The 57,671-nt window shown below is 38.5% G+C and carries 53 protein-coding genes and 1 pseudogene (1 of these 54 running past the window's edge); 25 read left to right on the top strand and 29 right to left on the bottom strand.

Features of this window, described 5'->3' with window-relative positions:
- The 3 genes from IQ226_RS05755 to IQ226_RS05745 form a co-directional block, all read left to right on the top strand.
- Positions 1-102 carry the 3' portion of a GAF domain-containing protein gene (locus IQ226_RS05755; protein WP_193893196.1) on the top strand. The gene continues 3,765 nt to the left of window position 1, outside the view, so only the last 102 of its 3,867 coding nucleotides appear in the window; the start codon falls outside the window, past its left edge; the stop codon is at positions 100-102.
- Positions 103-323: 221 nt separating this feature from the next.
- Complete coding sequence (locus IQ226_RS05750; protein ID WP_193893193.1) at positions 324-3,956, top strand: hybrid sensor histidine kinase/response regulator; 3,633 nt, start codon at positions 324-326, stop codon at positions 3,954-3,956.
- 385 nt (positions 3,957-4,341) lie between these two features.
- Entirely contained in the window at positions 4,342-5,691 is a 1,350-nt protein-coding gene (locus tag IQ226_RS05745) for a PrsW family glutamic-type intramembrane protease (RefSeq protein ID WP_193893189.1), read from the top strand.
- Positions 5,692-5,763: 72 nt separating this feature from the next.
- On the opposite strand, the gene IQ226_RS05740 is transcribed toward IQ226_RS05745, so the two are convergent.
- The 4 genes from IQ226_RS05740 to IQ226_RS05725 all read right to left on the bottom strand — a co-directional run bounded on the left by IQ226_RS05740 (position 5,764) and on the right by IQ226_RS05725 (position 11,191).
- The gene (locus IQ226_RS05740; RefSeq protein WP_193893186.1) at positions 5,764-6,393 is read right to left on the bottom strand and encodes a hypothetical protein; all 630 of its coding nucleotides are present in this window, start codon (positions 6,391-6,393) and stop codon (positions 5,764-5,766) included.
- A 185-nt stretch (positions 6,394-6,578) separates the two neighbouring features.
- Positions 6,579-8,201 (bottom strand): CHAT domain-containing protein, encoded by a 1,623-nt coding sequence (locus IQ226_RS05735; protein WP_193893247.1) that lies wholly within the window; start codon positions 8,199-8,201, stop codon positions 6,579-6,581.
- 244 nt (positions 8,202-8,445) lie between these two features.
- Positions 8,446-10,626: a PP2C family serine/threonine-protein phosphatase gene (locus IQ226_RS05730; protein ID WP_193893183.1), complete on the bottom strand. Its 2,181-nt coding sequence runs from the start codon at positions 10,624-10,626 to the stop codon at positions 8,446-8,448.
- A 208-nt stretch (positions 10,627-10,834) separates the two neighbouring features.
- Complete coding sequence (locus IQ226_RS05725) at positions 10,835-11,191, bottom strand: NAD(P)H-quinone oxidoreductase subunit M (protein ID WP_193893180.1); 357 nt, start codon at positions 11,189-11,191, stop codon at positions 10,835-10,837.
- 758 nt (positions 11,192-11,949) lie between these two features.
- Between IQ226_RS05725 and IQ226_RS05720 the strand changes: the two genes are divergently transcribed.
- The gene (locus IQ226_RS05720) at positions 11,950-12,231 is read left to right on the top strand and encodes an Npun_R1517 family heterocyst differentiation transcriptional regulator (RefSeq protein WP_168642908.1); all 282 of its coding nucleotides are present in this window, start codon (positions 11,950-11,952) and stop codon (positions 12,229-12,231) included.
- A 245-nt stretch (positions 12,232-12,476) separates the two neighbouring features.
- Here the strand turns inward: IQ226_RS05720 and IQ226_RS05715 are convergent, their stop codons facing one another.
- The gene (locus IQ226_RS05715) at positions 12,477-13,172 is read right to left on the bottom strand and encodes a response regulator transcription factor (protein ID WP_193893177.1); all 696 of its coding nucleotides are present in this window, start codon (positions 13,170-13,172) and stop codon (positions 12,477-12,479) included.
- Positions 13,173-13,392: 220 nt separating this feature from the next.
- On the opposite strand from IQ226_RS05715, the pseudogene cobA reads away from it, so the two are divergent.
- The 5 genes and pseudogenes from cobA to IQ226_RS05690 all read left to right on the top strand — a co-directional run bounded on the left by cobA (position 13,393) and on the right by IQ226_RS05690 (position 17,345).
- Positions 13,393-15,060, top strand: a pseudogene (gene cobA / locus IQ226_RS05710) (uroporphyrinogen-III C-methyltransferase).
- A gap of 3 nt (positions 15,061-15,063) precedes the next feature.
- Positions 15,064-15,663 (top strand): dephospho-CoA kinase, encoded by a 600-nt coding sequence (coaE, locus tag IQ226_RS05705; protein WP_193893174.1) that lies wholly within the window; start codon positions 15,064-15,066, stop codon positions 15,661-15,663.
- A gap of 292 nt (positions 15,664-15,955) precedes the next feature.
- Positions 15,956-16,393 (top strand): hypothetical protein, encoded by a 438-nt coding sequence (locus IQ226_RS05700; protein ID WP_193893172.1) that lies wholly within the window; start codon positions 15,956-15,958, stop codon positions 16,391-16,393.
- A 3-nt stretch (positions 16,394-16,396) separates the two neighbouring features.
- A complete protein-coding gene (locus IQ226_RS05695) occupies positions 16,397-16,867 on the top strand; it encodes a hypothetical protein (protein WP_193893170.1) in 471 nt (156 codons plus the stop codon).
- Between the two features lie 136 nt (positions 16,868-17,003).
- A complete protein-coding gene (locus tag IQ226_RS05690; RefSeq protein ID WP_193893260.1) occupies positions 17,004-17,345 on the top strand; it encodes a hypothetical protein in 342 nt (113 codons plus the stop codon).
- 163 nt (positions 17,346-17,508) lie between these two features.
- Here the strand turns inward: IQ226_RS05690 and IQ226_RS05685 are convergent, their stop codons facing one another.
- The 4 genes from IQ226_RS05685 to IQ226_RS05670 form a co-directional block, all read right to left on the bottom strand.
- Positions 17,509-17,802, bottom strand: a complete 294-nt coding sequence (locus IQ226_RS05685; RefSeq protein ID WP_193893168.1) for a type II toxin-antitoxin system RelE/ParE family toxin — start codon at positions 17,800-17,802, stop codon at positions 17,509-17,511.
- On the bottom strand, positions 17,799-18,065 hold the full coding sequence (locus IQ226_RS05680; protein WP_096669790.1) for a type II toxin-antitoxin system ParD family antitoxin: 267 nt from the start codon (positions 18,063-18,065) through the stop codon (positions 17,799-17,801). The genes IQ226_RS05685 and IQ226_RS05680 overlap by 4 nt, the downstream gene beginning before the upstream one ends.
- Before the next feature lie 116 nt (positions 18,066-18,181).
- Positions 18,182-18,595 (bottom strand): type II toxin-antitoxin system VapC family toxin, encoded by a 414-nt coding sequence (locus IQ226_RS05675; RefSeq protein ID WP_096669788.1) that lies wholly within the window; start codon positions 18,593-18,595, stop codon positions 18,182-18,184.
- Positions 18,586-18,750: a hypothetical protein gene (locus IQ226_RS05670; RefSeq protein WP_228039266.1), complete on the bottom strand. Its 165-nt coding sequence runs from the start codon at positions 18,748-18,750 to the stop codon at positions 18,586-18,588. The genes IQ226_RS05675 and IQ226_RS05670 overlap by 10 nt, the downstream gene beginning before the upstream one ends.
- A 219-nt stretch (positions 18,751-18,969) precedes the next feature.
- Between IQ226_RS05670 and IQ226_RS05665 the strand changes: the two genes are divergently transcribed.
- From IQ226_RS05665 to IQ226_RS05650, 4 genes are all read left to right on the top strand, one after another.
- Positions 18,970-19,212 carry a hypothetical protein gene (locus IQ226_RS05665; RefSeq protein ID WP_193893165.1) on the top strand — a complete coding sequence of 81 codons (243 nt, stop codon included), beginning with the start codon at positions 18,970-18,972 and terminating at the stop codon, positions 19,210-19,212.
- Positions 19,213-19,290: 78 nt separating this feature from the next.
- Entirely contained in the window at positions 19,291-19,458 is a 168-nt protein-coding gene (locus IQ226_RS05660) for a hypothetical protein (RefSeq protein WP_193893163.1), read from the top strand.
- Positions 19,455-19,622 carry a hypothetical protein gene (locus IQ226_RS05655; RefSeq protein WP_193893160.1) on the top strand — a complete coding sequence of 56 codons (168 nt, stop codon included), beginning with the start codon at positions 19,455-19,457 and terminating at the stop codon, positions 19,620-19,622. The genes IQ226_RS05660 and IQ226_RS05655 overlap by 4 nt, the downstream gene beginning before the upstream one ends.
- Positions 19,619-19,786 carry a hypothetical protein gene (locus IQ226_RS05650; protein ID WP_193893158.1) on the top strand — a complete coding sequence of 56 codons (168 nt, stop codon included), beginning with the start codon at positions 19,619-19,621 and terminating at the stop codon, positions 19,784-19,786. The genes IQ226_RS05655 and IQ226_RS05650 overlap by 4 nt, the downstream gene beginning before the upstream one ends.
- A 367-nt stretch (positions 19,787-20,153) precedes the next feature.
- Here the strand turns inward: IQ226_RS05650 and IQ226_RS05645 are convergent, their stop codons facing one another.
- The 4 genes from IQ226_RS05645 to IQ226_RS05630 form a co-directional block, all read right to left on the bottom strand.
- Positions 20,154-21,515, bottom strand: coding sequence for a serine/threonine-protein kinase (locus tag IQ226_RS05645; protein ID WP_193893155.1), 1,362 nt, complete (start codon positions 21,513-21,515; stop codon positions 20,154-20,156).
- An 80-nt stretch (positions 21,516-21,595) separates the two neighbouring features.
- Positions 21,596-23,107 (bottom strand): anthranilate synthase component I, encoded by a 1,512-nt coding sequence (gene trpE, locus IQ226_RS05640; protein ID WP_193893152.1) that lies wholly within the window; start codon positions 23,105-23,107, stop codon positions 21,596-21,598.
- Positions 23,108-23,212: 105 nt separating this feature from the next.
- The gene (locus tag IQ226_RS05635) at positions 23,213-23,629 is read right to left on the bottom strand and encodes a photosystem I reaction center subunit II PsaD (RefSeq protein WP_193893151.1); all 417 of its coding nucleotides are present in this window, start codon (positions 23,627-23,629) and stop codon (positions 23,213-23,215) included.
- A 365-nt stretch (positions 23,630-23,994) separates the two neighbouring features.
- Positions 23,995-25,989: a DICT sensory domain-containing protein gene (locus tag IQ226_RS05630; protein WP_193893147.1), complete on the bottom strand. Its 1,995-nt coding sequence runs from the start codon at positions 25,987-25,989 to the stop codon at positions 23,995-23,997.
- A 786-nt stretch (positions 25,990-26,775) separates the two neighbouring features.
- Here IQ226_RS05630 and ovoA point away from each other — a divergent pair.
- The 3 genes from ovoA to IQ226_RS05615 all read left to right on the top strand — a co-directional run bounded on the left by ovoA (position 26,776) and on the right by IQ226_RS05615 (position 30,135).
- Entirely contained in the window at positions 26,776-28,098 is a 1,323-nt protein-coding gene (gene ovoA / locus IQ226_RS05625) for a 5-histidylcysteine sulfoxide synthase (RefSeq protein WP_193893144.1), read from the top strand.
- 103 nt (positions 28,099-28,201) lie between these two features.
- Positions 28,202-29,179, top strand: coding sequence for an L-histidine N(alpha)-methyltransferase (gene egtD / locus IQ226_RS05620; protein ID WP_193893140.1), 978 nt, complete (start codon positions 28,202-28,204; stop codon positions 29,177-29,179).
- Positions 29,180-29,316: 137 nt separating this feature from the next.
- A complete protein-coding gene (locus IQ226_RS05615) occupies positions 29,317-30,135 on the top strand; it encodes a sterol desaturase family protein (RefSeq protein WP_193893136.1) in 819 nt (272 codons plus the stop codon).
- Positions 30,136-30,359: 224 nt separating this feature from the next.
- Here IQ226_RS05615 and IQ226_RS05610 read toward each other — a convergent pair whose 3' ends face one another.
- From IQ226_RS05610 to IQ226_RS05560, 11 genes are all read right to left on the bottom strand, one after another.
- Entirely contained in the window at positions 30,360-31,145 is a 786-nt protein-coding gene (locus tag IQ226_RS05610) for an endonuclease/exonuclease/phosphatase family protein (RefSeq protein WP_193893132.1), read from the bottom strand.
- Positions 31,146-31,357: 212 nt separating this feature from the next.
- Positions 31,358-32,074, bottom strand: coding sequence for a response regulator transcription factor (locus tag IQ226_RS05605; protein WP_193893129.1), 717 nt, complete (start codon positions 32,072-32,074; stop codon positions 31,358-31,360).
- 900 nt (positions 32,075-32,974) lie between these two features.
- A complete protein-coding gene (gene moeB / locus IQ226_RS05600) occupies positions 32,975-34,147 on the bottom strand; it encodes a molybdopterin-synthase adenylyltransferase MoeB (RefSeq protein ID WP_193893125.1) in 1,173 nt (390 codons plus the stop codon).
- A 269-nt stretch (positions 34,148-34,416) separates the two neighbouring features.
- Positions 34,417-35,604 (bottom strand): FtsW/RodA/SpoVE family cell cycle protein, encoded by a 1,188-nt coding sequence (locus tag IQ226_RS05595; protein ID WP_193893121.1) that lies wholly within the window; start codon positions 35,602-35,604, stop codon positions 34,417-34,419.
- A gap of 108 nt (positions 35,605-35,712) precedes the next feature.
- Positions 35,713-36,822, bottom strand: a complete 1,110-nt coding sequence (proB, locus tag IQ226_RS05590) for a glutamate 5-kinase (protein ID WP_193893118.1) — start codon at positions 36,820-36,822, stop codon at positions 35,713-35,715.
- 254 nt (positions 36,823-37,076) lie between these two features.
- Positions 37,077-37,601 (bottom strand): YqeG family HAD IIIA-type phosphatase, encoded by a 525-nt coding sequence (locus IQ226_RS05585; protein WP_193893114.1) that lies wholly within the window; start codon positions 37,599-37,601, stop codon positions 37,077-37,079.
- Between the two features lie 266 nt (positions 37,602-37,867).
- Complete coding sequence (locus tag IQ226_RS05580) at positions 37,868-38,440, bottom strand: DUF3727 domain-containing protein (RefSeq protein ID WP_193893111.1); 573 nt, start codon at positions 38,438-38,440, stop codon at positions 37,868-37,870.
- A gap of 128 nt (positions 38,441-38,568) precedes the next feature.
- Positions 38,569-39,060 carry a Holliday junction resolvase RuvX gene (gene ruvX, locus IQ226_RS05575; RefSeq protein WP_193893108.1) on the bottom strand — a complete coding sequence of 164 codons (492 nt, stop codon included), beginning with the start codon at positions 39,058-39,060 and terminating at the stop codon, positions 38,569-38,571.
- A complete protein-coding gene (locus IQ226_RS05570) occupies positions 39,047-40,294 on the bottom strand; it encodes a GNAT family N-acetyltransferase (RefSeq protein WP_193893105.1) in 1,248 nt (415 codons plus the stop codon). Before IQ226_RS05570 ends, ruvX begins: the two co-directional genes overlap by 14 nt.
- A 224-nt stretch (positions 40,295-40,518) precedes the next feature.
- Entirely contained in the window at positions 40,519-40,731 is a 213-nt protein-coding gene (locus tag IQ226_RS05565) for a hypothetical protein (protein ID WP_039200714.1), read from the bottom strand.
- Positions 40,732-40,985: 254 nt separating this feature from the next.
- Positions 40,986-41,477 carry a DUF29 domain-containing protein gene (locus IQ226_RS05560; RefSeq protein ID WP_228039265.1) on the bottom strand — a complete coding sequence of 164 codons (492 nt, stop codon included), beginning with the start codon at positions 41,475-41,477 and terminating at the stop codon, positions 40,986-40,988.
- An 83-nt stretch (positions 41,478-41,560) separates the two neighbouring features.
- On the opposite strand from IQ226_RS05560, the gene IQ226_RS05555 reads away from it, so the two are divergent.
- Complete coding sequence (locus tag IQ226_RS05555; protein WP_193893102.1) at positions 41,561-43,312, top strand: M61 family metallopeptidase; 1,752 nt, start codon at positions 41,561-41,563, stop codon at positions 43,310-43,312.
- 376 nt (positions 43,313-43,688) lie between these two features.
- Here the strand turns inward: IQ226_RS05555 and IQ226_RS05550 are convergent, their stop codons facing one another.
- Positions 43,689-44,429 carry a 2-phosphosulfolactate phosphatase family protein gene (locus IQ226_RS05550; protein WP_193893100.1) on the bottom strand — a complete coding sequence of 247 codons (741 nt, stop codon included), beginning with the start codon at positions 44,427-44,429 and terminating at the stop codon, positions 43,689-43,691.
- 152 nt (positions 44,430-44,581) lie between these two features.
- Positions 44,582-44,983, bottom strand: a complete 402-nt coding sequence (locus IQ226_RS05545) for a DUF423 domain-containing protein (protein WP_193893097.1) — start codon at positions 44,981-44,983, stop codon at positions 44,582-44,584.
- 130 nt (positions 44,984-45,113) lie between these two features.
- Here IQ226_RS05545 and IQ226_RS05540 point away from each other — a divergent pair, with 130 nt between their 5' ends.
- From IQ226_RS05540 to IQ226_RS05530, 3 genes are all read left to right on the top strand, one after another.
- Entirely contained in the window at positions 45,114-45,872 is a 759-nt protein-coding gene (locus IQ226_RS05540; protein WP_193893094.1) for a TIGR00297 family protein, read from the top strand.
- Between the two features lie 255 nt (positions 45,873-46,127).
- On the top strand, positions 46,128-46,886 hold the full coding sequence (locus tag IQ226_RS05535; protein WP_193893092.1) for a peptidylprolyl isomerase: 759 nt from the start codon (positions 46,128-46,130) through the stop codon (positions 46,884-46,886).
- A 32-nt stretch (positions 46,887-46,918) separates the two neighbouring features.
- Positions 46,919-49,528 (top strand): peptidase domain-containing ABC transporter, encoded by a 2,610-nt coding sequence (locus IQ226_RS05530; protein WP_193893089.1) that lies wholly within the window; start codon positions 46,919-46,921, stop codon positions 49,526-49,528.
- Positions 49,529-49,720: 192 nt separating this feature from the next.
- Here IQ226_RS05530 and IQ226_RS05525 read toward each other — a convergent pair whose 3' ends face one another.
- Positions 49,721-50,689 (bottom strand): ROK family protein, encoded by a 969-nt coding sequence (locus IQ226_RS05525; protein WP_193893085.1) that lies wholly within the window; start codon positions 50,687-50,689, stop codon positions 49,721-49,723.
- 784 nt (positions 50,690-51,473) lie between these two features.
- On the opposite strand from IQ226_RS05525, the gene IQ226_RS05520 reads away from it, so the two are divergent.
- From IQ226_RS05520 to IQ226_RS05500, 5 genes are all read left to right on the top strand, one after another.
- Positions 51,474-52,448, top strand: a complete 975-nt coding sequence (locus IQ226_RS05520) for a sucrase ferredoxin (RefSeq protein ID WP_193893081.1) — start codon at positions 51,474-51,476, stop codon at positions 52,446-52,448.
- 166 nt (positions 52,449-52,614) lie between these two features.
- Entirely contained in the window at positions 52,615-52,971 is a 357-nt protein-coding gene (locus tag IQ226_RS05515; protein ID WP_193893078.1) for a YtxH domain-containing protein, read from the top strand.
- An 11-nt stretch (positions 52,972-52,982) separates the two neighbouring features.
- The gene (locus tag IQ226_RS05510) at positions 52,983-53,396 is read left to right on the top strand and encodes a hypothetical protein (protein WP_193893075.1); all 414 of its coding nucleotides are present in this window, start codon (positions 52,983-52,985) and stop codon (positions 53,394-53,396) included.
- A 314-nt stretch (positions 53,397-53,710) separates the two neighbouring features.
- Positions 53,711-54,520 (top strand): TPM domain-containing protein, encoded by an 810-nt coding sequence (locus IQ226_RS05505; RefSeq protein WP_193893072.1) that lies wholly within the window; start codon positions 53,711-53,713, stop codon positions 54,518-54,520.
- 105 nt (positions 54,521-54,625) lie between these two features.
- Positions 54,626-55,255: a precorrin-8X methylmutase gene (locus tag IQ226_RS05500; RefSeq protein WP_193893069.1), complete on the top strand. Its 630-nt coding sequence runs from the start codon at positions 54,626-54,628 to the stop codon at positions 55,253-55,255.
- Positions 55,256-55,315: 60 nt separating this feature from the next.
- Here IQ226_RS05500 and IQ226_RS05495 read toward each other — a convergent pair whose 3' ends face one another.
- Positions 55,316-56,005, bottom strand: coding sequence for a phosphate ABC transporter permease (locus tag IQ226_RS05495; protein WP_193893066.1), 690 nt, complete (start codon positions 56,003-56,005; stop codon positions 55,316-55,318).
- Between the two features lie 189 nt (positions 56,006-56,194).
- Positions 56,195-57,031 (bottom strand): 4-hydroxy-tetrahydrodipicolinate reductase, encoded by an 837-nt coding sequence (dapB, locus tag IQ226_RS05490; protein ID WP_193893063.1) that lies wholly within the window; start codon positions 57,029-57,031, stop codon positions 56,195-56,197.
- Positions 57,032-57,671: the final 640 nt, after the last annotated feature.

Genomic DNA, 57,671 nt, shown 5'->3' with positions numbered 1-57,671 from the left:
AAAACCTTTGGAGAATCCCAAGAAATTGCCAATGTCTTCCAAAGCTTAACCGGAATGGCGCAAGATTTATTAGCAACTGCTAGTAAGTTTAAGGTTAAGTAAGTAGGTGACAGGTGACAGGTGACAGGTGACAGGTGACAGGTGACAGGTGACAGGTGACAGGTGACAGGTGACAGGTGACAGGGAATAGGGAATAGGGAATAGGGAATAGGGAATAGGGGAGAAAATTATATTCTTCTTCCTTCTTCTTCCTTCTTCTTCCTTCCTCCTGAACTCCTGAACTCCTGATTTAAAATGATTACTAAAATCTAAAATCAAAAATTATGATTACAGATGCAGCAATTCGTGAACAAGGCTATGCCTGTTTTCTGGGCGAAGCACCGGAATTATTACAAACTATTGAACAAGATTTATATACTTTAGTTGAAAGTTCTGGTACAGCTAAAATACATAATTTAATGCGGGCAACCCATACAATTAAGGGTGGGGCAGCAAATGTTGGACTCGATACCATCATGACAATTGCCCATTCTTTAGAAGATATATTTAAGGCTTTATATAATCCTAATGTTGTCATTGATAGTGAATTACAAACCTTACTTGTTGAAGGGTATGAATGTCTACAATTAGCAGTGACAGCAGAAGTTACTAACAGCAACATCAATGCTGATGAACTTTTGAACCGCGCTACTACAGTATTTGTCCAAATCCAGGAAAAGTTAGGTGATGCTTTTGGCGCAGAACCCCATATTCCGACATCGGAAGAGTTAGGATTTGATATTGTTAAATCTATTTTTGAAATAGGAGTAAAACAACGCCTAGATATTCTGAATCAGGCTCTTACTAATCCGCCAGATAATACTGAATTTTGTGAATTACTCCACTCTCAAAGCGAAGTATTTATTGGCTTGGCAGAATCTTTAAATCTATCAGGATTGGAAAAATTGGCACGCACAATTATGGCGGCTTTAGATGCAAATCCTCAAAAGGTACGAGAAATTGCTAAAACCGCTTTCACTGATTTAAAAGCAGCACAAATAGCTGTTTTAGGGGGCGATCGCACTTCTGGGGGTTCACCATCTTTAGAATTGCAAGCACTAGTAAATACTACAAGTGATGATTTGTTTCCTGTCATCACAACCAGTTCTTTAACAACAGTCCCAAAATCGGAGTCATCTCTGGCATCTATACACCAATCTTTCGCTGATACATTCTTTAATACGACAACAGAATTTTATCAATTTTTAATTACTCTTAGCAATGGAAATAATCAACCTTTAAAACCAGTTCATGCCAAAGTTTATTTGAAAACCATTCGCTATATTTTTGGCTGGTTTAATCACTACAGAGAAATACCAGAATCAGAATTAAATCTATCTTTATTAATTCCTTCATCTACTCAAAAATATCCCGTCAATTATTTAGAACATTGGCTAGAACAATTTTTTTACTGCATCGAAAAATTAGGAGATAGCAAATCTCTATGTCTTCATCGTCGTGGTGTAATTTTAATTATTCTTTTAGCCATTGCTAAATTCCAATATACTGTTGAGCGAAATAACAGTGCTATCCCCATTATCAAGAAATTAAGACAGCAAATCCGTGAATTAGGCAGAGAATATAAAAATTATCCACCAGTCACAGAAGCAGAAAAAAACTGGCTTGATCATCCTAAATTACAAAATTTGCTAGTGATCAAAGAAATAGTTCCTTCCTCATTACTCGAAGAAAATAATAATCTTCTGGAATCAATATGGGGAGGAGAGCCTATTTTAGCTCCTGATCATAACTTATTTGCAACACCAATTATAGAAACAACAGAAGGTTTTCAAGATGATATTTATCTAGAAAGTGTAACATCATCAGCAATTAGTGAAGAGGTAATTACAGACTATGATACAGCAATTAGTCAGCAATTAGAAGAAAAAACGACTGATGCGGTTAATAGAAATTCTCGTCAATCTTCCTTTGTGCGGGTAGATGTGGAAGGACTACAACGCCTTAATTATTTAACAGGTGAATTACTCATATATCAAAAAAGACGGACTTTATATGATGAACAAGTCATAGAATTAATTGATAGATTAAGTCAGCAACTTAACCAACATCAGTTGACTTTATATCAATTACGAGATTTACCATTACAAGGGAATAATGTCTCATCTCATCACACCCATTCCTTGAGTTCAGTAAATTTTGATTCTTTAGAAATGGATGTATATTCAGAGTCTCAGTTAACACTACATTCAGCAATAGAAGAAACTTTGCAAATCCAAGAAACTTCTGAATCCCTAGAATTACTGATGAAACAAGCCGCTCAAATGGGGGAAAAACAACAAACCTTAACCTTAAATATTATAGATAACTTGGTAGAAGCGAGAATGTTACCTTTAGGAACTATCCTGAGTCGCTTTCCGCAAATGGTGCAGAATCTAGCTAATGTTTATGGAAAACAGGTACAATTAAAACTGACTGGTACAGATGTGCTGGTTGATAAAGCGATCGCCGAAAAACTCTATGATCCCCTTTTACAACTGGTACGCAACTCTTTTGATCATGGCGTTGAATCTCCAGAAATTCGCCGAGAAAGAGGTAAATCAGCAGATGGTACTATTGAGATTTTTGCCTACAATCAAGGTAGTCAAACTGTTATTGAAATCCATGATGATGGACAAGGATTAAACTTAGAAAAAGTTCGTAGCAGAGCCATAGAACTTAATCTAATTCCCCATGATCATGACGGAGACTATGTTCATCACCTCACCGAGTCTGAATTAATAGAGATGATGTTTGCTCCGGGATTTTCCACAGCCGGGAAAGTCAGTGAAATTTCTGGACGCGGGATGGGTTTAGATATTGTTCGTACCCAAATACAATTACTTAACGGCTCAATTTCTGTGCAATCATCACCTCAGCAGGGAACAACATTTATTCTTAAAATTCCTTTCTCTATGACTACAGATAAACTCATGTTAGTTCAAGCAGGTGGTGTTATTTACGCTTTACTACAAGATAGTATTGAAAAAATAGTTATTCCCTCTGCTCAAGAAATCAAAGAATTTGAAGGCAAACAGTTTTTATATTGGCGGACAGATGAAGATGAATTGATGGTCAATATCCAAAAACTAGCAGGGTTAATGTACTATAATGGCGCAGTTTTGAGTAGAAATAATCTGCAAAGTCTATCAGATAATTCAGAAGCAGGAATGGTGAAAAATCCCATCATTTTATTGCGTCGCCATCATGGTATGGTAGGCATAGAAGTTGATCAGATTATTGGAGAACAAGAATTAGTAATTAGACCGTTAGGAAATTCTATTACTCCACCAAAATATGTTTATGGTTGCAGTAGTTTGGCTAATGGTAACTTGATCTTAATTATTGATGGTACGTTGCTTATTGATACTAAAGAAATGCAAGCCACATTGGATGTCATGTCTCTACCGATGGCACTTTCCCCAAAAAATCAACAAGCTTTACTAGAGACAGTTGCCACTCATATCCACAAACAGTTAACCACTAATGTATTAGGAAATAGCCAATCACCAAAAGTAATTTTAGTCGTAGATGATGCTATTAGTCTGCGGCAAACTCTCTGTCTCACTTTGCAAAAAGCAGGATATCAAGTATTACAAGCTCAAAACGGCGTAGAGGCTTTAGAACAACTACATCTACATCCAGAAATTGAAGTAATTATCTCTGATTTAGAAATGCCAAGGATGAACGGATTTGAATTATTAAGCCATATCCGTCAAAACCGAGATCTTGCTAGAAAACCAGTTATTGTCCTCACCTCTCGTAGTGCAGAGAAACATCGTCAGTTAGCTTATGAATTGGGGGCAAATTCTTATTTAACTAAGCCTTATTTGGAGCATGAATTTCTCTCTACCCTTGAGAGTTTAGCTAATAGAAACAACAAGGATACAAACCAGGGATTAATAGCAGCAGGTAAATAGGGCAGGAGTCACCGAGTCAGGAGTTCAGGAGTAAAACTAGAGTAGAAACGACAAAATCTAAAGTCTTAAATGCGACTGTGTTTTTGAGGGTGATACTCAGGTTCCTAATTATCAAGAGGCTAACAAAGATGAGTAAGTACATTATTTTCAAAGCTGAGGACGCAAGCGCCCAACAGTGGATAGGACTCCTATTTGACGGCTCTAACTTAATGGTATGGAGAATTTTCTGCAATTTTGTATTTTGAATAAGGATAACAGCTAGTGAAGCTATGGTATATTTGGTGGTGGTGCAGCCGTGAACATGGCTAAAATTAGGTCTACTACTATAAAATTTTAAGCGAATGGCATAAGCCGGAGAATTTGTTTAGACACACTCACTAACTCGATGACAGGCAAAAACGCAAGACAGAATGCATTTCTGCGGTTGGTGTCCACTAAGGTTGAAGTTTTCGAGTCAGCATCTCGCTACTTGTTGCTTCCTGGTAAAGAAATGGTAATTGGACGTGACCCCATCTGCCAAATTGTCTTGGATGCCGTAATATACCGGATGGTATCTCGTCGTCATGCGGTAGTTCGTCCCCTTTCTTTAGCGACCGATAGCGGTTATAGCTGGGTAATTTGTGATTTAAATAGTGCCAATGGCACTTTTTTAAATGGAGAACGATTGAAAGGATGTCAAGAATTACATTTAGGCGATCGCATTTCCCTGGGTGCTGATGGACCACAATTTATTTTTGAGTACGAAGTTGTTGCTCAAAAAACGATGATCAATGTGAGTAAAGCGACAGTGTTATCATCTGTCAATCACCAACATCTGCCATCAAAGCAAGATTCTGTAAGCTTCACACAATTATTTCCTATTATCTCTACTGGTAAGGATCTCACTCGCAAAGCCTACCTGATTCCAGGAATTTTAACAGTAGTTTTCGTGGTATTAATGTTTGCTACCGTAGGTCATCCCCAAGCCAATCAAGTAATTGTGGGATCTTACATCGCTTTTGCCGCTTACTATTTTGTTTATCAATTGTGTGGTAAATCCAAGCCTTGGTGGGTACTCATGGCTGCGGCACTGAGTACAATGTTAATTTTACTGAGTCCTCTCTTAGATTTATTTATCACAGTTTTCCGAGATATCTTACCTGGGACTTTGGATGCGACATCTCCAGATGGGATTACCTTCACCGAATTATTAGTGCGGATGTTTTTCGGTGCAGGGTTAATGGAGGAACTACTGAAAATACTACCAGTATTAGGAGCATATTGGATTGGTAAGTCCTTGCGATCGCCCTGGCGAGAACGGATTGGAGTTTGGGAACCGCTAGATGGTATTCTCTTGGGTACAGCTTCCGCTGTGGGGTTTACTTTACTAGAAACTCTTGGTCAATATGTACCCTTAATTTCCCAAAATTCTGGTCAATCAGTCGGTTTACAGCTACTTATTCCCCGGATTTTAGGTTCTGTGGCCGGACACATGGCTTACAGTGGCTATTTAGGTTATTTTGTTGGTTTGGCTGTGTTAAAACCCCTCAAAGGCAAGCAAATCCTCACGGTGGGTTATTTGAGCGCTTCTGCACTCCACGCTTTATGGAATGCGACGGGTTCTATTAATGCTTTGTTTTTGGTCGTAGTTGGTGTTTTATCTTATGCCTTTTTGATGGCGGCAATTCTCAAAGCACGGGTATTGTCACCCACAAGATCAGAAAACTTTGCTACCCGGTTTCTTGATCCAAAATAGGATATAGTAGGTGACAGGTGACAGGGAATAGGGAATAGGGAATAGGGAACAGGCAAGAGGTAAAAATTAGGGTTAAGAATCAGATTTTGAGAGATGTTGGAGGGCATAATCAGCGATCGCTAAGGTAATTTTTGCTTGTTCTATTTCTGATAAATTTGCCCAATCCCGCTCTTCAAAATCTCTAATTAGTGATGTCAATGTATGTGGTTCACTACTTCGCATTGCGTAAGCAAAAGGACGAGCTAAAACCAACAGATCATCTACTTCCCAACTGGGTAGTAAAGCTTTTACACATGCCACTAATTTCTCACTAGCTGATTGTTCAAGCATAGAAACTTCAGTAGTTTTTTGAGCTATCGCAGTGAGTAAACCACCAGGAATAACTGAAAAAGCGTTCTGCAAAACTTCCTGAAGATAATTAACGATATTTTTACTACTGTTATTTTTAAGAACAGCAACTTGATCCCAAATTGTATCTAAATTTTGATAAAAATTATCGGCACTTGTACTTAGTTCTGCATCTAAAAAATCTTGCAACCCAAACTGTAGTTCTAGGTTATGAAAATAAGCTTCTGAAGATTCATCAGCCAAATTCCAGGGATAAGCAGTATCTTCAGGTTCTAACAGTGCTTCTATAAATTCTAAATCTACATTTGATGGGGCAATATTTAAAATATTTAAATCATTAGTGTGGGGTTTCATTTTTTTCTCACTATTAATTTATAGGTGCTATTGACAGCTACAAACTCAACAATTGAATTTCCGCAAAATACAGCAGGAGTCAAGGAGTCAGGAGTCAGGAGGAAGAAGGAAGGAGGAACAAAACTGGGTTGCTGTCTGGGTTTGAATTTAGATACTGGATCTCATTGTTAATTATCAACTGGTTTTTACTCCTGACTTTTGGGCGCAGGGCCTGCGCCCCTACTGATGGAATCCTCCCGAATAAATTCCCAAATTTCACCTTTAGAACTCCCAAACATTAACTGCATTCCCGATGTTAAAGGTACTTCTTCGCGGAGGATTTGTTGCCAACCATTAGGGCTTAAATACCAGGTTGTCCCATAGGTAGACAAATCCTGTAGGTAATAAGTGGTCATGGATGTATTTTCTTTGAGAGTCTTCCGACATAAAATTTCTGCGTGGTGTCTGGAAATATAAATTTCGGGGATGATAATATCATTCTCTTTTGTGCGACCGATGCGGGTAACTCCAGAACGTAATAACCAAATTTTGCCTCCTGGTGTGAGCGATCGCAAATAAGCTGTATTCATGGGGGTAAATAGGTCAGAAATCGCCGTATTTGGTAGTTCTGTGACTCCTTCATCGACATCTTTAATCAGTTCTCCATCAAAATCAGGATGGAGGTAGAGAACTGGTAATGTCCAAGCTGGTTGATTAAATTTATACAGTGTCAATAGTTCTTGTCTAGCGGTTGCCACTGCTTCATCAATTAATTTACGCGATCGCAAACTGGAAGCAAAAGTTTGAATAAAACTATGACTTTCTACATCAGCAATTTCATCACGCATCCCCAATACCGCCGGCACACCATGACCAATTAACACCTCAGCCAAACTACTAGCCGGGATTGCTTGGTGATTAACTGCTGCTGGTCGCGCTCCCCAACAGGCGTTAAAAACTCCTAATTTTATACCTGTTCGCGTTAAAACCTGAGCTAATTCTATGCCATTAATTTTGAGTTCATTTCCTAAAAATAATGAGCCTCCATCTGGATCTGGTAATCCATGACCAGCATAAAAAAACACATTATAAGCTTTAGTTTCTAACTCCTGAATTAACTCTGCCTTTGTCGGTTGGATCAGGGTTTTTACTGTACAAGGTGCGTATCCAGCGGCAGTTTTGCCCCCAGGATGTTCTTCTAACAATGTCTTTTTCAGTAAAGACGCTTCCTGATCTAGTTGTAATTTATGATTATGTCCTAACACCAGCAGAATATTTACCGCCCGGTCAGTCCGCAATTCTGGCAATGGTTCAACTGCGCTAATGGTACGACTAAATAACACATCTTGGGACAGAGATATGGCGGATTGTCCCACTTCCCGCTGCATAATTTCCCAGGGGAGGGCAATCAGATCAGGATCACGAATTTCTAACCGAAAGCGTAATTGAGTCTTTTGACCCATAGCCATACCCCGACTCCGTTCCCAGCTATTCAGAATCGCCCCATCAAATATCCATCCCCAGAGATTGATGCCTAATGATTGCATCAGACGACTACTATAGGGGCTTGTCCTTTGACCTTCAGCGGGTGGAATTACACTTAATCCCAGGGTATTAACTGATGAAGAAATTGAATGGGAAGAAATATCCAGGGGACTATGACCAGCAAACATTTGTTGCCATTCTTGCCAAACTTGATTAAGTTCAGGGGAGAAAACACAATCACGGAGAACATAGCCACTGGGATATGGTGCTTTGACTACCCAAATAGCGAAGTGATCTGTGCTAGTATTTGCTAGGCGGGCGATCGCTATACTCGCCGAAGGCATTGCCAAATTCGTGCTGAACATGGATTTGCTCATTGGTCATTGGTTATTGGTCATTGGTCATTGGGAAAATTTCTACCTGTCACCTGTCACCTGTCACCTGTCACCTGTCACCTGTCACCTGTCACCTGTCACCTGTCACCTGTCACCTGTCACCTGTCACCTGTCACCTGTCACCTGTCACCTGTAACCTGTCACCTGTCACCTGTCACCTGTCACCTGTCACCTGTCACCTGTCACCTGTCACCTATTCACAAATGCTAGGTTGATCTGATTGTAGAATAGAGATATCCTTGGCTAAAGCTTGCAGTTCGGAAAATTCAAGTTTGACTATTTTAATTTTAGGAGTTTTTGGTGCTGGATTGGATTTTTCACAGACGCGCAAACTTACATCTGGATTATCCACAGGATTGGGATTAGCTTTTTTATCTATAACTTGAACTTGAAAAAAACTTTCAGCGGGGAAAGGTTGCTTATTTAAAATTATGGGACTCTTCGCTTGAATCACCCAATTAGGAGAGAGATTTTCTAAAGTTCTTGGTCTAGTCGAAGGTGGCGCTTGACTAGAAAATGGAGACGGAGAAGAAATTATTGTTGTTGGTGACTTAATTTGGAGTTTAAACCAATATCCTAATAACCCAGCTAATAACGTTAATCCCAAAATAATAAACAACTGTAGTGGTAATTGGGAGAGTCTAGCAGTCTTGCCTTCAGAACTAACTTGAGTTTTCGGATTATTAATAAAACTCTGCCCATTGGCTGTATCATCACCGGCTGAGTATAATTCTGTGTCAGGTAAAAGATGAGAAATATCCGCTGTAATTATCGTCTCTGGTTCAGAGTATTCAACATGATAATGTACTAAGGCAATAGTGGCATTATCATGTCCATTTTTAGTATTGGCAATTTCTATTAATCTTTGGGCAACATCTTCTATACTTGTTTTTCCAGAGAGAAGAGGTAAGATTTCAGTTTCCCAAGATTCTTCCACTCTATCAAAATCACTCAGACCATCGGAAGTGAGTAAAAAAACAGCATCTTCATCAACAATAAAGCGTTGAGATGTGGGGTGTAGCGAGGTACTTTTACTCATTCCTAATGCCTGAACCAATGAGCCAGAACCACTGTGTTTTAAAGCTTCCCTGTAAAGAGCATAGCCTAAACGGACTTCACGGGAGGCGACATCATCATCTAAGGTAACTTGATGACAACCATGACGAGTAATCCAATAGGCACGACTATCACCGACATGGGCAATATACATTTCATGGGCAACAGGTAAAGCCATGACAATAGTTGTTCCCATCCGTTGTCGCCCTTGACGATGTTCGTTATCATTACGCTGGCTGATTTTGTCATTAGCTGTGGCTACTGCCCGTTCTAAGTCCGAAAGTAGTAAGGAGGCATCTATGTTGTCGGCGGGAAATGAAGTCAGTTCTTTGATTTGTTTATAAATAGTTTCAATTGCGAGGTTGGAAGCCACGTTACCGCCTTCATGTCCACCAATACCATCACAAACAATAGCTAGGGTGTTCTCCTGGGGTGGTTTAGTGATTAAAGTGTCTCCGGCAGGGTAACAAGCATCTTCGTTACGGGGTCGGCTCGGTCCTGGGTCTGTTTTAGTATAGATTTTAATTGTGGTTGTTTGAGATTTTGCTAATTGGCTCAATCCCTGATCTAAAATTTTAATTAATTGACTCGATGAGTTAATTTCTCCTTTAATTAACCAATCACATACTTGTTGCACAAATGGGGCAATATTTGGTTTAGTAGTTGGGAGCAGTTGTTGCCAAAATTCTCCTAATTGGGTTAATGTCGGCGAGTTTTTGCCATCAAATCGCAATTCTAATAAGCGAATTATTACTCCTTCTACTCTTAATATAGAACTATCTAGGAGGCTAGATGCTACTCCTTCAAGGGCTAGGGGTTGCCACAAATTAGCTAGTTGCCATAGCCAATGAATTTGACGCATTGATGAGGCTTGACTCCAAGAATCGTTCAAGCTTATACATAGATTGACTTGAGTAATGCCTGCATCAACTATTAATGGTGGGTTTTCTAATAGTAGTATTTCTGTTTTGGTCTGCCCATCACTTAAATTGAGGACTCCATAAACTTGTGGGGTGTGGAGACGATAGGTGATTAGTTTGAGGTAGGGTCTAATTTTTCCTAAATCATCTAATTCAGGTATTTCGGGCAATAAACCAGGTTTGATATCTAAAAGTATGGATTTATCAATGACTAAATAGCGAGCGCCCGCATCGCTTAAAACAGACCCAGGTTGACAATGGCTAAAATCACTGCCCACAGCCCAAAGATAACGCTTTGGCAGGGGAGTGGAACACTGCTGGCAAAATTTGTGGGTGAGGGGATTAGCAGATTGACAATATTCATTTGGGCAGCAGAGCGTTACCGCATCATTTTCCATAGTTTTCCCACCGATTCTGCAATTAGCATTTTCTCAACAGTATTTGGTAGCTATAGTTACTACCGCGCATATTTTTAGCAATCCACAGATTCATCATAACTTTTATTGTTATGGGAATATGTAGCGATCGCAGAACTAATTCTCAATTTGTCACTAAAACTTGACATAGCCGGCGAATTAGCTTCGCCAGGACTAAGTATGTACTATTCTATTGGTTGTTACTGGTTGCTACTTGGGGTAGTCCCATACTGTAGTTAGTAACCCGACTGGAGAGATTATAGCTAATTTCACCTTTTTGGAGGAGCGATCGCAGATAATGCTCCAAATCTGAACCAATCCGGCGTAGGTTATAATCTGTCAGATCCTCGCCACTAGATGCTTCTACCAGTTGATCAAACTGGCGATAAACTTTTTGCAAAGCATCTTCATTCCAGTTGAACTCGTTGTCTGGATCAATATCTAGTGTCAAGACTTGATTACTCGGAATCAGGTTATCTTTGTCCATTTCAGCCGCAAAAATGCGAACATGGCGGGTTGTGGACTTAAGCAGCATCAGGTTATCCATAAATTTGGGTGTAAGAATTTAGCTGAATTACACTGCAATCATTTTAACTGCTATGTTTGAGCTTACAGCAGAAATGAATAAGAAAGTCACTCTCATTAGGAGTTCGGTGTTTGGAGTTCGGGAGTTCAGGAGTTTAGGAGTTTAGGAAGAAGGAAGCAGAAATCCGGGTGTTTGGGGGTTGAATTCCACTTTGTATCTCATTTACCTGCCTTCAATTGTAATTTGGCCGTTAGTTTTGTCCCAGGGATGTGATTATTCACAAAAAATTTCCTGATTTTTTTACTGATTTTGATTTTTTCTCATGTAAATATACTCAACTTGTAGTAACTTTAGCGAATTTTCCTACAATTATGAATTGGATTTATCAAAGGAGCGTCTTCGGTACAAATGCTTAAGTATTACCAGACAATAAAAGTAAAAAAAATAATATTTCTTGACGTTTTTAACAAATTGATGTAGAAACCTTTATCAAGGGCTAATCAACTCCTTACAAAAACTTCATGGCATAACATCTCAAAAATCGAATAATAGTTTATGGCTAAGATATGCCATAACTAGTAGAGAAACATCAAAAAATAGTAAAATCTAACTGAAAAAAGACAGGGGGAGTAAAATAGAATGCCAGTTTTACGGATCAGGAGAAATTCTGAATCTGTCAAGACTTTGGATTCACAAAAGTATAAAGAAAGTATAAGGAATTTTTCTGGAGATTTAGTCCCTAATCCGTATAACCACTAAGCAAATAAATCCTCAAAACCATGAATTCCAAAGCATTACCACGTCAAATAAATAATCCCGAAGTAGGTGTTTATGATTGTGAAATTCACCTCAAATTCCGTCTGATAGAGGAAAAGAGTTTGTTAAGTGATCGAGAGCAACTGTTACAAGTATTACTAGAAGCTTTAACAGAAGGATCTGACGATTTTTTAGAAACCTTACAAGCATCAGTTAAAGCTCAGGAGATTTCGGAATTTAAAGCCTCTCCACAAATGCGTCGTCAACTGATGCGGTTACGCAATTTCGCTGATACCATACAATAGTATTCAGTGTTATCCCTCGCCATAACCGATCTAATTTAGGGTTTTCAAGATTGAGTTTTAAAAGTCTGCCTCTACCTATTTTTCCCAACAATAAGTTTGCTTGTAACCATAAAACTACGTCTACAATATTTGCGTCTTTGTACTGGCAAGCTAGGAAAATTAGTAGTCAAATTCGGCAGCAAAGTTATCCAGGTGCATTTTACCATTTTTTTTTACCAAGTAACTCCAATCACTCAGGGATTGGTTCACTTAGCTAGACCATGTTCTAGGGCAAAACGAACTAACTCCGTGCGACTATTAGTCCCAGTTTTACTAAATAAACGGCTGACATACTTCTCGACATTGCGGACGCTTGTTTCTAAGCGACGGGCAATTTCCTTGTTCATTAATCCTTCTGCTACCAAATTTAAAACACTTTGCTCTCTAGGAGTCAAATCTATTTTAAACGGGGCCGGAGATTGGGAGATGGCACTCCTGTGAGTTAATAGTATTCTAATTTGAGCGATTTGATTAGCCAAATCGGCAAGATTTGGGGTATCGCTGTCTTCCCCGATAGTGGGAGTTTGGGCGCTGCGACGCGCTAGTAAGTTTTCAACTATGGCGACTAATTCATCAGGATCGAATGGTTTAGATAAGTACGCATCAACACCTGCATGATAGCCTTGAATGCGATCGCCTGTCATCCCCTTAGCAGTTAGAAAGACCACTGGTAAGGCTTGGAAACGGGGGTCATCTCGCATTTGCTTGAGGAACTGATAGCCATCCACCTGGGGCATCATAATATCAGAAATGACCAAATCAGCGGTGTTCGCTTGCATCCAGTCCCAACCTTCACGGGCATTACTGGCAGTTTGAACCCTAAAACCGCTTTCTTGTAAGTATTCTTTGACGGCTTCCCGCAATCCCGGTTCGTCATCTACCAGTAACAATTGTGCTGACATTGAAAATTCCTATAAGTGTACCTGGATCTAATCTAGCGAAATTTGGTGAGTCTTGACTACCAATACAGGAGAAATCCATTAATTCATCCGTCTTTATCTGCGTTTATCTGCGTTTATCTGCGGTCAATAATTTTTAAAATCCTATTCTATTCTCATCCTAAATTGGTATTATATATCGCATTAAAACCCAATTGCAAATTATTAAAAGTAAACAATAAATATGATTAGAGAAATAGGTAAAGTTTATCTTGTTGGTGCAGGACCTGGAGATGTAGAATATTTAACCGTTAAAGCCTATCGGCTGTTAGCATCTGCCCAGGTATTGGTGTACGATGCTTTAGTTGATAGTCAATTATTAGATTGTGTCCCTGTTGATTGCCTAAAAATAGATGTTGGTAAACGGGGAGGTAAACCCAGCACTTCCCAAGCGGAAATCAACGCTTTATTGGTAAAATATTGTTTAGAAAAAAAACAAGTTATCAGATTAAAATCGGGAGATCCTTTGATATTTGGGCGCTGTATTTTAGAAATTGCCGCTTTAAAAAATGCAGGTTGTGAATTTGAAATCGTTCCGGGAATTTCTTCTGCCTTAGCTGCACCATTATTAGCAAAGATTCCCCTCACCGATAACGTTCTTAGTCGTTGTTTTGCAGTTTGTACAGCCCATGAACCAGAAACTTTAAACTGGGAAGCATTAGCAAGCTTAGAAACCTTAGTAATTTTGATGGGGGGAAAAAATTTACCAGAAATAATCCAGCAACTGATAAAATATAGAAAACCTCATTCTACACCCATTGCTATTATCCGTTGGGCTGGAACACCCAGTCAAGAAATCTGGACAGGAGAACTGGGAAATATCCGCGAACAAACCGCTGGCTTATCTCTCTCTCCCGCAGTTATAGTTATTGGTGAAGTTGTGCGATTACGGGATTACCTGTAAGGAATTTCCATTTGTAAAATTATAGGTTGGATAGAACAAAGTGAACCCCCACTAAGTCTAGGAAATGTTGGGTTTCATTCTTCAACCCAACCTACAGATACTTCTTGACGCGAAACCAAAAATTATTAAGACACAAATTGAATGTCAACCGTGAATTATAATCTTTCTCCCCTTGCTGGTAAAACCATTTTAGTTACCCGTTCTGTGGGACAATCGCATCAATTTAGCGATCGCTTAACCTCCGCAGGTGCTAATGTGATAGAAATGCCAGCTTTAGAAATTGGACCCCCTAGCAATTGGGACGCTTTAGATCAGGCAATTTTGCATTTATCAACTTTTAATTGGCTAATTCTCACTTCTAGTAATGGTGTAGAATACTTTTTTGAGAGATTAGCAAAATCCGGTCAAGATAAAAATGCTTTATCAGGTGTGAAAATTGCTGTTGTTGGGGAAAAAACAGCCCAAAGTTTACAAAAACAAAATATTCAAGCTAACTTTATTCCTCCTAATTTTGTGGCTGATTCCTTAGTGGAAAACTTTCCCGAATCACTAATAGGTAAAAAGATATTATTTCCTAGAGTTGAAAGTGGTGGCAGAGAAGTATTAGTCAAGGAATTAACAGCCAAAGGTGCAGAAGTAATTGAAGTTCCCGCTTATGAATCTTGCTGTCCTCAAAGTATCCCTCCTGCGGCTGAATATGCCTTAGTTAATAATACTGTAGATGTTATTACTTTTGCCAGTTCTAAAACCGTCCTATTTTTCTCCCAATTAACAGCGCATATATTTACATACAATCCTGAAAATTTAGCCAGAGTTTGCATAGCTTCCATTGGTCCACAAACATCAAAAACCTGTCAAACTGTATTTGGGAGAGTAGATATTGAAGCAGAAGAATATACTTTAGAAGGTTTAACAAATGCCATAATTAAATTTTCTCATAACCAATAACTAATGACTAAGAATTTAATTGGTTTAACTGGTGGAATTGCGACAGGGAAAAGTACAGTTGCTAATTATTTAGCGACAACTTACAATTTGCCGATTTTAGATGCAGATATTTATGCGAGAGACGCGGTATCTGTCGGTTCTCCTATTTTGTCACAAATTGCCGAAAAATATGGTAGAGAAATCATATTAAGTGATGGTAATTTAAATAGAGCTAAATTAGGAGAAATTATTTTTAATCAACCGGAAGAACGTCATTGGGTAGAAAGGGTAATTCATCCTTATGTAAGAAATTGTTTTGATAAAGCTATTCAAAAATCATCTGCAAATACTTTAATTTTAGTGATTCCTTTATTATTTGAAGCTAATTTAGAAAATCTAGTTAATCAAATTTGGGTGGTATCTTGTTCACCACAACAGCAAGAACAGCGATTAATAGAACGGAATAATTTAACACCAGAACAAGCAGCAGCCAGAATTAATAGTCAATTACCTATTGCGGAAAAAATAGCTCGTGCTGATGTGGTTTTAGATAATTCTGGCAATTTAGAATCACTTTTACGACAAATAGATAAAGTTTTGTTGCAAGATTCGACACTTTTGTAAATAAAATAATTGATATATTCTTGCTTATAGATTAATGGAATATCAATAATTTTTACGTTTTTGTGATATCATTAGGGATGATTATAAAAAACAGTTCTGATAAAAAATGTGCAATTGCTGTGGCTTTACAATATACGCCCTTTGCTTGTGATATAGCGGTTATCATTCGGACGCAATACAATTGAGGGCGGGGAAACCCCTACAGGTTTTACGATTTGCTGATTGTATCTCACTCAAGTGCATACCGCTATATATTTTTTTATTGAAAATTAAATATTAGGAGACTATCGAGTTGGATTTAAGATATAAATATCTGGATGATATCAAAGATATCACTGATTGCCCACCAACAAGCTGTACAAATAAAAATATGACAGCTTTTAGGTTTGTATTTGAACCAAATACTGAAAATAACTGGAAAAATTTTTTACCATCGAAGAAAATTTCACCACAACGAACACTGCGAAACGATAAAGTAAAATGCTCTGGTTATGGACTATCTTTCTTTGATTCTGAGAATAATGCTAAAATGTTTTATGAGACCATGAGAGAACGTAATGATAATATTCATAAATCTATTGGCACACATTTAGCTAAGGTATCTATTGACCAAAATGATGGTGTAGTTACAGAAATTAATAATAGAGGACATTTTGATTTACATGAATATGAAAATACTAATTGGAGTAATAAATTTGAAATCATTGCTGTTTTATACAATCCAAGGTAAAGTGTGATGGAAAACGTATTAGGATGTCAGTTTAATCAATTCCCCCTAAATCTTACCTACATAGTTGATCTAAGCTATTTCGACGGTTCACTACTGTCAGTATTTAAAAATGAATATGGAGACTTTTATATTTATAATTGGTGTGATGTAGATGATCAATTCAATCGCTGGTCGGTTTTTAGAGTTAAGAGAAAATCATTAATAAAGTATTTAGAGGGTGAACTTAGTTTACGCGATTTAGTGTTATCACCAATTGATGGGTTTCAATATTTATTGGAAATTGATGATCATCTGGATGTTAAAAATATTTATGTTGTGCAGCCTCATAACTTGCCAGAATCATATATTCCTGGCAAAAATTCATATTATAATGACTTACAGTTAAATCCAGAATCCTTAGAGGAAGATAAAGAAATAATTAAACAAGAAATATATTCAAAAGATGAAGAAAAAATCAAATTACTCATAAGTTGATTGTAAAAATAGCTTCAGAACTTTCTTCTACGATAGCAGTTTTACGTTTTTGTGATAACATTAAATTAGACGCAAATTTAGTGCGGAGTAATTCTCATGATTATTGAGAATATTATCAATAATCTAACGAGTTCTGGTGATTTCAGCTAGGGGGCTTGACAGTGTTCTGAGTTTCGGGTATGCTTATGGTATTAGTGGGAAAGTCTGCGCCCATATATATAAGGTTTTTATTTATCAAGATAATTATTTCCCAAATAAATTCCAGAAGCAGGGAAATAAGAAAATAATATTTGTCCTCATAGCCAAAATACCAAGATGTTATTTTGTATCTCAGGATAAAGATGCAATTACAAGTTTAGATGTAGGAGAATTGACTGCTTATCAACAAGAATTGATTAATAGTGGGAGAATTAAACGAATTTATTTAGATGAATTACCACCGGGTTCAATTGGTATGGGGTTAATTGAGTCCAGATAGATAAGTAGGCTTATTTAATTGTCAGAATCAGGATATCCAGGATTTTAGGATTTTCAGGATGTTGCTTTGCGTTGAGGTTTTTTGGATGTGAGGATTTTTGTGATGTGGGGAATTTTTTGGATATTATTTGATTAATGATCAAAATTTTCAGTTCATAAACTATCTATTCTGCAAATAAAGCTTCTAAATCTTGACGACCATTTACGACTCTAAGAATTTCAATATTATTATCAACAACTTGATAAAAAATGATGTAACCATTTAAAGGAAGTCCACGCATTTCTTGTCTTATATATTCATAACTGCGTCCCATTTGAGGAAATAGCAGTAATTTTTCACACTTTTTTGTGAAATCTTGAAAGAGGATTTCTCCCGCTTCAATATTTCTGTTTAAAAAATATTCAGAAATGCTATCTAAATCTCGAATTGCTAGAGGTGAAATCAAACATTGATTCATTTTTTCTCCTCACGCGCATGACGAAATTTTGCCTGTATCTGTTCAACAACTGTTTCTAAAGGAACTCCTTCCCCTCGTTCTAATTCTGCTGCGGCTTCATTAACTTTAACTTTCACATCTTCTACCCAGTCTTCATATTCTCGTTGTTTTTCTTGTAAAAGTTGTAAAGCTTGATTAATGACTGCTTCAGCATTAGGAAATCTCCCTTGAGCTAACTGGTTTTGAATAAACTGTTCTTGTTCTGGTTTTAGGGTAATATTCATGGTCTATTTCCTATAACTGATAATTTTCATTATAAATGTAATTGTCTGAATCATGATGTCCAGGATTTTAAGATTTTCAGGATGTTGGTTTAAAGTATGATGATAAATTATGATTCCTAAATAAAATCTGCTAAACAACTACCTAATTTTAAATTTTCTATATTTTCAAAATCACTATCATAGGTAAATAAAATTAAATCATGTTGAATTGCTGTAGATGTAATCCAAATATCATTAGTAGGTATAGGGTTTCCTTTTTTTCTCAATTGAGAATAAATGAGAGCATAATATTCTGATGTTTTCTCATCTACCGGAAATATTTTGACTCTAGGAGATTGCATAAATTTATCTAATTCATAACGATTAATTTCTGGTTTATTTCCTAATGCAAAACCTCCTAGTAATTCTCCAAGGATGATAGAATTGATGGCAATAATATCTACATTTGCAATTATTGTAACTGCTTCATTTTGATTACGTTTAAAAGCAGTATAAGCATTAGTATCTAGTAAGATTGATTTTATTGCCATAACTTTTGATCAATTTCCTTAAATTGTTGCGTATTAAGTAAGAATTGAGTTTCATCTTTTTTTGTCCATGTTCCAGCAAGATAATCTAAATCATGGTAAGGATAGGAATTAGAAGGATGTTTTTCTGAAGTTTCCAAAGTTTCTGAATGTTTCATATTATTTATTTTACCACTAAATTCTTTTATCCATTGATAAAGGTTATTTAGTTCTTGTTCTGGTATTTTGTCAATGTCTCAGTAATTTTTTGCAATTCTTGAGAATGAGATTGTTGCCATGTTTGTAGGATCATAGTTTTGATAATGTGATTTTTCACAGATTTTATTTTAACATAATATTGTCAGAATCAGGATTTTCAGGATTTGAGGATTTTCAGGATGTTGTTGAATGATTCTTGGTGGGGAGTTGGTGATTTTTATTTGTCAGAATCAGGATTTTCAGGATGTTGTTGGATGATTGTTTTTTGGAAGTTGGTGATTTTTATTTGTCTGAATCAGGATGTCCAGGATTTGACGATTTACAGGATGTTGTTGAATGATTTTTGGTGGGGAGTTGGTGATTTTTATTTGTCTGAATCAGGATGTCCAGGATTTGAGGATTTACAGGATGTTGTTGAATGATTTTTGGTGGGGAGTTGGTGATTTTTATTTGTCTGAATCAGGATGTCCAGGATTTGAGGATTTACAGGATGTTGTTGAATGATTTTTGGTGGGGAGTTGGTGATTTTTATTTGTCTGAATCAGGATGTCCAGGATTTGAGGATTTTCAGGATGTTGTTGAATGATTTTTGGTGGGGAGTTGGTGATTTTTATTTGTCTGAATCAGGATTTACAGGATTTGAGGATTTACAGGATGTTGTTGAATGATTTTTGGTGGGGAGTTGGTGATTTTTATTTGTCTGAATCAGGATTTACAGGATTTGAGGATTTACAGGATGTTGTTGAATGATTTTTGGTGGGGAGTTGGTGATTTTTATTTGTCTGAATCAGGATTTACAGGATTTGAGGATTTACAGGATGTTGTTGAATGATTTTTGGTGGGGAGTTGGTGATTTTTATTTGTCTGAATCAGGATTTACAGGATTTGAGGATTTTCAGGATGTTGTTGAATGATTTTTGGTGGGGAGTTGGTGATTTTTATTTGTCTGAATCAGGATGTCCAGGATTTGAGGATTTTCAGGATGTTGTTGAATGATTTTTGGTGGGGAGTTGGTGATTTTTCAGGATGTTTTTGAATGAATGATTATTTTTGAATAATTTAAACCATCTATAAATTACCATCCTGTTAATCCTTTAATCTTGGTTATCCTGATTCTGACAAATACAACTTTCATCACCAACAAACCATCTAAAAATTACCATCCTGTAAATCCTTTAATCCTGGAAATCCTGATTCTGACAATTGAGAATTTCAGATACCCGACAACTTTTAACAATCTTCTCATTTATCACATTAATTATCGCAGAAGTCGGGGATCTTTAGATACAAACTAACATCCTGTAAATCCTTTAATCCTGGATATCCTGATTCAGACTCAATAATTTTATGTAACCCTTAAATGCTACAGTTTACAAGTCTGGACGCGAGAGAAGAATATCCATAAAGAACAGGTTGAAATGATTCCCTCTTTATCAAACCAAAGCTCATACCAAGCACCAAACAAAAGCACACTACCTGGACCAAAAATAAACAGAGGGAGATTACCTTTTGGTTTTGTCTTGCTAAAAGTAATATTTTCGTATTCCTCAAACCATTTCCCTTCTTCCCTCCATCCTACTTTATCCGCGAAAGCGTCCCAGATTTTCTGGTCTGACTCTCTTGTTCCACCTACACATTGATAAATCTTTTTCTGTGCAGAAAAACCAAACTTTCCATCACTGTATTTTACCCACAAATTGTCAATTGTACAGAGGTCTTCACAGGAGAAATTATTAATATCTTCACAACTCAAAGGATTGTTTTCCCGTTTCGCAACCGCTAACATTACCCGCGCTGTTTCCTTATCTGCTTCCTTCCATTTCCCTGCTTTGAGTAAATCACGCAGTTTTCTGTAGTCCATTCCACAGGATGATTTTAATTGTACTTCTTGGTTTATTAAATCCAACATTTCCCGAAACTCCCACACTGTTTGGGGACGGTTTGCAGGTTCTAATTCCATCCCTTTGAGAATAGCAGCATTTACCTTGTGGCTAATCTGCGGATTAAATTTTTGCGGTGGTGATAATTTGACATCTTCCTCAGCGCGATAATTAGCAGGAATAGGAACTCTATTCGTTAATAAACTATATAATGTCGCAGCTAAAGCATAAACATCTGTATAATAACCAAAATCTCCACGCCGTTCATATTGTTCTATAGGTGCATAACCGAAGGTTATCATCGCAGTCATGCTTTTGATTTTACCAGGTTGAAATTCCCGCGCTAACCCAAAATCAATTAATACTGCTTCCTTGCTTTCCCGTCGCAACAAAATATTATTGGGTTTCACATCTCGGTGTAAAAGTTTCCGTTCATGAACACATTCTAAAGCTTGTCCGATTTGGTCAATGTAGCGCAAAGCTTCTGTTTCTGACAAGTAACCATTTTCAGCCGTGTAGTTTTCCGCATAAGCTGCTAAATCATCCCCGTCAATGTGTTCCATGACAATAGCCCAAAGTCCATCTTCGGGAAAATTGTCGTAAACTTGGACAATATGGGGATGATAGCATTTTGATAAATCTAAGGCTTCTTTTCTAAACTTCTTTTGTATTTCCGCAAAGTCTGGTTTTTCTCGTTGTTCTCGGTTCAGGGTTTTAATCACAACCAACCTGTTTTCTTCTGTATCTTCTGCTAAATAGGTTTCACCAAAGCCACCGCCACCGATCGCTCTTTTAATGATATACTGCCCGTTCTGTAGTGGGGTGTTAGGTGTCCAGGATTGCATATTGTCTGAATCAGGATTTAAGGATGTACAGGATTTAGATCCCCGACTTCTAGGATACGTCTTTGCGCGAAAATAAATTCTCAACGCAAACAACGAATAGCTTCTAATAACCCTCTAGCTTTATTGAGAGTTTCTTCATATTCCTTTTCTGGGTCAGAATCAGCCACCAAACCTGCACCAGCTTGGACAGTCACCGTCTGATTATGTAATACCATAGTTCTGATAGCGATCGCACTATTCAATTGTCCTTCAAAATCGTAATATCCATACACACCAGAATATACACCCCGGCGACTGGGTTCTAATTCATTAATAATTTCCATAGCGCGAATTTTAGGCGCACCGCTGACAGTCCCCGCAGGAAAGCACGCTTTGAGTAAATCCCATGCGGTTTTATCAGGTGCTAACTTACCCACTACATTACTCACAATGTGCATGACATGAGAGAAGCGTTCAACGATCATTAATTCATCCACCTTCACACTACCACTGCTGCACACCCGCCCTAAATCATTGCGTCCTAAATCTACTAGCATGACGTGTTCGGCGATTTCCTTGGGGTCTTGGAGTAAATCAGCGGCTAAGGCTGCATCTTCCTGGCTGGTTTTTCCTCTGGGTCTAGTTCCTGCTAGGGGACGGACTGTGGCGATTATTTCCCCTTCGTCATTGCATTCGGCTTTGACCATGACTTCGGGGCTAGAACCGATAATTTGCCAGTCTTGGAAGTTAAAATAAGCCATGTAAGGCGAAGGATTGATTTGCCGCAGAGAACGGTACAAAGCGAAGGGATTACCTGTATATTCTGTGGATAAGCGTTGTGAAATGACGACTTGGAAGATGTCACCAGCTTTAATATGTGCTTTGGCTTTTTCCACACTGGCGCAAAATTCTGGGCGGGTAAAGTTGCTGGTATAGTCCTCTATGCCCGCTTTAGGCTTGTTTCCAGGGGCTGTCCAAGTTAATTTGGTGTTTTCTGGTGATAGTGGTAAAGATAGCTTCCTGACCATTTCCTGAATGCGATCGCTCGCCTTTTGATATGCTACCTCTAACCCGGCTGGATCACGTAAATCTGCGTAGGCGATCGCCCAAATCTTCCGTTTTACCTGGTCAAAAATCAATAACTGGTCTACCTGCATCCATAATCCATCAGGGATATTGCGTTCATCTTGAGAATGAATTGGTACACGCGGCTCAATCCAATTTATTAATTCATAGCCCCAAAACCCAAATAAACCACCAATACCTGAAGGTAATTCTGGTAATTTTACTGGGTGATATGGTGCTAAACATTCAGATAAAACTGTAAACGGATCACCTGTAAAAACTTGTTGAGAGCCATCTCGATGGCTTTGGGTTGTTTTATCACCTCTTGCTTCCAAAATCCACAAAGGATCACAACCTAAGAAACTATAACGACCGACAGTTTCGCCACCTTCCACCGATTCCAGTAAAAAGCTATAAGGTTGATCCGCACAAACTTTATACCAAGCGGATACAGGTGTATCTAGGTCGGCTATCCATTCTTGATACAGTGGTACAAAATTACCTTGGGCAGTAAGCTTTTGAAATTGGTCGAAATCGGGGAAAATCATAAATAATTAAAAATTAACAGTTAAAAATTAAAAACGAATTTTTTGGAATGGGTAATTAGGCAAGTTTTTTCTTCTTCCCCATTACCCATTACCCATTACTAAGGATTAAGCATCGTGAGTAGCTTTACCGCTGAATTTGATTTGTGCCGGGTTGGGGTTTTGACCAATTCTGCGGGGTACGTGACGCACCATAGAACGTCCAGGGTTTACCTTTTCAGGGAAGACACCATCAGCAGGGTGAATAGCTGTGGTTTCGCCACTTGGTAAAATGCGGTAAACTTTATAATCAGTGATTTTGAATTTGCGAAGTTGCGCGCCTAAAGCAATACCGTACTCTTTGCGAGCAATGTAAAGGAGGTTTTCGCCTTTCACCATTTTAGCTGCGCCACCAGTGGGCATTTCAAAGACTTGCTCTTTAGGGCTTGTCCAGGTGATAGCGTACTTTTCTTCTACTTCTGCTTTTGTGAGTAGACCACCAGTGCTGCCACCAAAGATTGGAGTTTTTCCAGTCAAAGTTGCCATAAACTGTCTCTTGTAGGTTTTTACGGCATCCTAACATCGGATCTCGACTTATGTTGCGATCGCGTTATAGACTGTAACAGTTTTTAGTGTTTGGTGAGAAATTAGAGGACAGGTGATAGCAAACAGGTAATAACTACCACGATTGGTATATAAATACATAAATATGTTTATCTGCTACAATGCAATCTATAATATTAAAAACCGCATCTACAAAGGCAAAACCCACACTATGGCTAACGCCACGCTACGCTATCGGCAAGCTCAGTGACCGCCTGCATGGGTTTCAAATTCTTGATTTTTCTTTAGTCCACGTTCGCGTAGCGTTCCGCAGGAATAGGTGGACTTTGTTTGTATAGCTGCGGTTTCTAACCGCCAGGGCTAAATTGACTACCCTGCACGATAGGAATTGTAAAATGGAATTGACTGCCTTGATCCTTACCTGTGGATTCTGCCCAAATTTTCCCGTTCCAGCCATTGACAATTTGCCGACAAATTGCTAGACCCAAACCAGTTCCCCCGGTAGTCCGCCGTAATGCGCCCTCTTCTTGGTAAAAGCGGTCAAAAACTATTTCTAGGCGATTGGGTTCAATTCCTCGTCCTGTGTCCGCTACGGTGACTTCTAACATCTCCTGACCATTGCTAATGGCTTTAATAATAATTTGCCCAGAAGAGGGAGTAAATTTACAAGCATTATCTACAAGTTTAGCGATTACCTCCACTAACCAATCACCGTCAGCCCTGACTAAAGGTAAGTTGTCGGAAATTTGAGTTTTGATTTGTGGAATCTTTTCTTGGCTAGAGCGTGTTCGTAAGCGACTGAGGGCTAAATCTACACATTCTTGGATGGTTAATGATTCAGGATGCCATTCTACCCGACCGCTTTCTAGGTTGGAAAGGGTTAAAAAGTCTTGTACCAGTTTCCGCATTCTTTCGGAGTCAGCAAGGGCTGTACTGAGCATAACCTGTTGTAGTTCCCAGGGCATATCCGGTTCGGTGGCCAAGCTTTCTAGGCAAACTTGAATGGTAGATAGGGGAGTGCGGAGTTCATGACCGGTAATGGCAATTAAATTACTGCGGGTGCGGTCCAAGGCTTCTAGCTGTTGGTTGAGTTTTTCTAAATTGGCAAAAGATTCGGCTTGAATCAGGGCTACACCTATGTGAGTAGCGATCGCTTTCACTAAGTCTAACTCCCCTGGTTGCCATTCATGGGGAGGAAAATGGCAATCATGTAACTCGACAATTCCCAATAGTCGCCCTTGATATAATACCGGTTCGATCAACCAAGAACGCACACCAAACTGCCTGACAATGGACGATAAGGCTGGTGATTTCTTGACTTGATAGTCCCCCAAGGTATCAGCCACACATACCCCCTCAAGCTGTTGTAGCACCTGCTGAAATAGCGGATTATGTTCTAACTCCCAACTTTGACCCAGTACCGATGTGATATTAGAGTTCAAAAATTCATGTTCAATTATAGCTTTGGCATCTGTAGCTTGAGCGCGATAAATTAGGCAACGACAGGCTTCTAAGTGCTGTCCCAACTCTTGCGCGGCAACTTGGAGAATTTCTTGTGGATCGAGCGATCGCCTAATTGCTGTACTAATTGAATTTACCAACCGTTCTTTCCGGGCTTGAGCGGCGATCGAACGGTAGGCTTTATGCAGCTTATACTGACTAGCTTGCAGATATGTCACCAACCTCTGCACAAACGGGTCAGTATCAAGGTCACAAGCATACTCACGATCAGAATTGACCACTGACTGACCTGTTAATTTCCCAATCCCCAACCGACTGAACACTTCATCAACTTTCCCTGCTAAATCCGGCCGATACACCTGAATTCTCTCTAACAACAATTGGGCAGCTTTTAAACACACTCGTTTTTCCGATGTCCAAATCCCCTCAAATCTCCGCGCCGTATCCATATCCAAGTTAGGGATCATCTCTGGGATATGTTGATTTTTAGCCAAAGAACCCAAGCTTTCTCGACAGATTAAGCAAGTAGCATAATTATCAGCAACTACTAGCAAATGCCATTCTTGAGCTAAAGCATCATCAGGCTCAAAAGCGACCTTTTCATAATATCCTGAGCTATTAGCAAACTCCGTTTCCGGTGCAGATAATACATATATTTGATTACTTTTTTCCGCCAGTCGTTGATAGCGGTGGGCTTCTTGACGGTAAAATCGCTCTTTCTGAAAACTAGCAATAATCAGAGGACGATCCAAATTAGCAGCTAAAACCTGATCTTCCATAGCGTGGGAGAGCGCGGTTAGTGAAGCCTTAAAATATAACTGGGGTCGTAGATGGGGGAGTGAGTCTAGTAAATCACTCAATATGGAAGTGGAAATACTCATTAGTCATTAGTCGTTAGTCAGTGGTCACTGGTCATTAAACACATACAGCAATAGGCAATAGGCAAGAGGCAAGAGTAAAGAAGTTTTCAGAGATTTGAGTGAGATAGAATTAATTACACAATGTCATTGCGTAAGCGTTGCGTGGCGTTAGCCATATGGAACGAAGTGAAATCAAGCAATCGCAAGGGTTGTGATTGCTTCCCTTCCCTCGCAATGACTGTAAATATTTTTGTCCAATTACTTACGTTTCTTTACACAGTTTGGTTTTATTGTGTTCACCTACTTATATTATCTATTACCTATTGCCCTTATCCATTATCAGCAGCAAGAACATTGATCTATTTTCATGATTCCAATATAGCTTTGTTGGCAACTAACGCCAAAACACTATAACAGGGGCTAATGTATGATTCTAACAAACTCGCCCAAAAAATTGGTATTCTTAGAAACTAATATACTTAGTTTGAACTAGCCTAAAAAGATTGTTTATATTTGGTTTTGTCAATATAGTAATTCAGTTATTAGTAATTTCACTGAAAATATTCAATACAGGAATCCGGTTGGTAGTAATTTTACTGAAAATATTAAATTTTAATTAAAAAGAAAAAAATGGTATCAATATAAGATAATTAAATACATAGCCTATAATTCTGGCACAGAAATCCCTGTAAAATCCCTGTAAGTACTTATCATTGAGATAAAAATTTTATTAATCAATCACTGGGTTGATTAAAAAAAATTAATCAATCCAGATATTACCAACAATTAATTCACCAGATAAAGAAAATGACAGATGCGCCTATTCCCCAACTCCATGATTGTAGTTCAAAAATCCTGCTTAACTATTTTAAAAATTCCTGGGAAATAGAAGAAACTTTAATGAAAAGTGTAATTAAGGAAGAAACCTTTGATCTCAATCCCGATCCTTTAAGAAATAAATTAATTTTTTATCTTGGACATTCGGCTGTTTTTTATATCAATAAATTAATTCAGGTGGGATTAATCAAACATCGGATTAATCCCCAATATGAAACCCTATTTGAAATTGGCGTTGATCCAGAAACACCGGCGGAACTAGAAGCAGCCATTCAAGGAGTTAATTGGCCTGAACTTCAAAAAGTTTGGGAATATAGAGACAAAGCTAGAGCAGAAATTACCGCAATCATTCATCAAACTCCTTTAAATTTACCCATTGATCAACAACATCCTATTTGGGCATTATTAATGGGAATAGAACATAGTCGCATTCACCTAGAAACCTCATCTATGCTGTTGCGTCAATTACCTATTGAGAACTTAAAACGTCCCCAAGGATGGAATTATGCACCTACTAATCTAGAAATTCCCCATAATCAAATGCGAGAAATTCCTGGTGGTATAGTGAAATTAGGAAAACGCCAAGATGATTTAACTTTTGCTTGGGATAGTGAATATGGTGATTTAGAAGTAGAAGTACCACCATTTTTAGCAAGTCAATATTTGATTACCAATGGAGAATTTTTAGAATTTGTTCAAGCCGATGGTTACAATAATGCCAATTATTGGCATAATGAATCTTGGCAATGGAAACAACTCAACAATATTCAATGTCCTAAATTCTGGATACACCAAGAAAATAACTATCGCTATCGTGCCACATTTGATGAACTAGATTTACCTTTAGATTGGCCAGTGGAAGTTAACCATTATGAAGCAATAGCTTATTGTCGCTGGAAAGGTAAAAACACTCGGTTAATGACAGAAGCAGAATGGCATCAAGCATTAACAATATCTGAAGATTCTAGTTTAGCAAATAATTATAATCTCAACTTACAATTTATTTCCCCAACTCCTGTGGGAATGTTTTCAGAAAATCATCAATCTGGACTTTCTGACTTACGGGGTAATGTCTGGGAATGGTTAGGAGAAACATTCAAACCCTTACCAGGATTTCAAACTCATCATCTTTATGCAGATCAATCTGCACCCTTTTTTGATAATAAACATTTTATGATGTTGGGCGGTTCTTGGGCAACGAATGGTACAATGGCCTTACCTTGTTATCGTAACTGGTTTCGTCCTTATTTTTATCAGCACGTCGGTTTTAGAGTGGCTGAAAGTTTGGATTAAATATAAAATCGAGATCCCCGACTTCTGAATATTAATTCGTAATTTATTTACAAAAATACAAAAGAAGTCGGGAATCTTATAGCCACCTTAGAGGATTTAGAAAATGATTACACAACCTTTAACCGTTTTGGATCATCATTATCAAGAGTTAAGTATTGATGGTAAAGATGTCATTAGGGGATTAACTGAAAAACCCAAAAGTTTACCACCTAAATATTTTTACGATGATCCTGGTTCTCAATTATTTGAACAAATTTGTGAGTTATCAGAATATTATCCGACTCGCACAGAAGCCTGGATTTTACAACAGTACGCTGATGAAATTGCCGAAATTACTAATTGTTGTGAGTTGATAGAATTAGGAAGTGGAAGTTCTACTAAAACCCAAGCATTATTAACCGCTTATCAAAAAATTGCTGATTCTTGTAGATATCTTCCTATTGATGTGAGTGGAGGTATTCTCAAAACTAGTGTTTTACAGTTACAAGAAAAATATCCTGATATTGCGATTCATGGTTTATTGGGAACTTATGAACAGGCTTTAGTTCATCTAGAATCGAATTATTTACAATCGCGGATGTTATTTTTTCTGGGAAGTTCTTTAGGGAATTTTAACCCGGAAGAATGTGATATTTTCTTAAATCAAGTTTCTCGCACTTTACAACCAGGAGATTACTTTCTGCTAGGGATTGATTTACAAAAATCTACAGATATTCTAGAAGCGGCTTATAACGACAGTCAAGAAGTGACTGCTGCTTTTAATTTGAATATGCTTTCTCATTTGAATTGGCGTTTTCAAGGAAATTTTGATATCAGTTTGTTTAGACATGAAGCAATTTATAATCACGTTGATCATCAAATTGAAATGTATTTACATTGTCAAAAAAGTCATTGGGTTAACTTGGAAGTTTTGGATTTAAAGGTGTATTTTCGAGAAGGGGAAAGTATATTAACAGAAATTTCTCGCAAGTTTGATTTAAGAACAATGGAAACACAATTACACAGTAAAGGATTAAAAACTGTAAAAACTTGGACAGATGAACAAGAATGGTTTGGTTTGATTCTTTGTCAAGTTGAATGAGTTTTGTGTCAGCATTCAGGATTTAGAAATACAGGATGAAAAATACTTGTACTTGTAAAATGCTGAATGCTGACTGTAATTGTTCAACAATATAAAATCAATGAAATGTTTATTTAAGGAACTTAGAGGTCATAAAAATGCAAAAATTATTGAATTTCTGTCTTGAGATAGAATTTTATCTCAAAATTGCCATTAGTTGTACAATTACTCAACAGTTATTTTTTTTGCTGTTAAATAAGCTCAAACTAAATTTTATCACCGAAGTATTATTATACTGGTTGGTTGGAACTATCTCATTTTATGCTATTGGTATTTTTATTGAAAAATTAATCAAAAGTGATGATAGTTTAACTAGAAAACTAACAGCAAGAGTTAAGAAAGTAAAAAAACAATCATTTCCTAATTTTACTTTAAAAGGCATCATTATAGGAGAAATAAAAGCTCTAATTACCGCATTAATTATTATATATTTAGCTCCTGAAGTTCATAGAGGTAATGGTTTAATTCTCAACATGGGCTGGTTTTTTATGAGAATAGTTGCTGCTGATTTCTGCTTTTATGTAGCCCATAGATTACTGCATACAAAACTATTTCTTAAAATTCATCTTAAACATCATGAATTTCAAGATACATCAAGTTTTGTGGCCGGACATAAAAGCCTTATGGAATATATTATTGTTACCATGACAGATGTTTTACCTGTCTTTATCTTTGGATATGATATTACTCAACTTTGTGCATGGACTTTAATAGGTAACATTTATAATTTAGAAGGACATAGTTCTTTATCAATATTCTTTATTCCTTCCAATTTCCATGATTTGCACCATACTAGTTTTCATAGTAATTATGGTATTCATAGTTTTTGGGACAGAGTATTTAAGACACTTAATCCTATTAATAAAAAAACAGGAATTATGTTTCCTGTCAATTCTATTGAATCTAAACTTAAGTAAGAATTCAGGTCAGGTAAAAAGATCCCCGACTTTTTTTATTAATTGTGTCCATAAATTATAAATTGATCACAAAAGTCGGGGATCTAGATGTGAAGGAGGGCTATAGTTGAATACTTACAAACTTAATAGCATTTCTGAGGTTTTAAAATATATTCTCTCTATATTGAATTAGTAATTTCGGGTAAAATAAACGCAGTTAGCCGTAACAGTGAAGTCAGCTTGAACTATTCAGATTTTGAAACTGTTAATTTTACAATCACAGGAAAATGGTCAGAAGGCCATACTTCTTCCCACTGTTGACGATTAATAATGACTTGTTCTAGGGGGAAAGAGCGATCGCAATATATAGTATCAATAGCATCCCAGGCTTCACCTGTAAAATCGTGAAAAGTTTTCTGTTGTTCTAGAGGTAGAGTCCCTAAAGGATCTTGTAATTGCTTACCATTAGCTAAAGGAGATAGAAAAATTTGCCGTTCTGGAGTATCAGGATTGGCGTTAAAATCCCCCGTAAGCAGCAAGTAGTTTTCTGGAGGAAATTCCGCCAACCGTTGACCAATTAAAGCTGCACTTAACTCCCTAGATTGGGCATTTTCGTGATCTAAATGGGTATTTAATATAGTTAAAGATAGACCAGGATTAATAAGCTCAAAATTAGCCCAAGTAGCCATACGTGGTAACCGAGTTCCCCAAGTAATGCTACCAGGAACGTCTGGAGTATCACTGAGATAAAAATCCTGTGTTTCCTCAAGTTTCAGATATTGTGGGTTATAGAAAATTGCACAATGTTCACCCGTTCCTGTGCCAGTGCGATCGCCCCCAATAATGTTATATTCCGGTAAGAGTGATTGTAAATCTGCCAGTTGATGAGATTTACCCTCCTGTGTCCCCAGCAAATCCGGTTTGTAATATTGAATTAAAGAAGCGATCGCCCCCACACGCTTTATCCACTGACGCACCCCCGGATCTGGTTTATCATAGCGGAGATTAAAGGTCATTACAGTAATTTGCATATATATTTTTTCAAGCTAAAAATGCAGTTTGTCCTCAACCAGAGAATATCCTATAGAAGCAAAAAATTAAAGGTTTTATCCGAGGCTTGAGTAGATACGACTCCCTGACAGACTTTAGCTCCAATATCTACCGATTAATCACCTAAATCATCTCATCAAGCCCAGATTTGAGCAAATTGTTAAGCCATCACAACCATCATATTTCGCCAAATTTAAATCGTGGGATTTTCCGGTGGATCAAACTTATAGCCATAACCCCGTACCGTCTTAATAAACTCCGGCATACTAGAATCAGCCTCCATTTTCTTGCGTAACTGACCAATATGCACATCAACAACGCGACCATCACCCACATAATCACACCCCCAAATCTTTTGAATTAATTGAGTGCGACTCCATGCTTGTCCAGGATGGGTAGCTAGAAAATGTAAAATATTAAACTCCAAAGCAGTCAAAGGCAAAGCTTTATTATTGAGTGTAACCTCCCGTGCGTCCGAGTTAATAGACAACTGATTAAAAATGAGGCGTTGTGCAACACCGGGCTGAATATAGCGAACACGCCTTAATAGTGCTTCCACCCTAACTTCCACCTCCGCCAGACTAAATGGTTTAGTTAAAAAATCATCCGCACCAGCAGCCAAGACCTTAATTTTATCAGCTTCATCATTGCGACTAGTCAGCATCATTACCAAAACATTAGTCCGGCTCTGCATCTCTTGACACAGTTTATATCCATTTGCATCTGGTAAATTCCAATCAAGAATTACTAAAGCCGGATTTAATTTTTCAAAACAAACAAGAGCCGTTTTACCGTCCGCGGCTGACTCAATTTCATATTTACGACTCAAGAAACGCTGAATCAAGTTGCGAACACTGGCATCATCATCTACAATCAGGATCTTAGACTTAGTTGTGGAAAGCGTATCCATAATGCAATATATTGTTGTTTCGGCAAGTTGCTGTGACGATATGTACTGCTTAAGTTGAGTTTTTGAAACTAAATTTACCCTCAATTCCTGTTTATTGATAGCAGGAAAGGGAAAAGTCTTTTAGTCTCTAAATCAAGCAGCAGGGTTACTCAAGCCATGTTTTATGATTACGGGATGTCCTCTCCTAGATAGAAACTGCTATAGCTAAATTTTTCATGAAGTTTTTGCAAACTTTAGACATCTTACTCTTTAAAAGAAGTATGAGTAATGGACAATTTTGGTATTTTTTAAAGATTTTTTTGTATAAATTATATCAATAAATAAAATAAATGCCTCCACATTCATCATTACAAGATACCCAAGCATCTGAAATATTGGGTATCTTGCTGTTACTCCCTTCCCTGCGAAAGATTACCTATCTTCTTTTCTTTTTCCTTCGTATTTATCTGACAGACTAAGTAGGTTGGCGTTAAAAATTGTCGTTATGACAAGGGAACAGGGAAGAGGTTTTGGACAACTTTACTTTTTACTTTTCGTTACATATTTCGGTTTTTTCCGTTCACTTACTTACTAGTGGAAAGGAATTAACATCGGACTGGAGATACTTAGAGGATGTTTTAAAAGTTTTTAATGTATAAATAAACTCCTCTCCAAACCTCTCCCCGCGTCGGGGAGAGGCTTTAAAACCCCCATTCCCTGCCAGGGAATGGGGGGCTAGGGGGTTAGGTTTTTGGAAATTACTGGTTTTATCTAATACTTTTTAAACAACCTCTTAGAGGTTTTCCCTGAAAAAACGATTCAGTAATGGGACAGAATTAATTACACAACTGATTTTTCTGTTCCCTGTTCCCAGTTAAGAGTTCCCTCTCTCAACGAGTGAATTTAATTTTGTCCGACTACTTAATACTGAGGAACAGAAGCATCTACTTCTTGACTCCAAGCATTAATTCCCCCTTTCACATTTGTCCCAGCAATCCCCGCTGCCTTCAAGATAGCCAAGGCTTTCGCGGAACGCCCACCCATTTTACAATGAGCAATTAAACGGTGTCCATTAAGTAATTCCTTCACCTTCGCCACACCATCACCATTTTCAATATCTGGTAAAGGGACTAACACAGAACCGGGAATTCTCGCAATTTCATACTCATGAGGATTACGCACGTCTAGCAGCACAAAATCCTTTGCACCAGCATCTAATAACGCCTTCAATTCCTTCACAGTCATTTCTTGAATTTCCATGTGCTGTTTCGCTTCTTCGGCTTGGGCTTGGGGAATACCACAGAATTGTTCGTAATCTATTAGCTTGTCAATAACTGGACGAATGGGGTTAGGACGCAGTTTTAACTCCCGGAATTTCATATCCAAGGCATTATAAAGCACCAGTCTACCACTCAAGGTAGTACCATTGCCCAGAATAATTTTCACTGTTTCTGTAGCTTGAATAATCCCAATCATTCCCGGTAAAATTCCCAGCACTCCACCTTCTGCACAGGAGGGAACCATTCCTGGTGGTGGTGGTTCGGGGTACAAGTCACGATAGTTAGGACCACCCTCATAGTTAAAGACGGTGGCTTGTCCTTCAAACCGGAAAATAGAACCGTAGACGTTGGGTTTATCTAACAATACGCAAGCGTCGTTGACTAAATACCGAGTTGGGAAGTTATCAGTGCCATCAACAACGATATCGTAAGGACGGATAATATCCAGGGCGTTTTCGGAACTCAGACGAGTTTCATACAAATCAACCTGACAATGGGGGTTAATTTCATGAATCCGGTTTTTTGCTGACTCGATTTTGGGTTTACCTACCCAAGATGTCCCATGAATAACTTGACGTTGCAGGTTAGAGGTATCCACAACATCAAAATCAACAATACCAATTCTGCCTATACCTGCGGCGGCGAGATATAACAGCAATGGTGAACCTAGTCCACCAGTACCAATACACAATACACTGGCGGCTTTTAGGCGTTTTTGCCCTTCCATGCCCACTTCTGGCAAAATTAGGTGGCGGGAATAGCGTTCGTAGTCGTCTTTCGTCAACTGGATTTCATCCAGATTGGGATTTAGCATAGCAGTTGTATGAATCAGCGCGGAGTATTAATGTTAACTTAAATTTGCTAACTTTATCAGTTTAATTGTCTCGGCTGGAAACTGGTGGTTTTCATCCAGAGTCCAGCTTTGCCGTTCACTTAGCTTGAGCATTTTGTACGGATAATATCACATAAGAGTATTCTATCCAAGCGTACATTCTATCCTATTCTGAGAGGGCTAGAACTATGGCTAACGCCACGCTACGCTATCAGCAAACCCTACTTAGACAGTGGTTGGTGTCGGTTAAGCTAAAAAAATCGTCTCCTGGTTCGACTTTCCGGTTGTGTTTTTCGTAAAGGCACTACTTCTGCTTCACTACCCTCTCTAGCTACTCGAATTAATAACGCAGAAGATAGCAAACTGGCAACCATGGAATTACCACCATAACTAAACATAGGTAAGGGTAAACCTGTAGTTGGTAAAGCACCTGTCGTTACACCAATATGTAATAATGATTGGCCAATCATAACAACTACTACACCAATTGCCACTAATTTGGATGTGATATTTTTGGATTTAAGAGCAATAATTAATCCTAATGTGGCAAATATGGCTAACATTATTAATAATAAAATAGCGCCAATAAAACCAAATTCTTCGGAAAAAATTGCGAAAATAAAATCAGTATCTTGAATTGGTAAATAAAATAACTTTTGTTGAGAAAGTCCAAATCCAGACCCCCAAGTTTGACCTGAACCTACAGCCAATAAACTTTGTACTAACTGATAACCATCTCCTGTAGCATCAGCCCAAGGATTCATAAAGGACATAATGCGTTTGCGTTGATATTCTTTGATACTAATACTAAGCAATGCTAAAAGTATGCCACCAAAGGCTGTTCCTCCCAAGTATTTATATGGTAATCCTGCAGCTAAGGCAATAAACCACATTGTCATTCCGCAAAGTGCTGTGGTACTTAAGTTAGGTTGGGCAAGAATTCCTAAAAGTACAAGACCAAAAACACCCAACCAAGATAACCGAATTCCCCAAGGTCGTTTTTCCCACTGACTAAAAAGTGTGGCACTTTGTAACACTAAAAAAGGTTTAATTAATTCCGATGGTTGGATAGGAATCGGTCCAATGGCTATCCATCTAGCCGCATCAAAGGCTTTTTTTCCTAATCCTGGTATTAATGTCAAAAAAATCAACATCAGGAAAAATATTAAAAACCAATGAGATACACCCAAGATTTTTCGCAATGGCAGATTAACAATGATGTTGAAAATAATTAGGGAAGCTATAGCCCAAAGAATTTGTCGTTTAAAATAATACAAACCGTCACCATGACGGGCATCAGCAACGGGATAGGATGCGGAAAAGAGGATGACTAGGCCGATGAACATCCACATTAATGTTAGCCAGCGCAATAATCGGGCTTCTAAACCCCAGCTAGAAACGGAATTATCGAAAATTGGGATTAAACGGAGTAGATTCACAATTTGGTAATTGGTAATTGGTAATTGGTGATTTTTTTCTTTCTTCTTTCTTCTCCTGACTCCTGACTTCTGGGCGGGGAAACCCCGCCCCTACAGGAAATTCTGTATTTAAATTAAAACTAAGTTATCGCGGTGAATCACAGTATCTGCACCTTCATAACCTAGAATTAATGGAATTTCCCGTGAATGTTGTCCGCAAATTTTCTGTAATTCCCCACTATTATAATTCACCAACCCTCTAGCAATTTCATCACCATTACTATCACATAATTGCACCGCCTCTTGATTGTCAAATTCTCCTTCTACGGCTTTAATCCCCGCTGCTAATAAGGATTTCCCTGCTTCGACAACGGCGGCGATCGCCCCTTCGTCTAAATATAATTTTCCTCCAGGAATCAAACCATAGGCTATCCAACGTTTTCGGGCTGAGGTTGGTTCTGGTTGCGGTGCAAAATGTGTACCAATGAGTTCCCCTTGGATAATTTTTTCAATGTTCCGGGGAAATTGTCCTTGAGTAATCACTGTGCGGATACCAGCAGCGATCGCAATTCTCGCCGCTGAAATTTTCGTCATCATTCCCCCAGTCCCCCATTGAGAACCCTGTCCACCAGTTTGAACCTGTAAATCTGTCAGTTCTTGCATACTACTAACTAAACTAATTGGTTTAGCATCGGGTACGGAACGAGGATCAGCCGAATATAATCTATCAACATCCGTTAATAAGAACAGCCAATCTGCTTCTACTAAACTGGCTACTAATGCAGACAGGGTGTCATTATCCCCAAATTTTAATTCTTCTACCGCTACTGTATCATTTTCATTAACTATAGGAATTACTCCAAAATCTAGTAATTCTTGAAAAGTGTTATTAGCATTGAGATAGCGGCTACGTTGTACCAAATCTGCTCTAGTCAATAATACTTGAGCAATAGGCTGTTGCAAAATACTAAATAAATCATCATATATACGCATTAATCTACCCTGTCCCACTGCTGCTATAGCCTGTTTTAAAGCTATAGTTTTGGGACGTTCCGTCAAACCTAACCGCGCACAACCAACTCCCACTGCACCGGAAGAAACTAAAATGACCCGATGTCCCTGTCGTCTCAAATCAGACAGAGTTTCCGCTAAGGTAGCAATGCTAGAAAGGGCTAATTGTCCTGTCTCTGGTTGAGTAAGGCTAGAAGTACCGATTTTAACAACAATTGTTTTGGTCATTAGTTAGTGGTCAGTTGTCACCAAAAAATTATACAGCGCCAATCCCTCTATAGTGAAGGTTGACGCTGTACGGGTTTATATTTATCTATTATCTGCTAGGGTCTTGTTTGGCTGACCCTGATGTTATTGAAATTAATAATCTCTGATTTTTTGTCAATTTGATCATTCCTTAACTATTTCTTTAGGTTTACTTTCCTGATGAATTATAAATTCTTGTTAAGGTTCGTATCTTAATCAACACAGAAAAACGCCTATTACCTCTTCCCCGTAATAGATGCGCCCAATATCTCTGAGATCCAGACTTCAATATTACGGATAGGATGGGAACGGAGGGCTGTAAAATCGGGATGGATAATTGGTTCGACTAAAATTGTAAACATTCCCAAGCGATTACCCGCTAAAACATCAGTAAACAAGCGATCGCCCACCATCCCCACTTGATGTGCAGGTAAATTCATCTCCTGCAACGCCGCCCGAATTTTCCGGCGGGAGGGTTTAGCCGCACCTAAGTAGTAGGGTAAATCAAGAGAACGGGCAATACCACCAATTCGCGCCTCACTTAAATTATTACTAACTAACCACAATGTCGTATAAACCCGAATTTCTTCTATCCATGCTTGCAATTCTGGGAAAGTAGAACTTGTTGTCATCGGGACTAAAGTTTCATCTACATCTAGTACTAGCCCTTTCAGCCCATATTGTCGGATCACATCTGGTGTCAGCGTCAAAACTGAACCTGCTAAAATCAAGTTAGGCTCTAATAGATGGTTGCGAGTCATAATTTTTTGGGTCAGGAGTCAGGAGGAAGAAAGAAAGGAATAAAGAAAAATTTTAGGTTTAGATGTATTTAGATTTTTGAATAAGGCAAAAGGCAAGAGTAATTAACAGCAATTCTCATTTTAAGGTTTCATGACATTGAAACCCTTACATTCATAGGGTTTTACAATTCTTAACGAATCTGGGGATCGCTGAAATGACGCAAACTCGTTTCAAAATGAGAATTGCTGAGTAATTAAATTACCAATTACCAATTACCAATCACCAATTACTCAACTTCATTAAAAAGATGTTCTTCTAAGAGGGGTTGAAATTTACGGAACTCTTCAGGAGAAAGTAATTCTGGTTCACCAGTTTTAGTCATTCTCGCAAAAAAGAGCAGGGGATCAAGGGGAGTATAAATTGCATACTCTTGTTCATCATGATAAAAAGTGGCAATTTCCATTAATTGCTCTGGTTCTAAACCGTTTTCCTCATCTTCGATTTCTAAAGTAAAGAATTTCGATTCATCTTCAGGAGGCAACTCACCTGCTACAGTCAAAGCATAAGCAGTGTTCTTGAGAATCAGGTTTTGCTCAGAAAGAACCGCTTGAGCAGTGCCGAAAATTTCCTCTATCATCTCATCATCTTCCACCAAGACGGCTTCTTCTTCATCGCCATCGGCTTGCCAAGCAAAAATTTCTATTGGTGCATCTACAGGCAGAAGGAGAACATATTTTTCCCCCTCTACATCGAGGGTATGCTCGATGTAACATTCTAGTGTTCGTTTTAGCTCATCTGTTAAAATCAGAGAACTTTCGGAATCGTGATCATTGTCTTCAGGAAGTGGAGATGAATACATAGCTGAATTATGTAACTGTAACAATACTCTTATATATGGAAATCATTGAACCGCTAAATGACAGCCGATGTCAACCATAAATTCAGAGATAAGAAGTAATAGTTTTTAGAATACCATGTTAAAAGGGATCACTCATCAGCAAATGTTACCAATTTCGGCGCTGAACTACGTCTAGCATCTAGCCACTGTTGTAAAATCAATGCAGCAGCCTTACGGTCAATTAAACCCTTATTTCTTGATGGAGAGCGATTTTCAGCTATTAGCAGTTGTTGTGCTTGATAAGAAGTTAATCTTTCATCCATATATTCCCAGGGAAGTTTCAGTGCTGCCGCCAATCTAGCCGCAAATTTTTGGACATGACGGGCTTGAAAACCGATAGAACCATCCATTGAATAAGGTAAACCGACAATGAGAATTTGCACTTGTCGCTCATTGACTATTTGCTGAATTTTCTCGACATCTTCGACAAAAGACTTACGCTCAATTGTGGTTATACCCGTAGCAATTAACCCTGTGCCATCACATCCAGCTAAACCAATGCGTTTACTACCAACATCCACGCCCAAGGCGGAAATAAATGATTGTGATGGCTGTTGGGAGATCGTGCTATTGTTGCTCATGGGGTTCATCTGGGGCTGAATCTGATGGACAAGGTGTGTCTATTATATTAGGGTTTTGATGAGTGAACGCAACAATTTCCGACTGCACTGGTACAGTTCTTTCTGGCTGTACCTGCTGTGGTTGCGGCATCCATGACATTCCTCCAGGAATAGGTTTCCGGGTTGGTTGCAGTCCTTGTAACATTTCCTGCCACTGAATCCCTTCTAGGGAGACAAATTTCGATTCTCGCAGTTTATGCCAGACGGAACGAGACATGATCAGGGTATGTTCTTGACGTTTAGCCCCAATGCGCTCTAAATATTCTTCTCTTTCTGGTTGATAGTCAGAGGAAGCTAATTGTAATCCCTGTTGGGGAAATTCTTGGGCGATGCGGGCTAATTGAGATAATAGTTCAGGATACAACCAAGTATAGGCAGGATGAACTGTCAGGGTGGCGATATGGGGTTTTGTCCCAGTGCGATCAAGTTGCACCTGAAAGTAACCAATGGCTGCTTTCCGCTGGGGTTCAAAGACGTAACCACTAACAACTTCGGTTTTTGTCATCCACTGCTTGAGGGCATCACCAATAGCACCAAACAAGGTGGTTTTAAAGTCGTGGGTATGTCGGTCAAATACTTGCCTTACCAAAGGTGGCATTGATGCTGTATCTAGTTGATATAGTAAGGGAGCATCAGCATTGCTGACTGGTAAGAGGTTGGGTAAATCTGGCTCGGTTTGAATTAATTCTGCTAATAACTGGGGACTAATTTCCCAGTATGTCATTTCTGCCAACCGTTGAAATCCATTGTGGCGATACAGGGCTAAGGCATCAACATCATTAATGTTAACTTCTAATATCCACGTTCGTGCTTCTAAAATGGATTCAAAGCAATGACGCAGTAGTTGTGAACCCACTCCCAGGCGATCGCCCGTTCCTGCCAACATCACTCGATCAATTCGCCAAGTGCTGCGAGTGCGGTTGAAAGGCGATACTTGAATCATTCCCAGTAGTGTCCTTCCTTGTTCGGCAACATAGCTCCAGAAGCGGTACTGTAATGGATTGGGAAACCAACTTAAGAATTTGAGTAACCCATACCAGCGTTTTAACCATTGCATTTGCCCCATGGCCGCATCAGCTTCTTGGGGAGACAGATGGGACAATGATTCTTGAGTTAAGCGATCAATTCCTTCCAAGTCCCGATGTTGGACTGGTCGGATAACAACGCTGAGGTTTCGAGGGAGTAGTGAAGTCATTTTGATTCAAGCCGCCATTTAACCTTTACAAAATATGATTGGTGATGTAATACTGCAATCATTTTAATGGCTTTTTGCTCTTAGGTCTTGCTTCCCAAGAGTGATTTTCTTAACTAAACGCGTGAAAAAAATATAAAAAGCAGAAACTGTGAGTATACCTTTGGGGTGGAAACCACAATGTCTGCTTCTATTCTAGGATAATTCTACTAAAAATACTTTTAAATCTATAGACCTTGACGAGAAGCAAATTTTTCAAATTCCGCTTGGGTTTGATGCAGTAATTGTTGACGACTATCTTGAATTGTCTGTTTGAAGTTGGGAACTAAGTTAGGAACCAAGTTGCGAGCTTGTAGTGTCATGTGCAGTTGTAGATGAGCAACGTATTCGCTTATATCTTGGTTATCTACAGTTGCGCCCGTTAGTACATTTGATTCCATTGCCACTGAGTTCTCCTTGATGAATTAGTTGTAATTTCTTTGCTAGACTAGAACAGAAGTTATCATATTTTTTACTTAACTGCCTATTTCGCAATGAAGTGTAATGATTGGGAAAGAGGGAACAGCCAAGAATCAAGATACAGCATATTGCAGGTAAATGAGGTACAACCTTTAATCACAAAACCTGGCAGTGAGGCTGTTTTACCGCTGATAGCTGCTGTAAATAACCTGATTTTTTACCAAATAAAAATTTTCTAATCGTCCCAAAGTGTATAAGTTTCGTTAAAAACCTCATCCCAACTTAAAGCAATAATATCTGGTTTTTTACCCATTTCATCTCTAGCATCCTGTTTTGCAGCTAGAAAACACTTATCCCAAATTGACTCCAAAAAATCTCGATTGAGACTTGGCATTTCTTCTTGACTGGCAGTAATTTCTGCCCTAGCTGAACGAATAGAAATTACCCAATTAGCACTACGTTTTTCCGGTTGACATTTCCACTTAATTATATGCAATATCAATCGAGTTAATTGACTAATTACTGCTCTTTTTTCTGATCGCCCCATAGACTCGGCTAAACTCTCTAAAATATTATCAACTTCTTGGATTTTTCCCTCCTCTAACAGTTGTTTTGCTTTCACTACAGCTAAATATGGTGATTGAAAAACCAGTTCATCATCAGGTACTGTCATAATTGGTAACTCCTTGGCTTGTTTTTTCCCAAATTTTGCATATAAATACATCATATTATTAATTTTATCTGCCTAAACTTGACGATTAACCTTAGACTGTTGATTATGGATAAGTAACTCAAAACTCAACACACAAAATGACTTCAGAACTCTCTCCACAAATTCATTACTTGGTGGGAATGTCTCAACCAGAAACCCATCTGTTTGAGGTGACTTTACACATTGTTAACTATCCGTCAGCAGTTCTTGATTTAAAAATGCCTGTGTGGACTCCTGGTTCATATTTGGTGCGGGAATATCAGAGACATTTACAAGATTTTGCGGCTTTTGCTGATCATGAACCTTTATCTTGGCATAAAGTTAGTAAAAATCATTGGCAAGTAGAAAAAGGCGATAGTTCGGAAGTAACTATTCATTATCGTATATTTGCTAATGAATTAACAGTCAGAACGAATCATTTAGATGCTACTCACGGTTATTTTAATGGGGCGGCGTTATTTTTCAGAATCCCTGGTTGGGAAAATTTACCCATGCAGATAACTGTGATTCCAGCTAACCCTAAATGGCAAGTAACTACTGGTTTACCAGCAGTTGCAGAAACAGCAAATACTTTTGTAGCAGCAGATTTTGATACTTTAGTTGATAGTCCTTTTGAAATTGGTTTGCATCAATTATACAATTTTGAAGTTTTGGGAAAACCCCATGAATTAGCAGTTTGGGGAAAAGGAAATTTTCAACCACAGCAAATGATTGCTGATTGTCAAAAAATTATTGAGGTAGAATCACAAATGTTTGGTGGTTTACCTTATGATAGATATGTATTTTTTCTGCATTTGCTTCAACAGGGTTTTGGTGGTTTAGAACATAAAAATTCTTGTTCTTTAATTTATCAAAGGTTTGGATTTCGGACTTTGGATAAATATGAGCCGTTTTTGCAATTAGTAGCCCATGAATTCTTTCATTTATGGAATGTTAAAAGAATTCGTCCTTTGGGTTTGGAAGTGTTTGATTATGATCAAGAAAATTATACACCATCTTTGTGGTTTTGTGAGGGAACAACCAGTTATTATGATTTAATTATTCCTTTACGGGCGGGTATTTATAATACCAAGGCATATTTGAATTATTTGAGTAAGGAAATTACTAGATATTTAATGACTCCAGGACGGAAGGTGCAACCTTTGTCGGAGTCAAGTTTCGATGCTTGGATTAAACTTTATCGTCCCGATGCTAATAGTGGTAATTCCCAAATTTCCTATTATATTAAAGGGGAAATGGTATCGCTGTTATTAGATTTATTAATTCGTGTTCATCACGGTAATCAACGTTCTTTGGATGATGTGATGCGGCAAATGTGGGAGGAGTTTGGGAAGGATGAAGTTGGTTATACTCCTGAACAATTAGAGGGTGTGATTGAGTCTGTAGCGGGTATGGATTTAGGGGATTTCTTTAACCGCTATCTTCATGGTTTGGAAGATTTACCTTTTAATGAATATTTCCAACCTTTTGGTTTGCAATTAGTGGAAGAAAAGAATGAAGAACCTTATTTGGGTGTGAGGATAAATACTGAAAATGGTCGGGAGATAATTAAGTTTGTGGAAGCGGGTTCACCGGCACAATTTGCGGGAATTGATGCTGGAGATGAATTATTAGCGATTGATGGTATTAGGGTGGGAAATCAGTTAAATGAACGCTTGAAGAATTATCAAGCAAATGATTCTATTCAAGTTACTGTTTTTCATCAAGATGAATTACGGACTTATGATGTTACTCTAGCTGCATCAATTCCTAGTAGGTATCAACTTAAAGCTGTGGAAAATCCTTCTTTAACAGAAATGGAGAATTTTGCCGGCTGGTTGGGTGTACCTTTGTCTGAATCAGGATTATAGTTGTCTGAATCAGGATGTCCAGGATTTCAGGATTAACAGGATGAAAAATTACTGATTATTGTCTGAATCAGGATGTCCAGGATTAAAGGATTAACAGGATGAAATATTCCAGATTATTGTCTGAATCAGGATGTCCAGGATTAAAGGATTAACAGGATGAAAAATTTCTGATTATTATGTTTGATTTGGCAGAGAAGAGAGAGGTGAAGAAATGTTCTTCTTTCTTCTTTCTTCTTTCTTCTTTCTTCTTTCTTCTTTCTTCTTTCTTCTTTCTCCTGACTCCTGACTCCTGACTCCTGACTCCTGACTCCTGACTCCTGACTCCTGACTCCTGACTCCTGACTCCTGACTCCTGACTCCTGACTCCTGACTCCTGTTAGTTATTTTGACTTTTTAATACTCCTGGTTCTGTTTGAATTGGTAAAATATCTAAAATATCAGTTTGGGAACAATATTTAAGGTCTTCGTCACATTCCAAACGTAATAAGCGTTGACCATGACTAGCTTGCTGGAGTAGTCCTAATAAGTTATCGTCCCATTGGGAATAAAGAGCGATCGCACTAACCACTTCATCATTACCACTGATTTCTCGTTGGGAATAACTACTTTGTTGCACAAAACTATGGGCGATCGCCCCCGCACATACTGTATCCTCTAAAGAATAACTGCCTTCCCAACCAGAACCCACAATCCAGACAGTTTCCGGTTGCTTTTCTAACAGAAATTGAACTACTGCTGCCCGATTAATTAAAGCTGCTGCCAGGACAATAGGGGCATTTTGTATCCGTTGTAAAGCCCTTGTGCCATTGGTGGTACTAATAAATAACCTTTTGCCGGCAACTAATTCTGGTATGCAATCCAAGGGTGAGTTACCCAACTCAAAACCAGCTACTTTAGCTCCACCCCTTTCTCCAGCCCTGAGTCGCTTTTCTGGAGGCCATTGTTCGCTCACTTCCATCAGTTGATTTAAATCGCTGAAAACCTGTACAGCTTCGCCCCCAGCGGCTAAAACTGTGGCCATTGTACTAGTTGCTCGCAGAACATCAACAGCGATCGCACATTCTGGAACTGTATCAGTTGGGGTCAATTCGGGAGTGTGATATACAAATATCTTCACGTGCTGGCTACACCTATTTCATAAGACTGCGGTAATATTCTACCTATTTGATGTCACCAACTGTTCAATACATAAGACAGAAAAGGTGGCAGGCAAGAGGAAACAGGGTACTTCAAGTGATAATTTAGACTCCATTTCCCATTTGCTACGGATTAAAACTTGATGGTTGCACCAGCCACAGCTAAAGCAGCCCAACCCAGCATTAATGCCAATCCTCCTAATGGGGCAACTGCGCCTAAAGACTTAATACTAGTTAAACTCAGAGCATATAAGCTACCGGAAAAAATCACCACACCAATAATAAATAACCAACCACTGACTAAAAGCGTCCTTGGGGGACTTTCTAAACGACTCATGAGGATGGCGACCAACAAAAGCGCCAGAGCATGATACATTTGATAGCGAGCCCCAGTGTCAAATATTTCTAAAGAGCGATAGCTGCGCTCGCCGAAGGCATCGCTAATTTTTTCCCGCAAAGCATGAGCGCCAAAGGCACCACCCGCAACGGACAAACCGCCGAAAATAGCGGCTATAGTTAAAAAAAACTGTGTCATCTGACCTATTAAACATCAAAATGATATAATAGAGCCTCTTCTTCAGTTACTTGAAAATTCCCATTGAATTCTTTAGCTTTCTTATCTAAATATTGTTTGGCTATCTGAAAATACTCATAATTTATCACAGATGTTATCTTTAATAGATTCTATTAATCCCTGGTTAATGGGAGTAGGCTTAAATGCAATTTTCCTAGGAATAGTTGCAATTATTCCCAAAAAATTGCTCACCCCGGCAGGTATACTTAATGCTGGATTATTAGGAGTAATCATTTGGGGAACACTAGGTTGGCAGGGATATCTAGTGGTGGTATTTTATTTTATTGTTGGTTCTGGGGTAACGCGCATTGGTATGGCGGAAAAAGAAGCCGCCGGAATTGCGGAAAAACGTGCCGGTGCAAGAGGTCCAGAAAACGTTTGGGGTTCAGCATTAATAGCGGCTTTATGTGGGTTGGGAGTGTTGTTTTTACCTGATTTTAAATATTTGTTATGTTTGGGTTATGTTGCCAGTTTTAGTACCAAACTATCTGATACTACAGCCAGTGAAGTTGGTAAAGCCTATGGTAAAAGGACCTTTTTAATTACGACACTCCAACCAGTTCCGAGGGGGACAGAAGGGGCGGTAAGTTTAGAAGGGACTTTAGCTGGTATGGTAGCATCAATAGCGATCGCACTCATTGGCTGGAGTGTAAATTTAATTAATCCTCTGGGTGTTATTTGGAGTGTCATAGCCGCATTTGTCGCTACAAATTTAGAAAGTGTCATTGGTGCGACTTTGCAATCTAAATATACTTGGCTGACCAATGAGGTTGTCAATATCCTTAATACCCTAATTGGTGCAACTGTGGCGATAATATTGGCATTAATTTACCAAAGTATCTTTGTTTAATTGTTGACTAAAATTACAATCTTCGTAGGTTGGGTTGACACAAGGAAACCCAACATTATTATTTTTGTTATCCGGCTTACAGATTTAAAAATAGTTATCATTAAAATCATTATAGATTAGATCCCCGACTTCTTAAATAAGTCGGGGATCTGACAGCAGAATCTTTATTATCACTAGATATATTTTTCTACTGTTTTCTCCATTATTTAATGGAAAGTCTTATAGATGTGTTAGCATAATCCTGAGAATCACTTCATGGAATCTTCATCTTTTTTAACTGTAAATGATCAGGAAATTACCCTAACTGAAGTAGTCAAATACTTACAAATATCTGGTAGACTAGGAAATTTCATGAGTGACGTACTGCGTCAGCACGTAATTGAAAAAGAAATTAGTGCTAGAACAGATATTGAGATTAGTTCCACCTTAATTGAGCAGACAATTATTGATTTTCGGCTGAAAAATCAACTAACTGATGCCCAAAAATTTCAAGAATGGCTAATAGGCAATGGTACAGATTATACAACTTTTCATACATCTATTACCTTTAGCTTTCAGTTAGAGAAACTCAAAGAATTAGTCACAGAATCAAAATTACCAGAATACTTTATTGAAAAGAAAATTTATTTGGATAGAGTTATCCTGTCGCGGATTCTAGTTGAAAGTCGGGAATTAGCAGAAGAACTACAAACTCAAGTTGAAGAAGGAAGTAGTTTTGAACAACTGGCAAAAGAGTATTCATTAGCCGATGAAAGAGTATTTAATGGCATGATGGGACCAATTAGTCGGGGGACGATACCAGACATATTACGTGCGGCTGTAGACTCAACCACCCCTGGAAAATTGATCAATCCCATAGAAATAGAAGGACGTTTTGCTTTATTTAGATTAGAACAAATTCTTCCAGCATCTTTAGAAGATACTCAATTACAACAATCACTAAAAAATGAGTTATTTGAGAAATGGCTAGGGGATAAGATTCAAAATCTGACAGTCAAAATTCAATTGCATTAAAACTTCTAAATAATCAATTTTAACGAATAAATGTGTTAAACAATTTACCCTGGAATGAACCGCCACTATCCTGGCTAAATGCTGAAGAACAAAACGAATTAAAACAGCAAGCAGAAATACATAACTACAAACTTGGCGAAAAAATTTGGTCACAAAAATTAGGTAGTGATGCTTTTGGCAAGCGAAACTATCAATTTTTGATTGTCGCTGGTAAAGTGCGTTTACGAGAGGAAGAAGAAAATAAAACCGTAGCTACTTTACAAACAGGAGATTGGTTTGGTAACTGTCAACCATTATTTGCTGATTGTAAAGCTGTAGCTGCTAGTAAGGAAGTTATAGTTGTGTGTTGGAATTCGGCTTTGTGGAAAAAGGTTTTAAATCCTCAAGTTAATGAATTTTGGAATAATTCAGCAGAGTTAGAAGAAATTGAAACTATTTTACCAGTTCCTAATTCTCCCATTTCTTCACCTTCACATCCTGCGAAATGGGAACAACCCACAATTTCTAATTATCCCTTTGTGGGAAGTGGAAATACAGGTGCAGCTTGTTTAACAATGGTGGCGCAATATTTACAAAATCCTGTGCAATTAGAATGGGTACAACGTCAGTTGCGAGGACAAAAGCCAAAAAATCTGGTAGAAGCAGGGGAGAAATTAGGGTTAGTATTGCGGAAATTACAGGTTAATTGGCATGAATTACGCCAATTATCTTTTCCGGCTGTATTGTTGTGGAATCAAGGTAATCAGGAAGATAAAAATCCCCAATTTAATTGGGCTGTAGCTTATGGAATGAAAGGCGATTTTTTAATTGTTGCCAATCCTCAAAATCCTGATTATATTTGTGAACATTTACCTCAATCTGTGGTAGAGAATTGTTGGGATGGGACATTATGGCAAACTGAACTAATTTCCCAGCAGGAGAAATTTAATTTAGCTTGGTTTACTCCCGCAGTTTGGAAATATCGAGGGTTGTTAGGTGAAGTTTTATTAGCTTCCTTTACCTTGCAATTATTGGGTTTAGCTTCTCCATTAATTACTCAAGTCATCATTGATAAAGTGATGGTACAGGAGAGTTTAGCTACTTTGGATGTGATGGCGATCGCCCTCTTGTTTGTGGCGACATTTGAATCTATCCTGGGTATGCTGCGGCTATTCATCTTTACCCACACAGCCCGACGTTTAGATTTAAGTTTATCAGCCCAACTTTTTCGCCATTTAATGCGTTTACCCTTGGCTTATTTCGAGTCGCGGAGAGTGGGTGATACCGTCGCTAGAGTCCAGGAATTAGAACAAATTCGCCAATTTCTCACAGGCACAGCTTTAACCGTCATTCTTGACAGTATCTTTGCTGTAGTTTACCTGGGATTGATGTTCTATTATAACATTCCTCTAACATTTGTAGCCTTAGCCGTCTTACCATTATTTGCCACTTTAACTATTATCGCTACACCGATTTTGCGAAATTGGCTAAATGAAACCTTTAACCGGAGTGCGGACAGTCAATCATTTTTAGTTGAGACAATCACCGGCATTCATTCTGTTAAAGCCCATGCCGCAGAACCAGTGGCAAGAGAACGGTGGGAAGGTTTATTTGCCCGCTTCATTCGTACCAGTTTTAAAGCTTCCACCACATCTAATATTAGCAGTAATATTGGTGACTTTCTCACTAACTTTTCTACCTTAATTATCCTGTGGTTTGGGGCAAAATTAGTCATTGATCATCAACTAACTATTGGTCAATTAATCGCCTTCCAAATGTTATCAGGAAGAGTGACAAGTCCTCTATTACGGCTAGTCCAGTTGTGGCAAAATCTCCAACAAGTGTTATTATCAGTAGATAGAATTGGTGATATTCTCAACGCTGCCCCGGAAACAGAAGCCGGCACAGGATTAGTATTACCACCCCTCAAAGGTGAAGTTAATTTTGACCAAGTTTTTTTTCGTTATCATGCCAACACCGAACCAGTATTAAAAGGCATCTCTTTTAACATTGAACCAGGACAATTTGTCGGCATTGTCGGCAGAAGTGGTTCAGGAAAAAGTACCCTTTCTAAACTTCTCCAAAGACTCTATCAAATTGAGTCAGGACGCATCCTCATTGATGGATTTGACATCAAAAGTGCTGACTTAGCATCTTTAAGACAACAAATAGGTGTAGTTCTCCAAGAAGACTTTTTATTTAATGGTTCAATCTTGGAAAACATCACATTAGGAAATCCAGATATTACCTCCGAACAAGTTGTCGAAGCCGCTAGATTAGCAGTAGCCCATGACTTCATTAGTCAACTACCTTACGGCTATGAAAATAACGTAGGAGAAAGAGGAACAGCATTATCTGGAGGGCAAAGACAACGCATAGCATTAGCCAGATTATTTTTAGCATCTGCACCAATTCTCATCTTAGATGAAGCCACCAGCGCCTTAGATAGTGAAACCGAACAACAAGTATTGCAAAACCTCAAAAATGTTTCCTCTAATCGCACAGTGTTCTTAATTGCCCACCGCTTTGCCCCCCTCAAACGTGCTGATTTAATCTTAGTCATGGAAAAAGGCGTAATAGCTGAAAGAGGAACACATTTAGAACTCTTAAAACAAAAAGGTTTGTATTGGTCACTTTATCAAAGACAACAAGCGAATATTTAATAGTAGGGGCAAACCCCCTGTGGTTGCCCTAAACACGGAGTAGGGGCAAACCCCCTGTGGTTGCCCTAAACACGGGGTAGGGGCAAACCCCCTATGGTTGCCCTAAACACGGGGTAGGCACGGGGGCGCTACCCCTACATCAAATTCCCATCTTATGTGTAGGTTAAATTTGTTTGTCTATCCGCAAATTCCTTAATCCAAAACATTCAACCCCAAAGCCACAGCCCCCCATAAAGGTGCATCATCACCCAATAATGCCCGCACAACCTCAAAATTCACCTCTGGGAGTGCGGTTTCCCTAGCCACTTTTCGCACCACAGTCCAGAAATTATCCCCAGATTTGGTAACACCACCACCTAAAACAAACCGTTGGGGATTCATGAGGTTGGCGACATTACCAATACCGACCCCCAAAGCCCAAGCACCCCTATATAATACTTCTTGTGCTATTTCATCTCCGTTGGCTGCTGCGGTGCTGACGACTTTGCCTGTGAGTAAGTTAAGATCATTACCAGTCAAATATCTGAGTACGTCCCCCCTGATTTTACCGTTGGTGCTGGATGGTTCTTTTTCCAACATTTCCCGCGCATTTTGCGCCATGTAGGGACCAGAAGCTAAACGTTCTACACATCCCCGTTTTCCACATAAGCATAATGGACCTCTAGGATCAACCACAATATGTCCAATTTCTCCCGCCATGCCTAATGCACCTCGCCAAGGCTTACCATCAAGTATCCAGCCGCCACCGACACCTGTGCTAATGGTAATGTAAAATAGGCTATCATATCCTTGACCAGCCCCAAAACGATGTTCACCAACGGCAGCAACGTTAGCATCATTATCTATACTGGCGGGTGCGTGATAATCTTCTTCGAGGATTTGTTTAAGGGGAACATTTTCCCAGCCGGGAACGTGATGAGATAAGCGGACTAAACCTGTGGTGGCATCCACTGGACCACCAAAGCTGACACCAATAGCATCCGGTTTTCTCCCTTTTAGCACGGAATCAATGAGCGATCGCATAATTTCTAAATCAGTCAAAGCATCACCATTTGTGGGAGAAAATCGTGATTCATGATCCAACCATTCCTTCCCACCAGCCTTAACTGTTGCTGCTGCCAATTTTGTCCCGCCAAAGTCTAGAGCTAAAATTAATGTCATATTATTAAAAATAAGGGGTTTACGAAACAACTATCAACCATTCACCATTCATTATTACTTAATAACAATTTTGCTGTAGTTCATTATGAAACCGTCTTCACTATTTGGATATAAAATATTTCTATATTCATCACGCTTGTGTTCTATTATGTAACCTAACTCATTACATTTGTAAATCCAATCATAGTCATCCTCAATTTCTGTTAAACTATGGACATTGTTAAATTTCATGAAGAATAAATTAATACAAAGATGTATTTTTGTAGAATTCACCTAATTAATTAGATTAGGCTGGCATCAAAATACATGATTAGTTTAAGATAAAGACTGACAGCTTTATATTTTTTTAGCAATCAATTGAGAATATTTCGCAATATGAATAAATTAAGATATAATTTACTAACTAGCGAATGTATGCTATTCGGGTATCCAGACAAACAAGTTATAAGTTAACCGTACCCATTCTAGAAATAACTCCTATAGGACTCCTATTTGATTTTTGATAGCTTGCGTGGCGTAGCCATACAAGACTCAGTAGGTATCAATTCTGTCTTTCCTGTTCCCTGTTCCCAGTTAAGAGTTCCCTGACCACACAAGTAAATTCACAGAATCAAACCGGATTCCTATATCAATGATAAAATAATGCTGTATTTTTAATTATTGTATCTTTTTGAATAGTTTTTGAGATAATTATTTGAATAGGATTTATTTAGGGAAAAGCAACTTTAAAAATCAGGATTTTATCGCAACATTGACCATTAACTTTTTATTTGAGTAAGTGTAAATGAATAAACTTTTTTGTGCAGATAATTCACGAAAAATCCAAGAAGATATCATTGGTAGTGCTACCAACTACCAAACCTACATTTTAATAGAATGTCCTGCCCCTTGGGTTTATGAGGCCTTTGAATCTAAATGGGTACCAGATAACTTACGTAGTTTAGTAGAAAATGTCACCCGATCTCAACTACCAATTCGGTTTCTATTAATTGCCAATGATGAATCCCATAAAGTACAAGAAACAACCCTATTAATTTATCAACAGCAACAGGGATTAAGTCAAGGATACCGAAAACAAGAATTTAAATTACCAAATATTGAACAAGTCGCCGGAATTGTCAGTAAATGGTTAGCAGGAATGAGTGTTGATTATGAAATAGAATCTAGTATTACCAGAGATATCTTAATATGTACTCATGGGAGCCATGATCAATGTTGTGCTAGGTATGGCAATCCTTTTTACTTTTACTCTCAAAATACAATTGCTGATTTACAGTTAAATCACATCAGAATTTGGAAATCAAGTCACTTTGGTGGACATAGATTTGCTCCTACAGCTATAGATTTTCCCCAAGGAAGATATTATGGTATCCTCGATCAAGATACCTTTAAATCAATTCTTACTCATACTGGGGATATACAATGTTTACATAAAGTTTATCGTGGTTGGGGAATATTACCAAATCCTCTGCAAATCTTGGAAAGAGAACTGATGCTGCGTTTAGGTTGGGATTGGTTTAACTATCAAATAACAGGTAAAATCATCGAAAAAAGCTTAGATAATCATACAATTATTGGTGAGTTGAGTTTTGAACAACCTGCCGGTACTCTCTACACTTATCATGCCAAACTTATAAAAGATGATCTAAAAACACAAACAGTTAAGGTTTCTTGTCATGCTACCAAAGAAACAGTATGTTTGAAATATGCTATCTCTAATCTTTGGCTGGTAGCGAAGAAAGTGGCAACTTATAGTTAAAATATGGCAGGAGTCAGAAGTCAGGAGTCAGAAGTCAGGAGTCAGGAGTAAAACTGGCTGTCCGGCTTTGAATTTAGATCCTGTACCTCATTAATTTAAGTACATACTTAAAAGAAAACTATACTCCTGTATAAAATTAAATTTTATGGAGTAGGAAAATAAAAAAATGTCTAACAACCGTTCTGGAATCTTTATTGGTGGTTTGATGTTAGGAGCAGCTATCGGCACTTTAGTCGGTTTATTAGTTGCTCCGCGCACAGGCCGCGAAACCCGTAAACTAATTAAAAAATCTGCCAATGCTATCCCCGAATTAGCGGAAGATATTTCTACTAGTGTGCAAATTCAGGCAGATCGTCTTTCTAGTAGCACTCTGGAAAACTGGGAAGAAACTTTAGATAGATTGCGGGAAGCGATCGCTGTTGGTGTAGACGAAAGCCAAAGTTTCCACAAACAAAATACTGTTGATATCCGCAACACCCCAAACAACACAGATTCCCTGACTGAAAAACTAGAACGTTCATAAATGCCATCACCGTGATTGATCCTTTATTTTGGCTGGGACTATCCATCCTCCTAGTTACTGTCAGTCTAACAACCGTTTTAGTGGCAGCCATCCCCGCTTTGCAGGAATTAGCCCGTGCCGCTCGTAGTGCCGAAAAATTCTTTGACACCCTTTCACGGGAGTTACCACCCACTCTCAACGCTATCCGCAACACAAGCATAGAAATAACAGACTTAACCGAAGATGTTAGTGAAGGTGTCAAAAGCGCCGGTCAAGTTGTTAAGCAATTTGATCAAAGCCTAGACAATGCCAAGAAACAAGCAGAAACTGTGCAAATCGGCGCTCGTAGCGTCATAGTCGGCTTTAAAGCCGCTTGGAAAAGTTTCACACGCCAGGAAAATACCAGGAAAAATCCAAAAACACTTATCAATCCAAAAACCGAATGAGCAACGTTCACGTATCCCTGACGGGAGGCGTTAGCCATAGTGTGGCGATAGCTTGCGTGGCGACGTAGGAGCCATAGCCATAACCCAACATTATCATGGATTTTGTCGGGTTTGGCTGTCGCTCAACCCAACCTACATTTCCTTAACCGACAAGTATTGACTCCCGACTTCTGTTCCAATTTCTCGATCAGATTTTGTTGAGATACCTAAATATTAGAGTAAAGTAAAGAAGTGTAAAGAAATATCACTTTTACATTACGCTTTAAAAAGCACTTGTTACATTATCCTTCTGATTTTATAGTATAAAAACGTTCATGCACCTGTGTTTTTGGCGACGAATTTTAGTATCAATTGCCGCATTTTGCTTTATTGGCTCAATTTGGGCAATCAATTCCCCATCAGCCCTAGCTTATGAAAATCCCGATTTACTACCTAGCTTTGTAACACCAGTAGTAGATTTAGCAAAAACTCTCCCCGACCCCCAGGAAGAAAAGCTAGTTAAAGAATTAGAACAGTTTGAAACTGACACTGGCTGGAAACTGCGCGTTCTAACTCAGTACGACCGTACCCCAGGTAGAGCAGTGATTAAATACTGGGGTTTAGATGATAAAAGCATTCTTTTGGTAGCAGATGCTCGTGGTGGTAACATCCTCAGCTTTAGTGTGGGTGATGCAGTTTATGAGTTCCTACCTCGCACCTTCTGGATTGAACTACAAACCCGCTTTGGTAACTTATACTTTGTTCGTGAAGAAGGAGAAGATCAAGCCATTCTCCAGGCTCTAAATTCAGTTAAAGGTTGTTTACTTAAAGGTGGCTGTAACGTCGTTCCAGGACTACCTAGAGAACAATGGATACTCACCCTTGTTACCTCCGCTGTTGGCGGGATTATTTGTGGTTTCGCCGCCCAACCCCGTGATGATAAAAAAATAGTTGCTTGGCAATGGGCATTAATTTTCTCACCTTTATGGGGAATGTTATTTATTGCCTTCGGTATTGCTCCAGTTATTACCCGTACAAGCGATTGGTTGCCTCTTGTCCGCAATGTTTCCGCCTTTGCTATTGGTGCTTTAGTAGCTTATTTATCTCCCATGTTGAATCGGACTTCCCCCGATGCTGAATTCTGAAAAGTGACTGGGGAATAGGGATTAGGAAGGGAAATTTGCAATTTTACAGTTCAAAATCCAAAATACTGATAAGCTGAAGGCTAATATATAAGAAGCTAAATAGCAATGGAATGGCACGTAACTGATGCTCAAAGTTTGGCAATTATTGATAATGAAATTGGTGATCATGTTTTTTCACCAGCAGAGTATGAAATTGTCCGTCGCGTAGTCTATGCTACAGGCGATCTTGAGTATAAATTCTTGATTCGGTTTTCAGAACAAGCATTACAAGCTGGAGCAGCCGCTTTAGCTGCGCGAACTACTATCGTGGTAGATGCGCCAATGGTACAGGTAGGTATATCCCACGATATTCAAAGTACGTTTGCTAATCCAGTATATTGCAGTATGGAAGCACTAACACGACCCCAAAAGGAAAAAACCCGTGCAGCTTGGGGCATTGAAACTCTGGCTAGGCGTTACCCCGAAGGAATATTTGTAGTGGGTCAAGCGCAAACAGCCTTAACTGCACTGGTTGAATTAATTGAAGCGGAAGAAATTAGACCCGCTTTAATAGTTGCTACCCCAGCAGGTTTTATCAATTCAAAAACCGCAAAAGAAAGATTACAAGAATCCTTAGTTCCTTATATTACTGTTGAAGGTCGCAAGGGTAACGCTGTCGTAGCTGCTGCCATTGTTGATGGTTTGGTGGATTTGGCTTGGCAAGCTTATGGACAGGATAGAAATGTAAGCGGATGATGTAGGGGCAGAGCAGGGGAGTAGGGGGGCAGGGGGAAATAGTTACCAATTACCTATTACCTATTCTCTCCCTTCCTGTCTTGCCGAAGGACGGCGGGGTTTTCTTTCCTGGTCTGCACGCAAGCGCATACTAACTTCATTGAAAAAGTCTCTACGAACATAGGGATAATCACTTACCCACAAATCACGACTAGGAATATATATATCGCTGAATTCTTCAATGGTACTTAAATCAGAGCTATTGGACATGACTACCATTTCAGCTATTTGTCCACGAGCAATGACTTTGTGAGCGTTACGTAGTGGAGCCTCAAACTCCACCGCAAACCCTGTGTCATCGCCTATTTCTAAGTTAATCCGCTTTTCGCGGTTTTCGATGATGACTAACTCACCTTTACTATTAACGGTTTCCTGTTTACCCATTAACCGATCTGTAATCCACCAATCTAACACTCGTCCCCGAAAAAAGCCACTGTATTTGTAACGGCGGCATTTTCTATTGCGTATACTTGCTTGGAATATAGGATACCAAAGCCAAAAGAAAGCGCCAAATACCCCAAAAAAGAATATTAATCCAAATTCCAATCTAAACAAGAATTGTATCAGCAGTAGTATAGCTAAGATAACTACAGAAATTAGTATCCGTTGCACAAAACTGCTTACTTTCCCCCAATAGTATTTATATTGTGGTCCAGAAGCAATTAGGGGGATGATTTGTTCAAATTTTTGGCGAGTTAAGGGAACCAGCATATTTTACATTTTGGATTTTGGCTTTTGGATGGAAAAATCACAATTTTTAAGGTAAGGATTCAGGATAGAGAATATGGGAGTCAAGATCATCATGGCTTTTGGAGTCAACTTTGATGAGGTTGAGAAAATTTCACTTCTCTCTATATTATTATTCTGACTCCTGACTCGGTGACTCCTGACTCCTTGCTTTTAAAGTATTTTTTCTAGCCCATATACTAATGACTTTAGCTGATTAACTTTGCGAATGGCTAATATTACTCCTGGCATATAACAGGCGCGATCGCTGGTATCATGACGTAAGGTATAAATTTGTCCTGCTGCGCCAAAAATTACTTCTTGGTGGGCAATTAGTCCTGGTAACCGGACACTATGAATTCTAATCCCTTCGTCTGCTAAACTGCCTCTAGCTCCGGCTATTTTCTCCGTTTCTTCCACAATAGCAGGATTAAAAGTTTTACCCATTTCCGCTAATAGTTGAGCAGTTTGAATGGCTGTACCGCTAGGGGCATCAGCTTTTTGGTTATGATGAAGTTCGATAATTTCTACATGATCAAAATACTGGGAAGCTCTGACAGCAGCTTCTTGGAGTAGTACCATACCAATGGAAAAGTTAGGAATCACCAAACAACCGGTACTGGCTTTTTCGGCAAAATCGGCTAATTCTTCGAGTTGTGCCGGACTGAAACCTGTAGTTCCCACAACTGGACGAATTCCATAGGCGATCGCACACCGAATATTATTATAAACTGCATCAGGATGAGTAAAATCAACTAATACCCCCGGTTGCATCTGTCTCTCCCCAGCCACATACGCCAACATTGGCTCTAATTGATTCGTAATTGGTACTTCCAATGGTTCACTTAAACCCGCCAGTTCCCCCGCATCTTTACCCTGATGTTCGGGAGTTGTGTCAATTGCCCCCATTAAAGTCAAATCAGATACTTTTGCTACTGCTTTAATTACTTCACGTCCCATTTTACCAGCAGCACCATTGACAATAACCGGAATAGAAGTTTGATTGCTCATAGATTTAACAATTATTTTTAATTCAACAAAGAAATTAAAGAAATGAATCGGTATTTTGAAACCTTATCTAAAGATAAGATGTTATTTTATCAAAGTAGCGAACAACTTAGAAATATCAAACTTAATCATTCCTATGATTCGACTATATATGCTTTAAAATTTAATGATCATCAAAGAGTGATTCTAACCATTGACGATGATCCTATCTTTGATTGTACAGTTATTACATTATTTAGATGATAGGACTTACGCACGCTCACTAACTTGCCATCATATGAATGTGGGATAAATAGCAATGGATTCAATCCTTGAGTTTGGACTAAATTGACTTCCATAGCCTGAAACCCTTACTAGACAAGCATTGGAACTTACGAATCCAAAGGAGACTTCTAAAGCCTGAAACCTTCTCTCAGCTTGCGTCTGAAGCTTTAGCCGAATAAATTAGTCCAAACTCCAGTCAATCACCGCAGTCATCGCTAAAAAAGCGTGCCAAAAACAAAAACCGCCTCTAAGTAAATAGAGGAGGCATTGTTGGATGAAAAAATAAACCTGGCATCGAGCTATTTTCACGTGGGGCTACCCCCAAACTATCGTCGCCGCAGCAGCGTTTCACCTCTGAGTTCGGGAAGGGATCAGTGTG

The organism is Dolichospermum sp. LEGE 00240, from assembly GCF_015207875.1.
GTDB classification, from domain to species: domain Bacteria; phylum Cyanobacteriota; class Cyanobacteriia; order Cyanobacteriales; family Nostocaceae; genus Dolichospermum; species Dolichospermum gracile.
The sequence above is the reverse complement of the archived record's forward strand: the minus strand, read 5'-3'. Positions and strand labels throughout refer to the sequence as shown.

Coding starts and splice junctions, on each gene's coding strand:
- IQ226_RS05750 (WP_193893193.1), top strand. CDS start 324: ATGATTACAGATGCAGCAATTCGTGAACAAGGCTATGCCTGTTTTCTG.
- IQ226_RS05745 (WP_193893189.1), top strand. CDS start 4,342: ATGACAGGCAAAAACGCAAGACAGAATGCATTTCTGCGGTTGGTGTCC.
- IQ226_RS05740 (WP_193893186.1), bottom strand. CDS start 6,393: ATGAAACCCCACACTAATGATTTAAATATTTTAAATATTGCCCCATCA.
- IQ226_RS05735 (WP_193893247.1), bottom strand. CDS start 8,201: ATGCCTTCGGCGAGTATAGCGATCGCCCGCCTAGCAAATACTAGCACA.
- IQ226_RS05730 (WP_193893183.1), bottom strand. CDS start 10,626: ATGGAAAATGATGCGGTAACGCTCTGCTGCCCAAATGAATATTGTCAA.
- IQ226_RS05725 (WP_193893180.1), bottom strand. CDS start 11,191: ATGGATAACCTGATGCTGCTTAAGTCCACAACCCGCCATGTTCGCATT.
- IQ226_RS05720 (WP_168642908.1), top strand. CDS start 11,950: ATGAATTCCAAAGCATTACCACGTCAAATAAATAATCCCGAAGTAGGT.
- IQ226_RS05715 (WP_193893177.1), bottom strand. CDS start 13,172: ATGTCAGCACAATTGTTACTGGTAGATGACGAACCGGGATTGCGGGAA.
- coaE (WP_193893174.1), top strand. CDS start 15,064: ATGACTAAGAATTTAATTGGTTTAACTGGTGGAATTGCGACAGGGAAA.
- IQ226_RS05685 (WP_193893168.1), bottom strand. CDS start 17,802: ATGAATCAATGTTTGATTTCACCTCTAGCAATTCGAGATTTAGATAGC.
- IQ226_RS05680 (WP_096669790.1), bottom strand. CDS start 18,065: ATGAATATTACCCTAAAACCAGAACAAGAACAGTTTATTCAAAACCAG.
- IQ226_RS05675 (WP_096669788.1), bottom strand. CDS start 18,595: ATGGCAATAAAATCAATCTTACTAGATACTAATGCTTATACTGCTTTT.
- IQ226_RS05670 (WP_228039266.1), bottom strand. CDS start 18,750: ATGAAACATTCAGAAACTTTGGAAACTTCAGAAAAACATCCTTCTAAT.
- IQ226_RS05665 (WP_193893165.1), top strand. CDS start 18,970: ATGTTGTTGAATGATTCTTGGTGGGGAGTTGGTGATTTTTATTTGTCA.
- IQ226_RS05660 (WP_193893163.1), top strand. CDS start 19,291: ATGATTTTTGGTGGGGAGTTGGTGATTTTTATTTGTCTGAATCAGGAT.
- IQ226_RS05655 (WP_193893160.1), top strand. CDS start 19,455: ATGATTTTTGGTGGGGAGTTGGTGATTTTTATTTGTCTGAATCAGGAT.
- IQ226_RS05650 (WP_193893158.1), top strand. CDS start 19,619: ATGATTTTTGGTGGGGAGTTGGTGATTTTTATTTGTCTGAATCAGGAT.
- IQ226_RS05645 (WP_193893155.1), bottom strand. CDS start 21,515: ATGCAATCCTGGACACCTAACACCCCACTACAGAACGGGCAGTATATC.
- trpE (WP_193893152.1), bottom strand. CDS start 23,107: ATGATTTTCCCCGATTTCGACCAATTTCAAAAGCTTACTGCCCAAGGT.
- IQ226_RS05635 (WP_193893151.1), bottom strand. CDS start 23,629: ATGGCAACTTTGACTGGAAAAACTCCAATCTTTGGTGGCAGCACTGGT.
- IQ226_RS05630 (WP_193893147.1), bottom strand. CDS start 25,989: ATGAGTATTTCCACTTCCATATTGAGTGATTTACTAGACTCACTCCCC.
- ovoA (WP_193893144.1), top strand. CDS start 26,776: ATGACAGATGCGCCTATTCCCCAACTCCATGATTGTAGTTCAAAAATC.
- egtD (WP_193893140.1), top strand. CDS start 28,202: ATGATTACACAACCTTTAACCGTTTTGGATCATCATTATCAAGAGTTA.
- IQ226_RS05615 (WP_193893136.1), top strand. CDS start 29,317: ATGCAAAAATTATTGAATTTCTGTCTTGAGATAGAATTTTATCTCAAA.
- IQ226_RS05610 (WP_193893132.1), bottom strand. CDS start 31,145: ATGCAAATTACTGTAATGACCTTTAATCTCCGCTATGATAAACCAGAT.
- IQ226_RS05605 (WP_193893129.1), bottom strand. CDS start 32,074: ATGGATACGCTTTCCACAACTAAGTCTAAGATCCTGATTGTAGATGAT.
- moeB (WP_193893125.1), bottom strand. CDS start 34,147: ATGCTAAATCCCAATCTGGATGAAATCCAGTTGACGAAAGACGACTAC.
- proB (WP_193893118.1), bottom strand. CDS start 36,822: ATGACCAAAACAATTGTTGTTAAAATCGGTACTTCTAGCCTTACTCAA.
- IQ226_RS05585 (WP_193893114.1), bottom strand. CDS start 37,601: ATGACTCGCAACCATCTATTAGAGCCTAACTTGATTTTAGCAGGTTCA.
- IQ226_RS05580 (WP_193893111.1), bottom strand. CDS start 38,440: ATGTATTCATCTCCACTTCCTGAAGACAATGATCACGATTCCGAAAGT.
- ruvX (WP_193893108.1), bottom strand. CDS start 39,060: ATGAGCAACAATAGCACGATCTCCCAACAGCCATCACAATCATTTATT.
- IQ226_RS05570 (WP_193893105.1), bottom strand. CDS start 40,294: ATGACTTCACTACTCCCTCGAAACCTCAGCGTTGTTATCCGACCAGTC.
- IQ226_RS05565 (WP_039200714.1), bottom strand. CDS start 40,731: ATGGAATCAAATGTACTAACGGGCGCAACTGTAGATAACCAAGATATA.
- IQ226_RS05560 (WP_228039265.1), bottom strand. CDS start 41,477: ATGATGTATTTATATGCAAAATTTGGGAAAAAACAAGCCAAGGAGTTA.
- IQ226_RS05555 (WP_193893102.1), top strand. CDS start 41,561: ATGACTTCAGAACTCTCTCCACAAATTCATTACTTGGTGGGAATGTCT.
- IQ226_RS05545 (WP_193893097.1), bottom strand. CDS start 44,983: ATGACACAGTTTTTTTTAACTATAGCCGCTATTTTCGGCGGTTTGTCC.
- IQ226_RS05540 (WP_193893094.1), top strand. CDS start 45,114: ATGTTATCTTTAATAGATTCTATTAATCCCTGGTTAATGGGAGTAGGC.
- IQ226_RS05535 (WP_193893092.1), top strand. CDS start 46,128: ATGGAATCTTCATCTTTTTTAACTGTAAATGATCAGGAAATTACCCTA.
- IQ226_RS05525 (WP_193893085.1), bottom strand. CDS start 50,689: ATGACATTAATTTTAGCTCTAGACTTTGGCGGGACAAAATTGGCAGCA.
- IQ226_RS05520 (WP_193893081.1), top strand. CDS start 51,474: ATGAATAAACTTTTTTGTGCAGATAATTCACGAAAAATCCAAGAAGAT.
- IQ226_RS05515 (WP_193893078.1), top strand. CDS start 52,615: ATGTCTAACAACCGTTCTGGAATCTTTATTGGTGGTTTGATGTTAGGA.
- IQ226_RS05505 (WP_193893072.1), top strand. CDS start 53,711: ATGCACCTGTGTTTTTGGCGACGAATTTTAGTATCAATTGCCGCATTT.
- IQ226_RS05500 (WP_193893069.1), top strand. CDS start 54,626: ATGGAATGGCACGTAACTGATGCTCAAAGTTTGGCAATTATTGATAAT.
- IQ226_RS05495 (WP_193893066.1), bottom strand. CDS start 56,005: ATGCTGGTTCCCTTAACTCGCCAAAAATTTGAACAAATCATCCCCCTA.
- dapB (WP_193893063.1), bottom strand. CDS start 57,031: ATGAGCAATCAAACTTCTATTCCGGTTATTGTCAATGGTGCTGCTGGT.